This window comes from Pseudomonas sp. Snoq117.2 (genome assembly GCF_900110545.1).
Lineage (GTDB): Bacteria > Pseudomonadota > Gammaproteobacteria > Pseudomonadales > Pseudomonadaceae > Chryseomonas > Chryseomonas benzopyrenica.
Genome location: NZ_FOED01000013.1, coordinates 1 through 54,713, shown reverse-complemented (window position 1 = coordinate 54,713; position 54,713 = coordinate 1). Strand labels below are relative to the sequence as shown.

55 protein-coding genes and 2 pseudogenes (1 of these 57 running past the window's edge) are annotated in these 54,713 nt (G+C 65.7%); 26 read left to right on the top strand and 31 right to left on the bottom strand.

Annotated elements, in window-relative coordinates:
• Positions 1 to 783, top strand: partial view of an alpha/beta hydrolase family protein gene (locus tag BMZ43_RS21795; protein WP_093256461.1) — the 3' end only. Its footprint begins 1,035 nt before the window's first position; only the last 783 of its 1,818 coding nucleotides appear in the window; its start codon lies beyond the left edge, outside the window; it ends in the stop codon at positions 781 to 783.
• 86 nt (positions 784 to 869) lie between these two features.
• Positions 870 to 1,604, top strand: coding sequence for a DUF502 domain-containing protein (locus BMZ43_RS21790; RefSeq protein ID WP_017642650.1), 735 nt, complete (start codon positions 870 to 872; stop codon positions 1,602 to 1,604).
• Here the strand turns inward: BMZ43_RS21790 and BMZ43_RS21785 are convergent.
• The gene (locus tag BMZ43_RS21785) at positions 1,601 to 2,398 is read right to left on the bottom strand and encodes an SDR family NAD(P)-dependent oxidoreductase (protein ID WP_017642651.1); all 798 of its coding nucleotides are present in this window, start codon (positions 2,396 to 2,398) and stop codon (positions 1,601 to 1,603) included. The two genes, BMZ43_RS21790 and BMZ43_RS21785, sit on opposite strands and share 4 nt — an antisense overlap.
• A 153-nt stretch (positions 2,399 to 2,551) precedes the next feature.
• Between BMZ43_RS21785 and BMZ43_RS21780 the strand changes: the two genes are divergently transcribed.
• Complete coding sequence (locus BMZ43_RS21780) at positions 2,552 to 2,995, top strand: thiol-disulfide oxidoreductase DCC family protein (RefSeq protein ID WP_017642652.1); 444 nt, start codon at positions 2,552 to 2,554, stop codon at positions 2,993 to 2,995.
• Positions 2,996 to 3,124: 129 nt separating this feature from the next.
• Positions 3,125 to 4,390 carry an Hsp70 family protein gene (locus BMZ43_RS21775; RefSeq protein ID WP_017642653.1) on the top strand — a complete coding sequence of 422 codons (1,266 nt, stop codon included), beginning with the start codon at positions 3,125 to 3,127 and terminating at the stop codon, positions 4,388 to 4,390.
• Positions 4,391 to 4,424: 34 nt separating this feature from the next.
• Here BMZ43_RS21775 and bdcA read toward each other — a convergent pair whose 3' ends face one another.
• On the bottom strand, positions 4,425 to 5,138 hold the full coding sequence (gene bdcA, locus BMZ43_RS21770; protein ID WP_064307557.1) for an SDR family oxidoreductase: 714 nt from the start codon (positions 5,136 to 5,138) through the stop codon (positions 4,425 to 4,427).
• A 72-nt stretch (positions 5,139 to 5,210) separates the two neighbouring features.
• On the opposite strand from bdcA, the gene BMZ43_RS21765 reads away from it, so the two are divergent.
• Entirely contained in the window at positions 5,211 to 5,810 is a 600-nt protein-coding gene (locus tag BMZ43_RS21765; RefSeq protein WP_064307558.1) for a TetR/AcrR family transcriptional regulator, read from the top strand.
• A 15-nt stretch (positions 5,811 to 5,825) separates the two neighbouring features.
• Here BMZ43_RS21765 and fdhE read toward each other — a convergent pair whose 3' ends face one another.
• The 4 genes from fdhE to fdnG are packed head-to-tail and all read right to left on the bottom strand — an operon-like array spanning position 5,826 to position 11,449.
• A complete protein-coding gene (gene fdhE / locus BMZ43_RS21760) occupies positions 5,826 to 6,749 on the bottom strand; it encodes a formate dehydrogenase accessory protein FdhE (protein WP_093256456.1) in 924 nt (307 codons plus the stop codon).
• A complete protein-coding gene (locus BMZ43_RS21755) occupies positions 6,749 to 7,456 on the bottom strand; it encodes a formate dehydrogenase subunit gamma (protein WP_068384267.1) in 708 nt (235 codons plus the stop codon). Before BMZ43_RS21755 ends, fdhE begins: the two co-directional genes overlap by 1 nt.
• The gene (gene fdxH / locus BMZ43_RS21750) at positions 7,453 to 8,373 is read right to left on the bottom strand and encodes a formate dehydrogenase subunit beta (protein WP_093256453.1); all 921 of its coding nucleotides are present in this window, start codon (positions 8,371 to 8,373) and stop codon (positions 7,453 to 7,455) included. The genes BMZ43_RS21755 and fdxH overlap by 4 nt, the downstream gene beginning before the upstream one ends.
• A gap of 10 nt (positions 8,374 to 8,383) precedes the next feature.
• Positions 8,384 to 11,449: a formate dehydrogenase-N subunit alpha gene (gene fdnG, locus BMZ43_RS21745; protein WP_143075308.1), complete on the bottom strand. Its 3,066-nt coding sequence runs from the start codon at positions 11,447 to 11,449 to the stop codon at positions 8,384 to 8,386.
• Between the two features lie 262 nt (positions 11,450 to 11,711).
• Between fdnG and BMZ43_RS21735 the strand changes: the two genes are divergently transcribed.
• Both BMZ43_RS21735 and BMZ43_RS21730 read left to right on the top strand, forming a co-directional pair.
• On the top strand, positions 11,712 to 12,161 hold the full coding sequence (locus BMZ43_RS21735) for a GyrI-like domain-containing protein (protein WP_064307562.1): 450 nt from the start codon (positions 11,712 to 11,714) through the stop codon (positions 12,159 to 12,161).
• Between the two features lie 104 nt (positions 12,162 to 12,265).
• The gene (locus BMZ43_RS21730; RefSeq protein WP_068384275.1) at positions 12,266 to 13,171 is read left to right on the top strand and encodes an NAD-dependent protein deacetylase; all 906 of its coding nucleotides are present in this window, start codon (positions 12,266 to 12,268) and stop codon (positions 13,169 to 13,171) included.
• On the opposite strand, the gene BMZ43_RS21725 is transcribed toward BMZ43_RS21730, so the two are convergent.
• Positions 13,098 to 14,243 carry an acyltransferase family protein gene (locus tag BMZ43_RS21725; protein WP_093256450.1) on the bottom strand — a complete coding sequence of 382 codons (1,146 nt, stop codon included), beginning with the start codon at positions 14,241 to 14,243 and terminating at the stop codon, positions 13,098 to 13,100. The genes BMZ43_RS21730 and BMZ43_RS21725 overlap by 74 nt on opposite strands.
• Positions 14,244 to 14,639: 396 nt before the next feature.
• On the opposite strand from BMZ43_RS21725, the gene BMZ43_RS21720 reads away from it, so the two are divergent.
• Both BMZ43_RS21720 and BMZ43_RS21715 read left to right on the top strand, forming a co-directional pair.
• Positions 14,640 to 15,242: a nucleotidyltransferase domain-containing protein gene (locus BMZ43_RS21720; protein WP_093256447.1), complete on the top strand. Its 603-nt coding sequence runs from the start codon at positions 14,640 to 14,642 to the stop codon at positions 15,240 to 15,242.
• Positions 15,229 to 15,681, top strand: a complete 453-nt coding sequence (locus BMZ43_RS21715) for a hypothetical protein (protein ID WP_017642670.1) — start codon at positions 15,229 to 15,231, stop codon at positions 15,679 to 15,681. Before BMZ43_RS21720 ends, BMZ43_RS21715 begins: the two co-directional genes overlap by 14 nt.
• A 30-nt stretch (positions 15,682 to 15,711) precedes the next feature.
• Here BMZ43_RS21715 and BMZ43_RS21710 read toward each other — a convergent pair whose 3' ends face one another.
• The gene (locus BMZ43_RS21710; RefSeq protein WP_093256445.1) at positions 15,712 to 18,144 is read right to left on the bottom strand and encodes a glucan 1,4-alpha-glucosidase; all 2,433 of its coding nucleotides are present in this window, start codon (positions 18,142 to 18,144) and stop codon (positions 15,712 to 15,714) included.
• Positions 18,145 to 18,245: 101 nt separating this feature from the next.
• The gene (locus tag BMZ43_RS21705; protein WP_093256443.1) at positions 18,246 to 20,477 is read right to left on the bottom strand and encodes an FUSC family protein; all 2,232 of its coding nucleotides are present in this window, start codon (positions 20,475 to 20,477) and stop codon (positions 18,246 to 18,248) included.
• Between the two features lie 165 nt (positions 20,478 to 20,642).
• On the opposite strand from BMZ43_RS21705, the gene BMZ43_RS21700 reads away from it, so the two are divergent.
• Positions 20,643 to 21,572, top strand: a complete 930-nt coding sequence (locus BMZ43_RS21700; protein WP_017642673.1) for a LysR family transcriptional regulator — start codon at positions 20,643 to 20,645, stop codon at positions 21,570 to 21,572.
• 4 nt (positions 21,573 to 21,576) lie between these two features.
• On the opposite strand, the gene BMZ43_RS21695 is transcribed toward BMZ43_RS21700, so the two are convergent.
• From BMZ43_RS21695 to BMZ43_RS27510, 6 genes and pseudogenes are all read right to left on the bottom strand, one after another.
• Positions 21,577 to 22,110, bottom strand: coding sequence for a cytochrome b (locus BMZ43_RS21695; RefSeq protein WP_093256441.1), 534 nt, complete (start codon positions 22,108 to 22,110; stop codon positions 21,577 to 21,579).
• A gap of 86 nt (positions 22,111 to 22,196) precedes the next feature.
• On the bottom strand, positions 22,197 to 23,465 hold the full coding sequence (locus tag BMZ43_RS21690) for an arsenic transporter (protein WP_093256439.1): 1,269 nt from the start codon (positions 23,463 to 23,465) through the stop codon (positions 22,197 to 22,199).
• A 41-nt stretch (positions 23,466 to 23,506) separates the two neighbouring features.
• Positions 23,507 to 24,823: an MFS transporter gene (locus tag BMZ43_RS21685; RefSeq protein WP_093256437.1), complete on the bottom strand. Its 1,317-nt coding sequence runs from the start codon at positions 24,821 to 24,823 to the stop codon at positions 23,507 to 23,509.
• A 253-nt stretch (positions 24,824 to 25,076) separates the two neighbouring features.
• A complete protein-coding gene (locus tag BMZ43_RS21680; RefSeq protein ID WP_017642677.1) occupies positions 25,077 to 26,030 on the bottom strand; it encodes a bestrophin family protein in 954 nt (317 codons plus the stop codon).
• Between the two features lie 252 nt (positions 26,031 to 26,282).
• Positions 26,283 to 26,996, bottom strand: coding sequence for a methyl-accepting chemotaxis protein (locus tag BMZ43_RS27515; RefSeq protein ID WP_371913901.1), 714 nt, complete (start codon positions 26,994 to 26,996; stop codon positions 26,283 to 26,285).
• Positions 26,997 to 27,152: 156 nt separating this feature from the next.
• Positions 27,153 to 27,326 (bottom strand): annotated as a pseudogene (locus BMZ43_RS27510) (HAMP domain-containing protein); the annotation flags it as partial.
• A 799-nt stretch (positions 27,327 to 28,125) separates the two neighbouring features.
• Between BMZ43_RS27510 and BMZ43_RS21670 the strand changes: the two are divergent.
• From BMZ43_RS21670 to BMZ43_RS21655, 4 genes are all read left to right on the top strand, one after another.
• Positions 28,126 to 30,978 carry a DUF748 domain-containing protein gene (locus BMZ43_RS21670; protein ID WP_256563098.1) on the top strand — a complete coding sequence of 951 codons (2,853 nt, stop codon included), beginning with the start codon at positions 28,126 to 28,128 and terminating at the stop codon, positions 30,976 to 30,978.
• Between the two features lie 17 nt (positions 30,979 to 30,995).
• Positions 30,996 to 31,280: a DUF2845 domain-containing protein gene (locus tag BMZ43_RS21665; RefSeq protein ID WP_017642680.1), complete on the top strand. Its 285-nt coding sequence runs from the start codon at positions 30,996 to 30,998 to the stop codon at positions 31,278 to 31,280.
• A complete protein-coding gene (locus BMZ43_RS21660) occupies positions 31,277 to 31,576 on the top strand; it encodes a DUF2845 domain-containing protein (protein ID WP_093256433.1) in 300 nt (99 codons plus the stop codon). Before BMZ43_RS21665 ends, BMZ43_RS21660 begins: the two co-directional genes overlap by 4 nt.
• A gap of 429 nt (positions 31,577 to 32,005) precedes the next feature.
• Complete coding sequence (locus BMZ43_RS21655; protein WP_093256431.1) at positions 32,006 to 32,707, top strand: glutathione S-transferase family protein; 702 nt, start codon at positions 32,006 to 32,008, stop codon at positions 32,705 to 32,707.
• 67 nt (positions 32,708 to 32,774) lie between these two features.
• Here BMZ43_RS21655 and BMZ43_RS21650 read toward each other — a convergent pair whose 3' ends face one another.
• Both BMZ43_RS21650 and BMZ43_RS21645 read right to left on the bottom strand, forming a co-directional pair.
• Complete coding sequence (locus tag BMZ43_RS21650; protein ID WP_093256429.1) at positions 32,775 to 33,284, bottom strand: nucleoside 2-deoxyribosyltransferase; 510 nt, start codon at positions 33,282 to 33,284, stop codon at positions 32,775 to 32,777.
• 88 nt (positions 33,285 to 33,372) lie between these two features.
• On the bottom strand, positions 33,373 to 34,818 hold the full coding sequence (locus BMZ43_RS21645; RefSeq protein WP_177344845.1) for an aminotransferase-like domain-containing protein: 1,446 nt from the start codon (positions 34,816 to 34,818) through the stop codon (positions 33,373 to 33,375).
• 168 nt (positions 34,819 to 34,986) lie between these two features.
• Between BMZ43_RS21645 and BMZ43_RS26220 the strand changes: the two are divergent.
• Positions 34,987 to 35,094 (top strand): annotated as a pseudogene (locus BMZ43_RS26220) (hypothetical protein); the annotation flags it as partial.
• A gap of 86 nt (positions 35,095 to 35,180) precedes the next feature.
• Here the strand turns inward: BMZ43_RS26220 and BMZ43_RS21635 are convergent.
• Complete coding sequence (locus tag BMZ43_RS21635; protein ID WP_093256423.1) at positions 35,181 to 36,227, bottom strand: metal-dependent hydrolase; 1,047 nt, start codon at positions 36,225 to 36,227, stop codon at positions 35,181 to 35,183.
• Positions 36,228 to 36,230: 3 nt separating this feature from the next.
• Positions 36,231 to 36,980 carry an alpha/beta fold hydrolase gene (locus BMZ43_RS21630; RefSeq protein WP_093256421.1) on the bottom strand — a complete coding sequence of 250 codons (750 nt, stop codon included), beginning with the start codon at positions 36,978 to 36,980 and terminating at the stop codon, positions 36,231 to 36,233.
• Positions 36,981 to 37,127: 147 nt separating this feature from the next.
• Between BMZ43_RS21630 and BMZ43_RS21625 the strand changes: the two genes are divergently transcribed.
• The 3 genes from BMZ43_RS21625 to BMZ43_RS21615 all read left to right on the top strand — a co-directional run bounded on the left by BMZ43_RS21625 (position 37,128) and on the right by BMZ43_RS21615 (position 39,179).
• Positions 37,128 to 37,832: a glutathione S-transferase N-terminal domain-containing protein gene (locus BMZ43_RS21625; RefSeq protein WP_093256419.1), complete on the top strand. Its 705-nt coding sequence runs from the start codon at positions 37,128 to 37,130 to the stop codon at positions 37,830 to 37,832.
• A 211-nt stretch (positions 37,833 to 38,043) separates the two neighbouring features.
• Positions 38,044 to 38,742, top strand: coding sequence for a helix-turn-helix transcriptional regulator (locus BMZ43_RS21620; protein ID WP_068384301.1), 699 nt, complete (start codon positions 38,044 to 38,046; stop codon positions 38,740 to 38,742).
• A 65-nt stretch (positions 38,743 to 38,807) separates the two neighbouring features.
• On the top strand, positions 38,808 to 39,179 hold the full coding sequence (locus BMZ43_RS21615; RefSeq protein ID WP_093256417.1) for a VOC family protein: 372 nt from the start codon (positions 38,808 to 38,810) through the stop codon (positions 39,177 to 39,179).
• Positions 39,180 to 39,326: 147 nt separating this feature from the next.
• On the opposite strand, the gene BMZ43_RS21610 is transcribed toward BMZ43_RS21615, so the two are convergent.
• The gene (locus BMZ43_RS21610; protein ID WP_093256415.1) at positions 39,327 to 39,593 is read right to left on the bottom strand and encodes a DksA/TraR family C4-type zinc finger protein; all 267 of its coding nucleotides are present in this window, start codon (positions 39,591 to 39,593) and stop codon (positions 39,327 to 39,329) included.
• Positions 39,594 to 39,702: 109 nt separating this feature from the next.
• On the opposite strand from BMZ43_RS21610, the gene BMZ43_RS21605 reads away from it, so the two are divergent.
• The 5 genes from BMZ43_RS21605 to BMZ43_RS21585 all read left to right on the top strand — a co-directional run bounded on the left by BMZ43_RS21605 (position 39,703) and on the right by BMZ43_RS21585 (position 43,135).
• Positions 39,703 to 40,440, top strand: a complete 738-nt coding sequence (locus tag BMZ43_RS21605) for a CDP-diacylglycerol diphosphatase (RefSeq protein ID WP_256563096.1) — start codon at positions 39,703 to 39,705, stop codon at positions 40,438 to 40,440.
• Positions 40,441 to 40,463: 23 nt separating this feature from the next.
• A complete protein-coding gene (locus tag BMZ43_RS21600; protein WP_017642692.1) occupies positions 40,464 to 40,676 on the top strand; it encodes a hypothetical protein in 213 nt (70 codons plus the stop codon).
• A 238-nt stretch (positions 40,677 to 40,914) separates the two neighbouring features.
• Positions 40,915 to 41,556 (top strand): TIGR04211 family SH3 domain-containing protein, encoded by a 642-nt coding sequence (locus BMZ43_RS21595; protein ID WP_093256512.1) that lies wholly within the window; start codon positions 40,915 to 40,917, stop codon positions 41,554 to 41,556.
• Positions 41,557 to 41,671: 115 nt separating this feature from the next.
• Positions 41,672 to 42,259, top strand: a complete 588-nt coding sequence (locus tag BMZ43_RS21590) for an NUDIX domain-containing protein (protein ID WP_017642694.1) — start codon at positions 41,672 to 41,674, stop codon at positions 42,257 to 42,259.
• Between the two features lie 3 nt (positions 42,260 to 42,262).
• A complete protein-coding gene (locus BMZ43_RS21585; protein ID WP_093256413.1) occupies positions 42,263 to 43,135 on the top strand; it encodes an oxygenase MpaB family protein in 873 nt (290 codons plus the stop codon).
• A gap of 152 nt (positions 43,136 to 43,287) precedes the next feature.
• Here the strand turns inward: BMZ43_RS21585 and dbpA are convergent, their stop codons facing one another.
• Positions 43,288 to 44,661: an ATP-dependent RNA helicase DbpA gene (gene dbpA / locus BMZ43_RS21580; RefSeq protein WP_017642696.1), complete on the bottom strand. Its 1,374-nt coding sequence runs from the start codon at positions 44,659 to 44,661 to the stop codon at positions 43,288 to 43,290.
• A gap of 127 nt (positions 44,662 to 44,788) precedes the next feature.
• Between dbpA and BMZ43_RS21575 the strand changes: the two genes are divergently transcribed.
• Positions 44,789 to 45,421 carry a glutathione S-transferase family protein gene (locus tag BMZ43_RS21575; RefSeq protein ID WP_093256411.1) on the top strand — a complete coding sequence of 211 codons (633 nt, stop codon included), beginning with the start codon at positions 44,789 to 44,791 and terminating at the stop codon, positions 45,419 to 45,421.
• Between the two features lie 7 nt (positions 45,422 to 45,428).
• Here the strand turns inward: BMZ43_RS21575 and BMZ43_RS21570 are convergent, their stop codons facing one another.
• Positions 45,429 to 46,529 carry a catalase family protein gene (locus BMZ43_RS21570; protein ID WP_093256409.1) on the bottom strand — a complete coding sequence of 367 codons (1,101 nt, stop codon included), beginning with the start codon at positions 46,527 to 46,529 and terminating at the stop codon, positions 45,429 to 45,431.
• A gap of 178 nt (positions 46,530 to 46,707) precedes the next feature.
• On the opposite strand from BMZ43_RS21570, the gene BMZ43_RS26605 reads away from it, so the two are divergent.
• Both BMZ43_RS26605 and BMZ43_RS21565 read left to right on the top strand, forming a co-directional pair.
• Positions 46,708 to 46,851 carry a hypothetical protein gene (locus BMZ43_RS26605; protein WP_017642700.1) on the top strand — a complete coding sequence of 48 codons (144 nt, stop codon included), beginning with the start codon at positions 46,708 to 46,710 and terminating at the stop codon, positions 46,849 to 46,851.
• Between the two features lie 121 nt (positions 46,852 to 46,972).
• Complete coding sequence (locus tag BMZ43_RS21565; protein ID WP_093256407.1) at positions 46,973 to 47,812, top strand: DUF6502 family protein; 840 nt, start codon at positions 46,973 to 46,975, stop codon at positions 47,810 to 47,812.
• Here the strand turns inward: BMZ43_RS21565 and BMZ43_RS21560 are convergent.
• The 9 genes from BMZ43_RS21560 to BMZ43_RS21530 form a co-directional block, all read right to left on the bottom strand.
• Entirely contained in the window at positions 47,809 to 48,267 is a 459-nt protein-coding gene (locus BMZ43_RS21560; protein WP_093256405.1) for a type IV pilin protein, read from the bottom strand. The genes BMZ43_RS21565 and BMZ43_RS21560 overlap by 4 nt on opposite strands.
• Positions 48,264 to 49,625: a pilus assembly protein gene (locus tag BMZ43_RS21555; protein ID WP_371913900.1), complete on the bottom strand. Its 1,362-nt coding sequence runs from the start codon at positions 49,623 to 49,625 to the stop codon at positions 48,264 to 48,266. The genes BMZ43_RS21560 and BMZ43_RS21555 overlap by 4 nt, the downstream gene beginning before the upstream one ends.
• A complete protein-coding gene (locus BMZ43_RS27505; protein WP_093256401.1) occupies positions 49,622 to 52,165 on the bottom strand; it encodes a PilC/PilY family type IV pilus protein in 2,544 nt (847 codons plus the stop codon). The genes BMZ43_RS21555 and BMZ43_RS27505 overlap by 4 nt, the downstream gene beginning before the upstream one ends.
• On the bottom strand, positions 52,162 to 52,755 hold the full coding sequence (locus BMZ43_RS21545; RefSeq protein ID WP_017642704.1) for a pilus assembly PilX family protein: 594 nt from the start codon (positions 52,753 to 52,755) through the stop codon (positions 52,162 to 52,164). Before BMZ43_RS21545 ends, BMZ43_RS27505 begins: the two co-directional genes overlap by 4 nt.
• A complete protein-coding gene (locus tag BMZ43_RS21540) occupies positions 52,752 to 53,477 on the bottom strand; it encodes a PilW family protein (RefSeq protein WP_017642705.1) in 726 nt (241 codons plus the stop codon). Before BMZ43_RS21540 ends, BMZ43_RS21545 begins: the two co-directional genes overlap by 4 nt.
• On the bottom strand, positions 53,474 to 53,848 hold the full coding sequence (locus BMZ43_RS26600; protein WP_177344844.1) for a hypothetical protein: 375 nt from the start codon (positions 53,846 to 53,848) through the stop codon (positions 53,474 to 53,476). The genes BMZ43_RS21540 and BMZ43_RS26600 overlap by 4 nt, the downstream gene beginning before the upstream one ends.
• The gene (pilV, locus tag BMZ43_RS26595; RefSeq protein WP_177344843.1) at positions 53,808 to 54,059 is read right to left on the bottom strand and encodes a type IV pilus modification protein PilV; all 252 of its coding nucleotides are present in this window, start codon (positions 54,057 to 54,059) and stop codon (positions 53,808 to 53,810) included. The genes BMZ43_RS26600 and pilV overlap by 41 nt, the downstream gene beginning before the upstream one ends.
• Entirely contained in the window at positions 54,056 to 54,325 is a 270-nt protein-coding gene (locus tag BMZ43_RS26215) for a hypothetical protein (protein WP_143075307.1), read from the bottom strand. The genes pilV and BMZ43_RS26215 overlap by 4 nt, the downstream gene beginning before the upstream one ends.
• A 67-nt stretch (positions 54,326 to 54,392) precedes the next feature.
• On the bottom strand, positions 54,393 to 54,713 hold a 321-nt coding region (locus tag BMZ43_RS21530), incomplete at its 5' end, for an IS3 family transposase (protein ID WP_143075306.1).

The window sequence follows — 54,713 nt, the reverse complement described above, 5'->3', positions numbered from 1 at the left end:
CCCCTGGCGGACGCGGCCATCGTCACGCCCCAGCCGCTGAGTTATCCCAGCGGTGGCGAGCAGGCCCAGGGCTTTCTCTATCTGCCGGAAGGGCACGGCGAAGGTCCGCCACCGCTGCTGGTCAGCATCCATGGCGGCCCCACCTCCTGCACCTATCCGGTGTTCGATGCGCGTATCCAGTTCTGGGTCCGCCAGGGCTTCGCCGTGGCCGATCTCAACTATCGCGGCAGCAGCGGCCATGGCCGGGCCTATCGCCAGGCACTGCAGCTGCGCTGGGGCGAGGTGGACGTCGAGGATGCCTGCGCGGTGGTCGCGCACCTCGGCGCCCAGGGGCTGGTGGATCCAGCACGCGCCTTTATCCGCGGCGGCAGCGCGGGCGGCTATACCGTGCTCTGCGCCCTGGCCTTCCGCGACGTCTTTCGCGCCGGCGCCAGCCTCTATGGCGTCAGCGATCCCCTGGCGCTGGCCAAGGCCACCCACAAGTTCGAGGCGGACTACCTGGACTGGCTGATCGGCGATCCCGAGGCCGACCGCGCGCGCTACGAGGCCCGTACCCCGCTGCTGCACGCGGATGGCATCCAGGCGCCGGTGATCTTCCTGCAGGGCCTCAAGGATGCTGTGGTGGTCCCGGCCCAGACCGACGCCATGGCCGCGGCCCTGGAGGCGCGCGGCATACCGGTGGTGGTCAGGCGCTATCCCGATGAAGGCCATGGCTTTCGCCGAGCGGCCAACCAGGCCGATGCCCTGGAGCAGGAGGCCGCCTTCTATCGCCGCTGGCTGTGATCGAGGCGCGCTCAGAAAGTCGGTCCGGGCCGACGCTGAGCGCACCCGGGCCGTATAGAATGGCGCTTTAGCCGTCGAGTTCTTGCATGCCCTTCGTTCGCCGCAGTATCGAAAGCGTCGTCTCCACCTGGCTGGCCGGCCTGCTCTTGCTCCTGCCGCTGGTCCTGACCCTGGCGCTGATCGGCTGGATCGTCAGCTTCCTCAATGGGCTGATCGGCCCCAACACCACCCTGGGCCGGCTGTTCGTGGCGGTCGGTCACCCCTTCGTCGGCAACTCCCTGGCGGCCTATGGCCTCGGCACCCTGCTCTTGCTGGTACTGCTCTATCCGCTGGGACTGGCGGTCAAGCTGGGCCTGCGCCGGCCGCTGGGCTGGTTCGCCGACGTGACCTTCCGCCGCATTCCGGTGGTGGGCAAGCTCTATGGCCTGGCGGAGCGCTTCGTCGAGTTGCTCGATCGCAAGGAAGGGGGCGCGGATATCCGCGCCATGAGTCCGGTGTGGTGCTTCTTTGGCGGTCAGGGTGTGGCGGTGCTGGCACTGCTGCCCAATCCGGCGGTGATCGACATCGAGGGTCGCCACTATCACGCCGTGCTGGTGCCTTCGGCGCCGGTCCCCGTGGGCGGCGGGTTGCTCTATGTCCCGGTGGACTGGGTGAAACCGGCGGACATGGGCATCGACATGTTCACCAGCATCTATGTCTCCATGGGCATCACCCTGCCACCGGTGGTCAAGGATCGCCAAGTGGAGTTCATTCCCCTGGAAGAGGCCGTGCGCCGCCAGCAAGAAAACGGGACGGCCGAGGAGCCGCCCCGCTCGTCTTAGTTCTGCACGGCCTGGACCGAGCCCCCATCCACGCGCAGGTTGCTGCCGTTAATGAAGGAGCCGCGTTCGGACACCAGCAGGGCGATGGCCGCGGCCACCTCTTCCACCTGGCCGCGACGCTTCTGCACGATGCCGGGTCGTTCTTCGTCGAGGAAGCTTTCGATGGCTTCTTCGAAGGAGACCCCTAGTTCCTTGGCGCGTTTTTCCATCATGCCGTCGGTCATGCCGGTCTCGATGAAGGCTGGCGACACGGTGTTGCACAGCACGCCGTGGGCCGCTTCCTTGTAGGAGAGGTTCTTGATGAAGGCGGCCAGGGCGGCCTTGGCGACGTTGTAGACGGCCTCTTCCCAATAGGGCTGGACGGCGTTTTCCGACGTGATGCAGACGAAGCGACCCCAACCGCGCTTACGCATGCGCGGGATGGCGGCGCGGCCGACGCGCACGGCGGAAAAGAAGTCGGTAGCCCAGGCCTCCTCGTAGTCGGCATCGGCCAGCTCCAGGGGATCGCCCTTGGCGCCGGTGACGCCCGCGGTATGTACCACGATGTCGATCTGGCCGAAGCGGGCCTCGCCCTGCTCTACCAACTGGTCCACCGCGGCCTGGTCAGTCATGTCGGCGGCGATCAGCAGCGGCTCGCCCGGCAGGCCCTTGGCCGCCGCTTCCAACTTGTCCTGCTCCAGGTCGGAAAGCACCAGCTTGACGCCCTCTTCGGCCAACAGCTTAGCCGTGGCCAGCCCCATGCCACCACTGGCCCCCGTGATGAGGGCGACACGCCCCTTGATTCCCAGATCCATAGCGACCTCGTTGGTTGTTTGCGTGCAATGCCGTCATTCGGCGTCTCTGATTCCGACTCGCCACGGGGCGCCGTTGCGCTTACCGTTCGGCGGAAAGCGCAACGGCAGCCCCGCGTGCCGGTCCAGATAGACAAGTCCCCTGGGAAGATCACGATGCACGCCCCTCGCCTGCCCCTGACCCTCTTTCACGACGGCGCCTGCCCGCTGTGCGCCCGCGAGATCGCCTGGCTGCGCCGCCATGCCGACCCCAGCCAGCTGCACCTGGTGGATCTGGCCGCGCCGGACTACGAGGCGCAGGCGCCCGCCGATGCGCCGCCGCGCCAGGCCATGCTCGATCTGCTCCACGCCCGGGATGCCGATGGCTACTGGTTCAAAGGCCTGGACGCCACCTACTGGAGCTGGCGCACCGCAGGCCTCGGCCACTGGGCCCGACCGCTGGCCTGGCGGCCGTTGCGGCCGCTGCTGGAAATGGGCTATCGCCTGTTTCTCAAGCTGCGCCCAGGCCTGACCTGGCTGCCGCATCCTGAGGGCAGTCGGCGTTGCCAGGATGATGTCTGCACCCTGGAAGAGCCGCGCGACCGCTCGCGCAAGGGCTGACACCACCGTTCGCCTGCCATCGCTTCAGTCCTGCAGCAGCGCGGGTCAATCCTGCTGGCATCCGGCCAGGGTTCGCCTGGTCGCCGGTCTCAGCTAAACTGCGCGGCTGCTCGCGTTACGGATCCTGACATGTCTGCTGCTCAACCCGCCCGCGCCCTGGGCCTCGACTTCGGTACCTCCAACTCCACCGCCGGCTGGCTCAGGCCCGCCGGCGACGTCCTGCTGCCCCTCGAAGAAGGCAAGGCCACCCTGCCCTCGGTGATCTTCTTCAACGCCGAGGAACGCCGCCCGGCCTATGGTCGCCAGGCGCTGCACGAATACCTGGAAGGCTACGAGGGCCGCTTGCTGCGTTCGCTCAAGAGCCTGCTCGGTTCCAACCTGCTCAAAGGCGAGACCAGCATCCTCGGCAGCGCCCTGCCCTTCACCGAGGTGCTCGGCCTGTTTCTCGGCACCCTCAAGCAGCGCGCCGAACAGCAGGCCGATCGCCCCTTCGACGCCGTGGTACTGGGCCGTCCGGTGCACTTCGTCGATGACGATCCGGTCGCCGACCAGGAGGCCGAGGACACCCTGGCCGCTGTGGCGCGCCAGGTAGGTTTCAGCGATATCTCCTTCCAGTTCGAACCCCTCGCTGCCGCCTTCGACTACGAACGCAGCATCGAGCACGAAGAACTGGTGCTGATCGTCGACATCGGCGGCGGCACCTCGGACTTCTCCCTGGTGCGCCTGGCGCCGGAGCGCCGCAACCTGGCCGACCGCGCCGGCGACATCCTCGCCACCGGCGGCGTGCACGTCGGCGGCACCGACTTCGACCGCCAGCTGAGTCTGGAAGGCGTGATGCCGCTGCTGGGCTACGGCAGCGCCATGAAGAGCGGCGCCACCATGCCCACCAGCCACTACATCAACCTGGCGACCTGGCACACCATCAACGCCGTCTACGCCAAGAAGAGCGTGCTGGGCCTGCGCGACATGAGATACGACGCCCAGGACACCCGCTGCATGGATCGCCTGTTCAAGCTCATCGAACAGCGCGCCGGCCACTGGCTGGCGATCCAGGTGGAAGACGCCAAGATCGCCCTTACCGACGACTGGCGCCGCACCCTGCGCCTGGATCGCATCGAGACCGGCCTGGCCGCGGATCTGGAGAGGCCACTGTTCGATGCCGCCATCGCCCTGCAACTGGAACGCCTGAGCCGTGGCGTGGACGACCTGCTGGCCCGCGCCGATCTCGATCCGGCGCGGGTCGACAGCCTGTTCTTCACCGGCGGCTCCAGCGGCATCCCGGCACTGCGCCAGGCCCTCGCCAAGCGCTTCCCCGGCGCCCGCCTGGTGGACGGCGACCGCTTCGGCAACATCGGCAACGGCCTGGCCATCGAGGCGTTCAAGCGCTACGGCTAGAGCTGCCGCCGCGAGTGGCGCCTGTGGCGGACGATCAGGCGCCGAAGGCCCCGTCGATGGTGTGCATGGCGCCGGTGACGAAGCCGGCCTCGGGGCCGGCCAGCCAGGCCACCATGCCGGCCACCTCGTCGGCGCTGCCATGGCGCTTGATCGCCATGAAACTGTGCATCAGCTCCTTCATGGGGCCATCGGCCGGGTTCATCTCGGTATCGATGGGGCCCGGCTGCACCACGTTGACGGTGATGCCGCGCGGGCCGAAATCCCGCGCTAGGCCGCGGGCCAGTCCCTGCAGGGCGGACTTGCTCACGGCATAGGCGGCCAGGCCGGGGACCGGCATGCGATCGCCGTTCACCGAGCCGATGACGATGATCCGCCCGCCCGCCGGCATCTGCCGCGCGGCTTCCACCGCCGCGTGATAGGGCGCCTGCACGTTGATGCTGAACAGGCGGTCGACGGCGTCCGGGTCCTGTTCCAGGGCATCGCCGAACAGCGCCACCCCGGAATTCACCACCAGCACGTCCAGCGGACCGCTGGCGCGCACCCGGGCGATCACGGCATCACGACTGGCACTGTCGGTCGCCTCGGCGGTACTGCCGGTTTCCGCGGCTAGCGCCTGGGCGGCGGCCTTCGAGCTGGAATAGGTGAAAGTTACTCGGGCACCCTCGGCGGCGAAGCGCCGCACGATGGCCGCACCTATGCCGCGACTGCCCCCCAGGACCAGCACCGACTTGCCTGCAAAATTCGTCATGACCGTACCTCCCGATTAATGTAGTGAATGCTACAATAAATCTCACTCGACCCCTGTCAAAGTATTTTTGTAATGAGCGCTACAAATAAATCCGGCACCCGTGGTCGCCCGCGCTGCTTCGATCCGGATGCGGCTGTGGCCCAGGCGCAACGCCTGTTCCATGAAAGAGGCTATGACGGCGTGAGCGTCGCCGATCTGACCCAGGCATTCGGGATCAAGCCACCCAGCTTCTATGCAGCCTTCGGCAGCAAGGTGGAGTTGTATGGCAAGGTGCTGGAGCGCTATGTCGCGAACGGTGCGCTGCTGCTGCGGCAGATCCTGGAGACCGACCAGCCGCTGGCCGTGGCCCTGACGCAGGTGCTGGAAGCGGCGGCGCGCAACTACGCGGCCGATCCGCAAGCCGCCGGCTGCCTGGTGCTGGAAGGTACCCATAGCGACGATCTACAGGCCCGTGCGGCAGCGGACGGCTACCACCAGGCAGCCCAGGCACTCATCCATGCCCACATCGCCACACGCCGGCCACAGCAGGCGCGAGAGCTGACCGATTTCGTCGTCACCACCATGGCCGGCCTGTCTGCCAGCGCGCGGCATGGCCAGAGCCTGGAACGCCTGCTGGCCAGCGCGCGTCTGGCCGGTCTGGCCCTGAACCAGGCGCTTCTCGCAAACCCGTAAAGCGGATCTAGCGCCCTACTCCCCCGCGATGAACAGGGGATTGAAGCCGCTGCGGGCGTAGCGCCCCGCTTCGGCCAGGGCGAAGTCCAGCGGCAGGCTGGCAAGGTCGTCCGCGAGGGGATCGGCGCCCAGGTTGAAGCTCTTGCTGACCAGCTTGAGGTAGCTGTCGCAGCTGTCGCAGGTCTCGGCCTGGGCGGCCAGGGGCGTCTTGCCGGCTTCGTCCTCCAGTGCCAGATAGCGCACCTGGGCACTGGTATTGCAGCAGCTGCACTTGCTGCGTTCCAGGTGCCACTCGGTGGCGCAGAGGCTGCAGTGCAGATAGCGTACGTTGTCGCGATCACGGTCGGCGTGGACGATACTGGCCAGCGGCGGTGCGGCACAGCAGGGGCAAAGCACCCGGCTGACGTCGCCATGGCGTTGGGGCGGCTGTGGCAGGGTCAGGGCTAGGCGTACCCAGGCCACTTGCAGGGCGGCGCCCACCAGAGGCAGTAACGCCCGGCGCTCGGTGGCGCCAGGCTCCTGCGCCAGAACTTGCTCGGCCAGTTGCTGGCGCTCGGCAGCAGACAAGGCGACCAGCTGTTCGAGCACCGGGCGCTGGCGCTCGGCCACGCGCAGCTCCAGGGTGACCAACAGAGCGTCCAGATCGCCCTGCCAGTCCAGATCCCGTAGCAGAGCCTGGCCCTGCAGGGGCGGCATGCCATGCTCCAGGGCCAGGCTGAAGGCGTCCGGTGCCGGTTGCCAACTGGGCTGGCGTTCCTGCAGGACACCATCCTGGGCCTGGATCAGCAGGGCCATGAAGCCGAGAAAATCACTTAGCTCGGTGCTGCGTTCGGCCAGCTCGCGCAGGCGCCGCGCACGCCGGGCGAACAGCTGCCGATCGGGCAGGACCACCGGCGGCGGATTGAGGATGCCGGTGGGCGAAGTACCGTACTGATGCATCAGGGAGTCCCCTTGTCGGGCATGCGGTGTTCATCCAGGGGGCGGTCGCCCCGCTCGCCCCTTTCGCGGCGCTCCTGCTCGACGATCTCGTCGTACCACAGCCGGTGATGGTGCTTGGCCCAGGCACGGCTGACACGGCCCTGGGTCATCGCCCGGAAGGAGCCCTTCACCCAGATCGCCGAGTAGATGTGGATGATCAGGGTGACGATGGCGATGAAGGCGACATAGGCGTGTACCAGACTGGAAAAGCGCAGCCAGCCGCGTGGCAGGATGTCGGCGAAGTACGGCCGCCAGATGAAGAAGCCGCTGAGCAGCAACGCCGGTACGGACAGCAGCATCACCCAGTACACTAGCTTCTGCCCAGGGTTGTTGGCGCCGATGGGCGGCGCCAGTTCGTCACGGTTGGCGAGGACATCGCTAATGCGCCGGACCCAGGCCACGTCGTGGCGCTTGAACAGGTTGACCCTGAAGAAGCGCACCGCCATGACCACGAAACCCAGGCTCATGGCCACCCCGATGAAGGGGTGCAGGATGCGCGTCATGGTCGGTCCGCCAAACAGCGCCGTGAGGTCGAAAAAGAACGGATGAAAGAAGGCCAGGCCGCTCAGGGTCAGGCAGACGAAGGTGAAGGCGATGAACCAGTGGTTCAGCCGGCTGAAGGTGGTATAGCGCAGGATGCCGCGCTTGTTGTCCGACGGCGTAGTCATGGCCGATCCTCCTCGCGCGCGGCGTGGCGCTCTTCCTCGTCCGGCGATTCCTCGGGTTCTTCCTTGGGACCCTTGGTCAGGTAGTGGGCGATGCCCGCGATGGCGGTAACCCCCAGCAGCGCCGACATGATCGGCTTGGTCACGCCCTTCCACAGACTGACCATGGGGCTGATCTCCGGATTGGCCGGCAGGTGGGTATACAGCTCGGGCTTGTCGGCGTGCTGCAGCACGTACATCACATGGGTGCCGCCCACGCCGGCCGGATCGTAGATGCCGGCGCCGGGAAAGCCGCGATCATTGAGTTGGCCGACCCGCATCTCGGCCTGTTCCGTCATGTCCTCCTTGGTGCCGAACATGATCGCCCCGGTCGGGCAGGATTTGACGCAGGCGGGCTCCATGCCGTGATAGACGCGATCGGAACAGAGGGTGCACTTGTAGGCTTTCTGGTCCTTCTTGGAAATGCGCGGTACGTCGAACGGGCACCCCGAGACGCAATAGCCGCAGCCGATGCAGTGCTCGGAGTTGAAGTCGACGATACCGTTGGCGTACTGCACGATGGCCCCGGGCGCCGGGCAGGCCTTGAGGCAGCCCGGGTCGGCGCAGTGCATGCAGTTGTCCTTGCGGATCAGCCACTCCAGGTTGCCCTTCTCGTTGACGTATTCGTCGAACCTCATCACTTGGAAGGTCTCCGGGGTGAGGTCCGGCGGATTGTTGTAGGTGCCGTTGCAGTGGCCGACCTCATCGCGCAGATCGTTCCATTCCGAGCACGCCACCTGGCAGGCCTTGCAACCGATGCAGCGCGACACGTCGATCAGCTTGGCTACCTTTTCCACCCCGCCGATGCGGGTATGGGGCGACTCCTCGGAGGTAGCCGAGCGTGCGACGATGTTCTGGAAGTTGACTTGATCGCCTCTCATAAGACCTTCCTCAGACCTTTTCCACGTTCACCAGGAACGACTTGAATTCCGGTGTCTGGGTGTTGGCATCGCCCACGAAGGGGGTCAGGGTGTTGGTGAGGAACCCGGGTCGGGTCACGCCCTTGAAGCCCCAGTGGATGGGGATGCCGACGTGGTGCACGGTACGGCCTTCCACCTGCAGCCCGCGCATGCGCTTGGTCACCACTGCCACCGCCTTGATATAGCCCCGCTTGGAGCTGACCTTGACCCAATCGCCGGCCTTGATGCCGAGTTCGTTCGCCAGGTCCTCGCCGATCTCGACGAATTTCTCCGGCTGGGCGATGGCATTGAGCCGCGCATGGGTGGTCCAGAAGTGGAAGTGCTCGGTCAGCCGGTAGGTGGTGGCCGCATAGGGAAACTCCTCGCGGGTACCTAGGCGTGCCCGGTCGCCGGGGAAGATCCGTGCCGCCGGGTTGTTCTTGGCCCGAGGGTTGTCCGGGTGCAGGGGGTTGTTGTCCAGCGGCGATTCGAAGGGCTCGTAGTGCTCAGGGAAGGGGCCTTCGGCCAGGAGGCTGCCACCAAAGAAGTGCGCGACGCCCTCCTGGTTGAGGATGAAGGGCCCGGCCTTGGCCGAAGGTGGCGAGGTCCAGGGGAAATCGGGGACGTCGGCCCCTGCCCAGCGCTCGCCGTTCCACCAGATCAGCCGCTTCTCCGGGGCCCAGGAGGTACCGTCCGGCCGGGCGCCGGCGCGGTTGTAGAGGATGCGGCGATTGAGTGGCCAGGACCACGCCCAGCCCAGGGTCATGCCGATGTTGTAGGGATCGGCGTTGTCGCGCCGGTCCATGTTGTTGCCGTGACGGGTGTAGGAGCCAGAGTAGATCCAGCAGCCACAGGTGGTGCTGCCGTCGTCGGCCAGGAAACCGAAGTCGTCGAGCAACTCGCCGCGCTTGTGGGAGATGGTGCCATTCGGCCCGGGCAGGTCGGCCAGGGCCCTGCCGTTGTACTCCTGGGCGATGTCCTCGGGATTGGGTTCCTCCGGATTGCTGTAGGGCCAGGTCAGGTTGAGGATCGGATCGGGAAAGGCACCACCCTCGTCGCGATACATGCCCTGCAGGCGATGGAACAGCCCGGCCATGATGGCCACGTCCGGGCGCGCCTCGCCGGGTGGGGGCGCCGCGCGCCAGTGCCACTGCAGCCAGCGCGAGCTGTTGACGATGGCACCGTTCTCCTCGGCGAAGCAGGTGGTGGGCAGGCGGAACACCTCGGTCTGGATCTGGCTGGGATCCACGTCATTGAGTTCGCCGTGGTTCTGCCAGAATTCGGCGGTCTCGATGGCCAGCGGATCCATCACCACCAGGTACTTGAGCTTGGCAAGCGCCTGGCTGACCTTGTTCTTGTCTGGGAAGGAGGCCAGCGGGTTGAAACCCTGGCAGAAATAGCCGGTGATCTCGCCGTGGTGCATGCGCTCGAAGGTGTGGAGGACGTCGTAAAGCGGCTCGCTGAGCTTGGGCAGCCAGTCGTAGCACCAGTCGTTGTCCTTGGTCGCCGCCTCGGAGAACCAGGCTTTCATCAGGCTGACATGGAAGCGCTCATAGTACTTCCAGTAGGAGACCTCGCCCTCACGCAGGGGCTGCTTGGCCCGCCGCTTGATGTACTCGCGGTACTCCTGCTCCTCGTGGGAAGCCAGATAGAGATAGCCCGGCAGCTGGTTGGAGAGCAGGCCCAGGTCAGTCAGGCCCTGGATGTTGGAGTGGCCGCGCAAGGCGTTGACCCCACCGCCGAGCATGCCGATGTTGCCCAGCAGCAACTGCACCATGGAGGCGGTACGGATGATTTGGGCGCCGATGGAGTGCTGGGTCCAGCCTAGCGCATAGAGGATGCTCATGGTGCGCTCGGGGCGCGCCGTCTCGGCGATCATGTCCCAGGTGGTCTGGATCTGCTCGCGGGGCATGCCGCAGACGCGCTCCACCAACTCGATGGTGTAGCGGCTGTAGTGCGCCTTCATCAGCTGGTAGACGCAGCGCGGGTGTTGCAGGGTGGGGTCTTCCTTGACCATGCCGCGCTCGTCGAACTCGTAGCTCCAGCTGGACTTCTCGTAGGCACGGCGCTTGTCTTCGCCAAAGCCGGAGAAGAGACCGTCGTGGAAGCCGTAGTCTTCCTTCACGATGATGGCGACGTCGGTGTAGGCCCTTACGTACTCATGCTGGATCTGGTCCGTGGTGAGCAGGAAGTTGATCAGCCCGCCCAGGTAGACGATATCGGTCCCGGTGCGAATATAGGCGTGGTAATCCGCCACCGCCGAGGTACGGGTGAAGCGCGGATCGATGGTGATCAGCTTGGCGTTGTTTTTTTCCTTGGCTTCCACCATCCAGCGAAAGCCCACCGGGTGCGCCTCGGCCGAGTTGCCGCCCATGGACAGGATGAGATTGGCGTTGCGGATGTCGACCCAATGATTGGTCATGGCACCGCGGCCGAACGAAGGGGCAAGACCTGCCACCGTCGGTCCGTGTCAAACGCGCGCCTGGTTGTCGATTGCCAGCATGCCGAGGCTGCGGATCACCTTCTGGGTGAGGTACGCGGTCTCGTTAGAAGAGGCCGACGCCGCCAGGAAGCCAGTGGTGGTCCAGTGGTTGACCAGATGACCATCGGCGTCATGGGTGACGAAGTTCTTGTCCCGGTCCTCCTTCATGTAGCGGGCGATGCGGTCCAGCGCCTCGTTCCAGCTGATGCGCTTCCACTCGTTGCTGCCAGGCTCGCGGACCTCGGGATGGGAAAGGCGCGATTCGCTCTTGATGAAGTCCAGCACTCCCGCGCCCTTGGGACAGAGGGAGCCGCGACTGACCGGATGATCTGGATCGCCTTCGACGTGATAGATGTCGCTGACGGTATTGATGCCGCCATCGCCACGGCTGTAGAGCAGCATGCCGCAACCCACCGAGCAGTAGGTGCAGGTATTGCGCGTCACCTTGGCGGCGGCGAGCTTGTAGTAGCGAATGGACGCCAGCGCGGGTTCAGGGGCGAAGCCGAGCATGGCCATGCTCGAGGTGGCGACCCCTGCCGTACTGAGTTTGAGAAAGTTGCGGCGCGATACCTTGATCGACATTTTTTAGGTAACTCCAGGCACATCACGGTAGGACTTCGTCCTAACCGAGGCCTGGCAGTTCGAGCGAAGCGTTGACTTTCTTCGTCAAAAACCATTCAAACTAGCATTTTAGCGAAGCGGCGAAGGGCCTTCGCAAGGTCTGGATTAAGCCCTTGCGGCGGCTGCGACCTTTCGTCCGACGGCCTTCACGGCTGACCGCAGGGCGCCGCTGGAGTAAGGTGGCGGCCTTCATCGCATCTTCGAGAGAGTCTGTCCCATGTCGCTGGAAATCGTCGACCATCCCGCCCTGGAAGTGACCGGTCTGCTGTTCGAGCCTGGCCAGGGCGAAGACATCGCCGCCCTCTGGCGGCGCTTCGCCGACCGCGCCGGGGAAATCGCCGGCCGCGAAGGCGACGCCGAATGGTACGGCCTGAGCTGGCGCCAGGCCGGCGCCATGCACTACCTGGCTGCCGTGGCGACCGCGCCGGGCGCGCCCCTGCCCGCCGGCATGGTGCGCCAGGAACTGCCGGAGGGTCGCTATGCCCGCTACGTGCACCTGGGCACCGCACCCAGCGTGGCCAAGAGCCTCGGTCGACTGTTCGCCGAGCTGCTCCCCGCCCGTGGCCTGCAACCGCGTCCAGGCGCCTGCTTCGAGCACTACACAGAGGCCTTCACCGGCGTGGACGCCCAGGATTCGCAGATCTACATCTACGTCCCGGTCTACTAGACCTGCGAGCGCCGCACGACGGACAGGACGTTCGTCAGCTGCGGCTTGCCTCCCGGCATAACCCTTTCCAAGCTGGGGGTATCGTCCGCAACTCCAGGTGCCCGATGTCCCTGCCCGAGCTTCAGTCCTTTATCGCCCGGCACGAGCGGATCTTCCTGCTCACCGGTGCCGGTTGCAGCACCGATTCCGGCATTCCCGATTACCGCGACCGCGACGGCGCCTGGAAGCGCCCGCAACCGGTCACCCTGCAGGCCTTCGTCGGCGACGAACTCTTGCGCCGCCGCTACTGGGCGCGCAGCCTGATCGGCTGGCCGCGCTTCTGCCAGGCGCGGCCCAACGCCACCCACCAGGCCCTGGCGGCCCTGGAGCGACGCGGCCAGGTGGAGATGCTGCTGACCCAGAACGTCGATCGCCTGCACCAGGCCGCCGGCAGCGAGGCGGTGATCGACCTGCACGGCCGCCTCGACCAGATCCGCTGCCTGGGTTGCGAGATGCGCCTGCCGCGCCAGGAATTCCAGCAATGGCTGGGCGAACTCAATGGCGACTGGCTGCAGCTGGACGCGGCTACCGCGCCGGATGGCGATGCCGATCTGGAAGGCGTGGACTTCATGAGTTTTCGCGTGCCGGATTGCCCGCGCTGCGGCGCCCTGCTCAAACCGGACGTGGTGTTCTTTGGCGAACACGTGCCCGGCGCGCGGGTGGAGCGCGCCTTCGCCCACCTGGGCCGCGCCGATGCGCTGCTGGTGGTGGGCTCGTCACTGATGGTCTATTCGGGCTTTCGCTTCGCCCAGGCAGCAGCCCGTGCCGGGCTGCCCATCGCCGCCCTGGGCTATGGCCGGACACGGGCGGACGAGTTGCTGAACCTCAAGGTGGAGGCCTCCTGCGCCCAGGCCCTGGCCTTTCTGCTGGAGTATCCTGCAGCTGCGGCGCCTCCCCCTACGCGGGGACTTGCTGACGCCGCGGCGCCCTTCCCAGATGCATCAGCGGACGCTCGATCCAGCGGTAGCTGAGCATCGACAGCAGACAGGCGAGCACCAGCACCGGTGGCAGCAGCGACATGAAGCCGAGCGTGCCCAGGGTCTCGACCGAGCCGAGGTTGAGCAGGGTGAAGAGGCCATAGAGCAGCAGGCCGTGGGTGAGATAGAGGCTGTAGCTGATCTCGCCCAGCACCTTGAGACCGCGACTGCGCAGGAGGCCGAAGAGATCGTTGCCGGCGGCCATGGCGGCGAAGGGCAAGCCCAGCGCGAGCATCTGCCTGAGGCTGTAGTCCGGCTGGGTCATGGCGTAGCCCACCAGCGCCAGCGACAGCGCCGCCACCAGGGGCGTACGCAGCCGCGCCAGCAGGCCCGGCAGATGAACCTTGACGAACACCGGCAGGAATCCCAGCAGGAACAGCAGCCCGAAGCGCGCGCCCAGTACCTGATAGTGATAGCCGGCGGCGACCAGCCCGCCCACCAGCAGCACCGAGACCAGCAGCGGCAGCCCGAAACCGCGGCGGTTGAACAGCGCGGCGATGATCGGCAGCGCCAGATAGAACAGCGCCTCGTAGCGCAGCGTCCAGTGGGCGCCGGCGGTCATCCAGCCGCTTTCCTCCAGGCCGTTGAGACTGAAGCCGGAAAACAGCTCCCAGCTGAGCAGTTCGAGCATGAAGTGCTGGCCGTCGGCGATGACGAAGTGGGTGCGGATCAGGGTGAAGAGCACCACCACGGCCACCACGCAGAGGTACAGCGGCATCACCCGCAGTACCCGTGAACGGAGCAGCTCGCCCCAGTCCGGCGTGCGCCGGTAGACCTTTCCGAAGAACAGGTAGCCGGTGATCATGAAGAACAGCGACACCGGCACCACGCCCATGTTGTAGAGCAGATCGCTGTCGGGTTCGCGCCACTGACCCTCGGCCTTGAGATGATAGGTCAGCACGAAATGCAGGCAGACCACGGCGGTGGCGAGAATGCCGCGCAGGGCATCCAGCGGCGAGGAGCGCGCCAGGGTCTCCTGGGTGAGCAGCGGGCTGCGGCGCAGGGCGAAGGCCAGCAACACCAAGGTGCCCAGGTAAAGGGCGATGGGGAGAGCGACGTCAGTCATATCCGTGACCTTCTTGACAGGAACCGGCAAAGACTCGCCCCCAGACCGCCGGAGCGGTCGCCGGAGCGAGCGAGAGAAAACCGTGACAGCCGGGCACGCTACCGCGCGGTACGCGACCGAGGGCAGAGGGACCGGAAAGAGAGGAGAACCGCGGCGAGCGGAAGGATCCGCTGCCTCAGCTAAGCGCGAGAACGCCCATCAGACAAGTCTTGTTACAGGCGTTCCCTTGGGTTCAACGTTTCGCTGCCCTGGGTCAGCAGCCCTGGCACGGGCATTAGTAACGCGCTACCGTTGGTCGGCTGTTCAGGCGCTGGAATACACCAAGGGCAATCACACTGGTTGTTTGCTGCCTTTTAGGCTTCAATTGCAGCCCAAAAGGCAGCAAAAAAAATTCTTATGTCCCTTGCTTCCGTTCTATTTCCCGACTATCGCCGCAAGGTCCTGGCACTTCTTCTGCTCCATCCGGAGAGCAGCTACCATCAGCGCGAAATCGCGCGCTTGACCGAGACCCAGTCTGGCACCCTGAGCCGTGAGCTCGTCAAGCTGGTCGCGGCAGGTCTGGCCGTGAAGACGCGCGTGGGTAATCAACAGCACTATCGCGCCAATCGGGAGTGCCCCATCTTCGAAGAGCTGGCGAGCATCTTGCGCAAGACCAGTGGCCTGACCGATATTCTGGCCGAGGCGCTGAGCCCCATTGCAGACCGAATATCGGCAGCTTTCGTCTTCGGCTCGATGGCTAGCGGCAAAGCAAGCGCTGGAAGCGATATTGACCTCATGATCCTGGGTACCGTGACCTTCCGCGAGGTAGTGGCAGTGCTCTATCCCTGTCAGGAGACGCTTGGGCGCGAGATCAATCCCAAGGTATACCCGCGAGAGGAATGGCAGAGGCTGTTGGCGGAAGGAGGAGCCTTCATCACGGACTTGCTGGAAAAGCCCAAGGTGTTCGTCATCGGCGACGCTTCGTACCTGTCACAAGGAAGGACAGATGACCCTGGATAATCTGCTCGGCAAGAGTCTTGAGGCGATCACACCGGACCCTGCGAGCATCCAGCGCTTGCTGGAGGCAGCGCAACGTAGCTTGACCGATGCGTGTCTGCCAATACTGAGCAGCGAAAGCCGCTTCGATCTGGCCTACAAGGCAATCATGCAGGGCGCGAACGCAGCGCTTCAGGCCAATGGCTATCGGACCCTGACTAGCCGCCCCGGTCACCATCAGACCATGATCCAGTCACTGCCCCGGACCGTCGAGCTTGATACATCGACGATGTTGGTACTGGATACCTTGCGCAAGCAACGCAACGTCATCGACTACTCGGGCGATCTAGTCAGCGATTCGATGGCTCAGGAGGCCTTGCAGCAGGCCGAGGTCCTGCTCCAGCACGTCACGCATTGGCTGAAGCAAAATCGACCAGAGCTGCTATCGGATCGCAAGCGCTAACAGCGCTCGCGATCCGACAACTGGCTTGCTTCAGGGCGCCAGTGCCCGCGCCACCACCGGGTAGTGATCCCACACCTGGCCGTCCGCCAGGGAGCGCAGCAGCTTCACGTATTCGGCGTGGGACCAGGCCAGCGGCGTCGCCGAATCGGTGCCCTGACCCATCTGGTAGCCGTGGCGCCGGTTGTCGCCCACGCCATCCCAGACCTGCTCGGGCAGCATCAGGCCGGCGTTGGCGAACAGCTCCAGGCCGCGGACGTAGGTGTCACGCAGCTTGCCCAGCGCCGCCGGGTCCGGCTTGCCCTGCAGGACCAGGCGCGCCAACTCGTAATGGCCGCGCTCGCCGGTGAAGATCGGCCAGACCCGGCCACGCAGCCCCGAGTTGGGCACCGGCTGCTCGGTGGCCGGGAAATTGATGCCGGAGCTTTCGCTCTCGCCATAGCCGTCGTTGCCGTAGCGCCGCCAGCCGGGGAAGGTGCCGGTGACGCCGGGGTACTGGAAGCTGTACTTGACCCGCAGATTCTCCGGCAGGCCTTCGTCGTCCAGCACCGCCAGGCTCTTCTGTACCAGGGGATCGCTGGCCGGCCGCACGCCGTAGCGCACCAGTTCGAGGAAGCCGGCGTCCAGCACCTGGTCCTCCGGCAGGCCCGGACGACTGTTGTTGTCCACCAGCGTGCCCTTGTCGTTGGGATCGTCGTTCTGGGTGATGCGCAGGTAGTAGTTGCCGGCGCCCAGGCTGCCCTGGGTGGTGGCCATGGTCTTTTCGACCTGGCCGGAATAGCGCCGGGCGGTCTCGCGGTAACGGCTGGCATTGGCCTCGTCGCCGGCATGGCGCGCCAGCTCGCTGGCGGTGGCGAGACCGGCGATAACTGCCGCGGTGGTGGATGGCGAATAGCCCCACTGCTCTTCCCAGCGCTCCTGCTGGGTCTGCGGCGGCTTGACCTGCCAGGTGTTCCAGCCCAGGTTGACCTGGCTGTCACGGGCGAGGAAATCCGCCGCGGGCCTGAGCATGTCGCGGTACCAGCGGTCGATTTCGGCGTCGCCGAGCAGGCCACCCTGCCAGAGGCGATAGCCGAGCATGATGGGCATGGCGGTCTGGTCGAGTTGCACGCCGACCCACTCGATGGTGCCGTCGACGTGGGTCTTCTGCAGGAACCAGCCGGTGGCGCCCGGTGCCCGTACCTCGTCGCCCTGTTTCTGCTGATGGATGAAGGCGGAGCTGTCGGCCGGCTTGTGCGCGGTATTGGCATCCACCTGCACCTGCTTGAGGTAACTGAAGGCGACCTTGGGCGTCTGCCGGTCACCCAGCGCCAGCAGGGCCATGGCGCACTGGTAGAAATCCCGTGGCCAGACCGCCTTGTAGCCGGTGGTGCCCTTGCCCGCCGGCACCGTTTCACCCCAGGGATTGGACAGCGAAGCGATCAGGGCGCCGGCGTGGGTCTTGTCCTCCTGGGCCTTGAGCACCAGGGCGCTGGCATTGAGCAGCTTGCCGCCGTCGCCGGCCTGGGCCTGCAGGCGCGGCAGCTGGTCGAGGCCGGCCAGGTAGTCCTGCCAGCCGATGGCGTCGCCTTCGCCGTTGTAGTGGGCCAGCACCTTTTGATAACCGCGGGCCAGGGTGGCATCCGCCGCCGCCTCGGCCTGGCGCGGATTGGCGCCGAAGCCCACCACCACGTCCAGGGTGGTCTCGGCGCCCTTGAGCGGCAGCTTGGCCAGCATGGCGACGTTGCCGGCCTGGTCGCCGGTGCTGCTGTAGGTCTGGGTCAGCTTGCCGTTGCGGCGCAGGTCGTCGAGGCCATCGGAGCTGCCGACGAAACCTACGGTAGGCGTCTGCAGCGGCTGGCTGGCCTTCACCACCAGCGCGTGCTCGCCTTCGCTGGCGTAGAGCACCCCACCCTTCACCGCGGCGCGGTCATGGCTGCCACTGTTGGCCAACGCCGGATCGACATAGAGATAGGGCTGGATGCGTGGGTCCTGGCTGCGAAAGATGACGCGCATGACCAGGGTGTCCTGGTCCGGGTCGGTGAAGACGTGCTTCTCGATCTCGTAGCGGCCCTGGCGGTCGCGGTTGACGATCTTGTAGGCCAGCGAGGTGGGCCGGCCGGCGGCATCGGTGGCCAGGTATTCGATACGGCTGTCGGTGTCGTCGCGCTCCAGGTGGGTGAAGTCGGGACCGCGGATCACCAGCTGCATCTCGCGCAGCTGCGCCTCGTGGATGAGACCCTGCATGGTCTCGGTGACCACCCCCTGGGCCAGGGAGAACCACACCCGCGAGACGCGGCCGGTGCTGGCCTGGTCGCTGTAGGCGCCATCGCGATAGGCCTCGTAGCTGGTGCCGATGCCGGTCTTGCCGGAATAGGACCAGAAGGGCGTGGCACCGGGGGCGCCAGGAGCCTCCAAGGCAAACGCCAGGGGAGTCAGCAGAAAACTGGCGGAACAGAGCAGCGGACGGACGAAGCGGACGGGCATGGGCAGGCGGGCCTTGTTCTGGTTGTGCCGAAAGTCGCATGGCAGAGGGCCTGACGGCCCTCCCCGTTCGTAAGCCTAGCCAATATTTCCAGAAGCGCTGCTCAGCCTTCGTCCCGCGCCGGTGGCCGGGCCGGCGGCAGGTACCCGGCCAGGGGCGAATCCGGCGCCAGCAGCGAGGTGCGGATGAAATGCAGGTAGCTGGCGATACGGCGCAGCGGTGAGCGATCGAAGTCGCCCGGATTGGGCTCCAGGTAGCGCTGGGCCTGGTGCGCCAGCAGGATGGCCTGGTCCACGGCGCCCAGGGCGCGGGCCAGGTTGGCGGCGTTGGGCTGGCGGAACAATCGCACCAGGGCCCGCCCCAGGGCGCGAATGGCCAGGCGCCAGGCACGCTCTTCGCGATACCAGGGCAGGGGTGGCAGCGCGGCCTGCTCCAGGCGCAGCTCGATGATGGCGTGGCCCAGCTCCAGACTCAGGAAGGTCCAGCGCAGCAGCCGCCGCTGCACCTCCGGCTGGCCGACGGTAAGCACCTGCACCTGGTTGAGCAGATCGCGCAGGCCGGAATCGAAGCGGCCACTCAGACCGGCCAGGGGTGCCCCGATGGCATGGACCAGTCGCTCGCGCAGGGCATCTTCCAGCCGGCGCCAGACCCAAGGCTGGCTGGGCGGCAGAAGTACACTGACCGCCACTACCGCCACCGCGCAGGCCACCCCGTAGGCCAGGTAGGTGTTGCAGAAGACATCGGCGTCGTAGCGCGGCAGATTGCCCGGCAGGGCCGCCGAACAGAACCAGACCATCAGCCCGGTGCCATAGCCCGCCAGCCGCGGTCGAGTGATCAGCCAGGCGCCAGCGGCGAACACTGGTGTCAGGGTCAGCAGCAACAGGGCGAAGCCGTCGATCCAGGGCAGCACCTGGAATTGCAGCAGGCCACCGGCCAGGGCCCCGACCAGGGTACCGCCGGCCAGTTGCAGGCAATAGCGGCGCGGATCGGCCGAGGTGGAAGCCAGCGCCGAGATCAGCGCCGCGGCCAGGGTGCAGGCCGCGCCACTCGGCCAGGCGGTCTCGATCCAGAACAGCCCCACGCCCAGTACCACCAGGGCGCTGCGCAGCCCGGCCATCCAGGCTACCGCACGGCTGGCCAGGGGCGTGAAGGTCTCCCGGGGAGCGGGTGTCGTACTCGCCGGCGCCTCAAGTGCCAGCTGGGCACCAAGCAGCAGGTGCAGATCCTCGGCGAAGCGATAGAGCAGCTCGGCGGCGGTGTCGTAGTCGAGCCGGTCGACCTGGGTGGCGGGCACGATCCGGACCAGCTGCTGGCGGCCACTGCGGATCGCGGCCATCAGCGTCTCGCGCTCCGCAGCCAGGCGCTCACTGAGGCGGCGTAGGTCACGCTCTTCCGGCAGGCGACCCAGGGCCGGCGCCAGGACGGCGGCGATCAGCCCAAGGGCGGGCGCCAGCGCTTGGCGCACGGCCCGGGGCCGATCGCTCAGGCGGTCGAGCAGTTGGTAGAGCGCATGGAAGCGGGTGTTGAGCAGCATGAGGCGATTGCCCAGGGCGGCCAGGCGTCCGCTGCGTCGGCGCAGATAGGGCTCCTCGAAGACACTGGCGCTGCGCAGGCTTTCGAAGCCCACGGAATCGGCAGCGAAACGCGCACTGAGTCCGGCGAAGCGTTCGGCATCGAGGCTACCCAGCAGACCGTCATGGGCCATGGCCAGGAAATCGCGCAGGCGCTGGGCCAGGGTCCGGCGCAGGACGCCACGGGTGGTCTGCGGCAGGATCGCGACACTTACCACCCCGGCGCAGCAGATGCCAAGGGCAATTTCCAACAGACGCCACACTGCCTGCAGAAAGGCGCCCTGGGGCTGGGCCACCGCCGGCAGCCCCACCAGGCAGGCGGTGTAGCCGGCCAGCAGGAAGCCATAGCTGCGAAAGTCGCGATAACGCGCCGCCCCCCGGGTGCAGTAGCCGATCCACAGCACCAGGGCGCCGAGCAAGAGCACCCGCTCCTGGGCGAACAGGGCGATGGCGGCGACGGTGAAGGTGAGCCCGGCGAGACTGCCCAGGATCCGGTAGAAACTCTTGGCCAGCACCTGGCCACTCTGCGGCTGCAAGACGATGAACACGGTAACCAGCACGGTGCTCGGTTGCGGCAGTTCCAGGCGATAGGCCAGCCACAGGGCCAGGGTGGCAGCCAACAGCGCCTTGGCGATGAAGGCCCAGGTCTGGCCATCGGTACGCGCCCATTCGCGAGCGGCACGGCGCCAGGCGTTGCGGCTCGGCCAGCGGGTACGGGAGTAGGCAGCGGCGGACCGCGCGAGCGGCGGTGAGGCAAGAGGCATGCTGGGCAACGACGAGAGCGATAGGAAGGGGCGAGACGCAGCGTCTCGGTGGCCATTCTAGAAAGTCTCGCCCGCGCGGATTAAGTCGGGTGTGACGGCAAAGAGCCTTAACCAACGGGCGGGTAATGGCCCACAATGCCCCCTTTCCACCGCCCTGCCCCGCCCATGGATCATCTCTTCAATCTGCGTGCCTTCGCCTGCGTGGCCCAGACCGGCAGCTTCACCGCCGCCGCCCGCCAGCTGGAATTGACCACCGCCTATGTCTCCCGGGCGGTCAGTCAGCTGGAGCAGCACCTGCAGACCCGGCTGCTGCATCGCACCACCCGCCAGTTGCGCCTGACCGACGCTGGCGAACGCTACCTCACGCGCTGCCAGCGCATCCTCGCCGACCTCGACGAAGCCGATGCCGAGGCCCGTCACGCCCTGGCGGTGCCGCGCGGGCGGCTGCGCATCCACACCATGACCGGCCTCGGCCAGCACTACCTGATCCAGAGCCTGGCCGGCTATGCCGAGCGCTATCCCGAGGTGGACCTGGACCTGCAGCTGACCAACACCTTCACCGACATCCTCAAGGAAGGCTACGACCTGTCGCTGATCCTGGCCGCTGGCCTGCCGGATTCGGCCTTCCACTCGGCGCATCTGGGCAGTACCTATAGCGTGCTCTGCGCGGCGCCCACCTATCTGGACCGCCAGGGGCGCCCGGCCACGCCCGCCGACCTTACCGGACATCGCTGCCTGCGCCTGGTCAATCGGGCCATGGCGCCGGATCGCTGGCTGCTGGAGGGGCCTGAAGGGATAGCCGAGGTGGCGGTGGATCGGCCGCCCTTCCAGGTCAACACCGCCGATGCCCTGGCCGAAGCCGTGGCCAGCGGCCTGGGCATCGGCGCCCTGCCGCTGTACGCCGCGGTCGCTGGCCTAGCCAGTGGCCGCCTGCAACGCGTACTACCCGGGCACCGGCTCTATGGCCTGGACATCCATGCACTCTATCCGTCGCGGCGCTTTCTCGACGCCAAGATCCGCACCCTGGTCGACCACCTGCGCGAGACCCTGCCCGCCCTGCTAGAGCGCGATCGGCTGCTGGTGGAAGGGACCTGACGCTTTAAGGCCGCTGCTCGGGCAGCATCCGCTCCAGGGTGCCGTCACGGCGGATCGCCACATGCCAGACCACCGCCGCCACGTGCAGGATCACCAACCCGTAGACGGCGAATTGACCAGCCACATGGATGCGATTGGCGAGGATGCCGAGGGCTTCGTGGCGAGGAAAGCCGGGCAGGGAAAACAGTCCGAACACCGGCACCGGCTGCCCCTGCCCAGCCATCAGGTAGCCGGTCACCGGCATCATCAGCAGCACGGCGTAGAGCATGCCGTGATTGAGCCCGGCGAGCAGCTGCAGCAGGCGACCGTCACGGGGGTTGGCCGGCGGCGCCGGATGCCGCCAGCGCCAGGTCAGGCGGATCAGGATCAGCAGGAACACCGAGATCCCGGTGGATTCGTGCAGCAGATACCAGAGGGTGCGCACCGGCCCGGGCGGAAAGTTTTCCGCCACCCAGACAAAGGGCAAGAGCAGGCACAGCAGCGCGACGGTCAGCCAGTGCAGCGCCTGGGCGAATCCGGTATAGCGAGCGACGGCCATGGGCAGCTCTCTCCAGCAGAGGTATCCCGATAGTGCCCTAAGCGCAGCGACAATGCCGCCACGCCTGGATACCGCCGGTCAGCGCCTTAGAGGTGGATCAGCGCGGCCAGCGCCAACACCAGCGCCGGGATCATCACCACGGCGCCCAGCCTGAGGAATTGCCAGAAGCTCACCGACAGCCCCTCGCGGCGCAGCGCGGCCAGCCACAGCAGGGTCGCCAGCGAGCCGGTGATGGACAGGTTGGGGCCGAGGTCGATACCGATCAGCACGGCGCCGGCGATCTTCTCCGAGACCTGGGCGGTCTGCACCGCCGCCCCGGCCAGCAGGCCGGCCGGCAGGTTGTTGACCAGGTTGCTGCCAAAGGCCACCAGCAGGCCGGCACCCCAGGCTGCCCGTTCCGGCGTCGCCTGGGCGGCGGCCTGCAACTGATTGGCCAGCGCCTGCAATACCCCGGTGGTCTCCAGGGCCTCCACCAGCACGAACAGCCCGGCCACCAACGGCAGCACGCTCCAGGAGATGTGCTTGAGCAGCTCCAGACCGCCGCCGCGCTTGCAGGCCACCACCACCAGGAAGGTGGCGAAGCCGGCGAGAAAGGTCGGCAGACCCAGCTCCAGATCCAGTGCCGAGGCGCCGAGCAAGACCAGGATGGTCAGGATCAGGCCGCAGCCGGCGATGCGTCCGGTGGTGGGTAGAGCCTCCACCGCGCCGCCCTGGGACAGGCGCTCGGCGCGCAGGGCCTTGGCCTGGGTCGCCCAAAGGGTCAGGAAGGTCGCCACGATGGCCAGGATCGACGGCAGGGTGAAGAGCGCCAGCCAGCGGCCCAGCTCCGGCATATGTTCGGCGAACACCACCAGGTTGGCCGGGTTGGAGATCGGCAGCACGAAGCTCGCCGCGTTGGCGATGAAGGCGCAGGAGAACAGATAGGGCAGCGGATTCTTCACCTGGGCAGCGCGGGTGGCGTAGTAGACCGCCGGCGTCAGCACCACGGCGCAGGCATCGTTGGACAGAAACACCGTGACCAGGATGCCGACGCCATAGACCAGGGCGAACAGCCGTAGCGCCGAACCCTTGGCCGCGCGCACCGCATGGCCGGCGACCCAGTCGAACAGCCCTTCCTTCCGGGCGATCTCGGCCAGCAGCATCATGCCGATCAAGAACAGATAGACGTCGGTGCCCTTGGCGATACCGTGCCAGACGCCATCCAGTGGCAACAGACCGAAGACGGCCAGTAACGCCGCGCCGGCGACGGCGAACAGCGCCTCCGGCAAGCCGAAGGGCCGGGAGACCACCCCAAGGGTGGCTAACCCGGCAATGATCCAGGTCAGCAGGTGAGGAGAGAGCGCGAGTGACCCCATGAACGCCTAGTGCCTTCTATCGAGCGGGAAAGCGGCAGACATTAGCCTAATCCGGTCGATTGCGGAGGCTCCATGGCGCCTGATCGAGCATCGGCAACCACCTGGCGGTCGCGGGTCTCCGGCATCAGCAGCAGATAGAGCACGAAGCCCACCGCGGCAATGGCGGCCAGGGTGGTGAAGGCCGCCGCGTAGCCGAAGCGGACGATGATGATCCCGGCGATGGTGGCGCTGATCGCCGCGCCCAGGCCCTGGGCGGTGGCGATGGCGCCCTGGCTGACGTTGAAGCGCCCGCTGCCGCGGGTGAGGTCGGCGACGATCACCGGCACCAGGGCACCGTAGATCCCGGCACCGATGCCGTCGAGCAGCTGCACCGCCACCAGGTAGTAGGGGCTGTCGGAAAAGGTGTAGAGCACCCCACGGACGGCCAGCACGGCAAAGGCGAAGAGAAAGATCGGCTTGCGCCCGAAGACGTCGGCCTTGCGCCCCACCAGGATGGCCACCGGCACCATCACGCACTGGGCGGCGACGATGCAAACGGCCACCAGCGAGGTGGCGCTGTCCTTGCCGACGATATGGGTCAGCTGCTGGCCGACCGAGGTCAGCATGGCGGCATTGGCCAGGTGGAAGATGGCCGCCAGCAACGCCAGCAGTTGCAGCTTGCGATTGGCCAGCAGCGCCTGCCAGGCCGACACCGGCTTGCTGTCGCGAGCGCCGTTTTCCTCGCCCAGCCCTTGGGCCAGGTCATCGTCGATCTCGTCCTGGGGGACACGGACGATGGCGACGATGGAGGCCGCCGCCAGCAGCGCCATCAGCCAGAACACCACGGTGGGGCCGAAGAAATAGGCCAGCCCACCTGCCAGAGCCGCCGAGACGGCATTGCCAGCGTGGTTGAAACCCTCGTTGCGACCGATGTGCCGGGTGAAGGCCTTGGGTCCGACGATCCCCAGGGTGATGGCCGCCAGCGCCGGGGCGAAGAGGGCCGCGGCGGCATGGGCCAAGGACTGGGTGGCCGCCACCACATAGAAGTTGGAAACGAAGGGCAGCATCACGCTGCAGACGGTCACCACCAGAGCGGCGACGCCGACCATGAGGCGCTTGTGGCGGGTCCGGTCGATCAGGGCGCCGGCCGGGGTCTGGGCGATCAGCCCGGCGATGCCGGCCAGGGTCATGATGAAACCGGCGGTGGCCTCGTTCCAGCCCTCCCCCGGGCCGCGCACGGCGATCAGATAGATGGCGAGATAGGGGCCCAGGCCGTCGCGGACGTCAGCCAGGGTGAAGTTCAGGGCATCCAGGGCATGGCGCGCGCGGCGCGAGGGTTCGGCGCTGGCGGCGGTGGCCGGGGCACGGGTTTCGGACATGAGCGGGCATCCGTAGCGAGATGAAGAGTCGCAGGACAAAACGCCCCACGGCACCTCTCGCCCTAGCCCGCCAGAGGCCGTCGGTATGACTCGACGGATCCCAGCCAACCACCGCTGCCAGGGGAGATTGCAAAATGTGACCGGAGCGAAGCGGCGCTAGTGCCGTACCGATAGCAAAGAAATCCCTCTGGCCCGCCACTTTCCGTACGTCTTCACACTTCGCAGAGGGTCGCCATCTCAGGATGCCGGCGTATCAGGCCACCTGCCGGGTCAGAGCGGCGTCGGTCTCGGGTTGGGCCAGGAGCACCGCACTGCCCTCTTCGCTGCGCGGCCGCAGCATCGACAGCAGGTTGGCCTCGATGGTGGCGCACAGCTTGTCCATGGTGATCTGGTGCTGGCTGTCGGCGAAGGGGGCCTGCAGATCGCTGCCGATGCGCTCCAGCGCCAGCAGCATGAAGCCGACCACGGTGGACACCAGCGGGGTGAACCAGCCCAGGGTCGAGACCAGGCCCAGCGGCATGGCGATGCAGAACAGAAAGCTGAACAGCTGCGGAAAGCAGACGTAGGGATAGGGCAAGGGGGTATTGGCGATGCGCTCCATGCCGCCCTGCCAGTTGGACATGTCCACCAGGGTTTCTTCCAGCCGCGCCAGGCGGATGCTGTCCAGGCGGCCCTGGCGGTATTCGCTGGCGATCAGCTCGGCGGTGCCGGCGAGGATGTCGTTGGCGAAGTTGAGGCTGCCTTCGGCCAGTGCCAGTTCATGACGGGCGAGATAAGGCGCGGCGGCCTGGGCCGGGTCCTGGCGCTTGAGCTGGGCGCGCAGGGCGTGCAGATAGCCCATGTGCCGACGCAGCAGCACCGCCTTGACCCGGTTCTGCGCCTTGCCGTTATCGTCGATCAGGGTCAGCACCTGGCGGCCGAAGCTACGCGAGCTGTTGACCATGGCGCCCCACAGGGTACGGGCCTCCCACCAGCGGGCGTAGGCGCTGCTGTTGCGAAAGCTGATCAGCACCACCAGCGCCGAGCACAGCAGGGTCAGGGGCGTGAGCGGCAGGTCGAAGCGGTCGTCGACGAACAGCATGGCGTCCACCGTGACCGCCACGTCCCACAGCAGCAGACCGAACAGCGACCAGCCGACATAGCTGAAGGTGGTACGCAGGAACTGGATCTTCTTCTGGATGGAACGGAGTTGGATCGGACTGGACATCTGGCACTCCCGGCGGCGGCGCGGTTTCTCGATTCGCGGTTGCCCATGCCTTCCTGTCGTCTCGCCACGAGCCGCTCGACCCGTCGCCGCGCCTCCTCCTGAGAATGCAACCTGTTCGCGAGACTAGTCGGCGGTGCTTAAGTCAAACTTAATCCGGAGCGACGGACGGATCATGGCAAAGTGCCTTGCCAGAGCACTCCGTTGCCTTCTGAACACCTCTAGCCAGCGTCTCGACGGCGGCGTGACCGTCGATCAGTCCCGCAGCCGACCGGCCAGCTGGGACAGATCCTGGGAAACGCCCTGCAGACGTTCGCTGGCGCTCTGGGTACGCCCCAGGTCATCTTCATTGTGGCGAGCCACGGTGACGATCTCCGCCAGGTTGCGGGCGATGTCCTCGGCCACCGAGGTCTGCTCCTCGGCCGCCGTGGCGATCTGCCGGTTCATGTCGCGGATGGCCTCCACCGCCAGGGTGATGCTGCGCAGCCGCTCGCCCGAAGCGACCACCTGATCGCGTCCGGTACTGCTTTCGGCGGCGCCCGCACGCACCGCTTCGGCGGCTTCGTGGGCCGCGCCCTGCAGCGTCGCGATCAACTGATGGATCTCGCTGATGGAACTGGCCGTGCGCACCGCCAGGCTGCGCACCTCATCGGCTACCACGGCGAAGCCGCGTCCGGCGTCCCCTGCCCTAGCGGCTTCGATGGCGGCATTGAGCGCCAGCAGATTGGTCTGGTCGGCGATGCCGCGGATCACTTCCAGCACACTCCCGATACGCTCGCTGTCGTGCTCCAGGCGGGCGATGACGGCGGCGGTGCGGGTGATTTCAGCGTGCATCCGTTCGATGGTGGCGATGGTCTGGGTCATGCTCGTCTCGCCTTCCCGAGCCGCGCGATCCGCGTCGTTGGCCGCCGTGGCGGCACTGCCGGAATGGCGGGCCACCTCCTCCGCGGTGGCGCTCATCTCGTGCATGGCGGTGGCCACCTGATCGGTACGCGAGAACTGATCGCGGATGCCCTCGCCGCTGCGCTGGGCGATGGCGCCCAGTTCCTGGGTGGTGGCATCGAGCGCCCCGGTACCCTGGCGCAACTGGCCGGCTAGATCGACGAAAAAGTCGCGCAGACGATTGGCGGCGCGTGCCAGCCGACCCACCTCGTCGCGCCGCGACTCGGCCAGGGGCTGCCCCAGGCGCCCCTCGCTGAGCTGGACCAGCTGCTCGGTGACCCGCGCCAGCGGTCCGACGATGCGGCGGTTGACCAGCCAGGCACTGAGCAGGGCGATCAGGGCGGCGAAGGCGAGCATGGCGCCCACTGCCAGCAGCACGGTGCGCCGTGCCTCGGCGCTCAGGGCCCCGGCTTGGTCGTTGGCCCGCTTATGTAGGTCGGTGACCAGACTGGACAGCTGCTCGCTGGTCGCCCGGTCGATGCCCTTGACCGCGACATCGCCTTGGGCGGCGACATAGTCCGCCGCTACATAGGCCGCCAGCCCGTGGCGATAGGCTTCGCCCATATCTCTGTGACTCCGGGCCAGTTGCTGCAGGCGCTGACGCAGCTCGGGTTCGTCGGCCCGGCGTTGCAACTGTTCCAGCGCCGCCTGGACCCGAGCTTCTTCTTCCTGGAACTGCTTCCAGTAGCGCTCACGCTGGTCGGCAGCACCGCCGCGCAGCAATACGTTCTTCCACTCCTGCACCTGCGACTTGAACGCCAGATTGGTGGCGTCCACCAGGCGCGCCTCCTCCAGCGGACCCGTGAGGAGGCGTTGATAGCCATCCAATTGCCGGGACAGCAAGCCGAAACCGGCCAGGGCCAGCCCCAGCAACAGGACGAGACCACCGCCAATGAGCAGCAGCAATTGAGCACGCAGAGAACGAGAGGGATTCATGGAAAGGGACCGAGAGGATGGCGCGGGCGGTCACTTCACTACAGATTTATTGCAATAACGTTTCAAACACTTTAAAGGATGACTATTTTTACCAAGGCCCGCCGTACGGTCGCCAGGCGGCTACAGAAGGTCAGACCCATAGCTTTTGGGACAGCCACCGCCCTTGTCGCCGGAAGCGCCGTGCCATAATCCGGCCACCTTCGCCGTCCTAGATGCCTGCATGTCCAGAATTGTGAAAGCGAGCCTCGTGCTGCTCGCGCTCTTGGCCCTCTACAGTCTGCTCGGTTTCCTGGTCGGGCCGCGCCTCGCCCTGCACTACCTCAACCAGACGCTGGCCGAGCGCCTCACCCAGCCGGCCAGCCTGCAGGCCTTGAGCTTCAACCCCTTCACCCTGGAGTTGCACGCCGACAAGCTGCTAATCGGCTCGGCGGAGCATCCCGTGATTGCCGCCGATGGCTTCTCGGCCGATCTGCAATGGGACAGCCTCTGGCGCCGCACCCTGCACCTGACCGAGGTACGCCTCGACCAGCCCCAGGTCGACCTGCGCATCGCCAAGGGCGGCCAGGTCAATCTGGCCCAGCTCTGGCGCAGCGAACCCGCCACTCCCGCCACGCCGCCGCCAGCGGATGCGGAGCCAGGCCAGCCCTTCCCGGTGCATATCGAGCGCATCGCCCTGGTCGGCGGCCGCCTGCACTTCCTCGACGCCCAGGGCGCCCAGCCGGTGGAGGCCACCTTCACCCCCCTGGATGCCACCCTGCAGGATTTCCGCACCCGTAGCGGCGACACCCCGGGCCAACTGGCACTGACCGCCACCACTGCCCAGGGCGGCCAGCTCACCTGGAAGGGCAGCCTGGATCTCCTGCCGCTACGCAGCGAGGGCGACCTGACCCTCAAGGGCGTCAGCCTGGCGCCCTGGTGGCCCTATGTGCGCAACCAGTTGCCCCTGGCGCTGGGCAAGGGGCGCCTGGAAGCCAGCACCCACTACCGCCTGGACCTGAGCAAGAGCCTGCAACTGCAACTTAGCCAGGGCCGCCTGGCGCTGGACGACGTCGCCGTGCAGGCGGTCGGTGCCGAACCCAAGGCCAGCTTCAAGCGCCTGGCCGTCGAAGGCATCGGTCTGGACCTGCAGAAGCGCGAAGTCAGCATCGCCCGCCTGCGCGGCAACGGCCTGGATGCCTGGGGCAATCGCGAGCAGGACGGCACGTTCGACTGGCAGAAACTCTTCCCCACCAGCGATGCCCCCAGCAGTGGCCCGGCCTGGCGCGTGCGGCTCGACGACGCCGAGCTCAGCGACAACCAGCTGCACTTGGTGGACCGCGTGCCACAGGACCCGGCCAGTCTCTACTTCAGCGGCCTGGATCTGGCCGTGAAAGGCTTCGATACCGCCGGCGACAAACCCTTTGGCCTGGCGCTCAAGACCACCCTGGGCGATCGCGGCCGCATCACCGCCAGCGGCCAGCTGGCGCTCAGTCCCCTGCAGGGCAGCTTCGACGTCGGCATCGACGAACTCAACCTGCGCCAGGCTCAGCCCTATCTCAGCCCCTATGTGCGCCTGGAGATCCGCAGCGGCCAGCTGGCCAGTCGGCTCAAGGTGGCCCTGAAACCCGGCGAGCCGCTGGGGCTCACCGTCAGCGGCGCGGCCCAGGTCACCCAGGTGCATGTGCTCGACACCCTGCACCAGCAGGACTTCATGCGCTGGCAGCGGCTGGACGTGCAAGGCATCGCCTTCGAACTGGGCAAGCGGCTGGTCATCGACAAGATCGACCTGGAACAGCCCTATGGCACCCTGGTGATCAACGAAGACCTGAGCAACAACTTCAGCGCCCTGCTGGTGCCCCAGCCGAAAACCGCGTCGAAGGACAGCTCGCCACCGCTGCAGATCCGCATTGGCGGGGTGACCATCAAGGACGGCAGCGCCGATTTCGCCGACAACAGCTTGAAGCCCGGTTTCGCCACCAATATCCAGTCGCTGGAAGGCGGCATCGGCACCCTCGATACCGCCGCCTCGAAACCGGCCGACATCCACCTCGCCGGCAAGGTCGACCGCTTCGCCCCGGTGGAGATCAAGGGCCGTCTCGATCCCCTCGACCCCCTGCAGCAACTGGACGTGACCGCCTATTTTCGCCAGGTCGAACTCACCACCCTGTCGCCCTATACCGGCAAGTTCGCCGGCTATGCGGTGCGCAAGGGGCGCCTCGACCTGGATCTGCAGTACCGCATCGACGACGGCCGGCTGCAAGCGCAGAACCATGTGGTGCTCGACCAGCTGGAACTGGGCGAGCGGGTGGACAGCAAGGACGCCGTGGACCTGCCGGTGCGCCTGGCCGTGGCCCTGCTCAAGGACAGCCACGGTCGCATCGACCTGCGCCTGCCGGTGGCGGGCAATCTCGCCGACCCCAACTTCAGCGTCATGCCGGTGGTCTGGCAGACCCTGCGCAACGTGCTCAGCCGCGCCGTCCAGGCGCCCTTCCGCATGCTGGCGGGACTGGTCGGCGGGCATGAAGCGGATCTCAGCGCCATCGACTTCGCCGCCGGCAGCACCACCATCTCGGCCCAGGCCCGCGGCGAGCTGGACAAACTGGCCGCGGCCCTGCGCCAGCGCCCGCAGCTGACGGTGGAGGTCAAGGGCCATGCCGGCGCCGCCAGCGATGGCCGCGCTCTGGCCGCCAGCCAGCTGGAAAAGGATTTCCAGACCCAGTACTTCAACCTGCTGCAACGTCGCGGCGACAAGGTGCCGGCCGATCCCAGCCAGCTGCAGGTGCCCGCCGACATGCGCGCGCCCCTGCTGGAAGGCCTGTATCGGCTGCGACTGCAGGCGCAACCGCCGCAGGAATGGGATAGTCTTGACGATGCCACCCGCACGGCGCGCCTGCGCCAGGCGGTGCTCGAAGCCTGGAGCGGCAACGACGGCCTCCTGCGCAGCCTGGCCCAGCAACGCGCGGGGGCCATCAAGACCTATCTGGTGGACACGGCGAAACTGGATGCCCAGCGGGTCTATCTGCTGGATGTCAGTACTCAAGCCCAATCCGGCGAATCGCCCACGGCCGCGCAATTGCAGCTCGGGGTGCTCTGACCGGTCAGGAGACTCCCATGCGTTGCCTGCTCGCCGCCCTCACCCTGCTGGTCGCCACCGGCGCCGCCGCCGATTCCATGAGGTGCGGCAACGCCCTGGTCAGCCGGGGCGACCGCGCCTTCGAAGTGCTGCAAAAATGCGGCGAACCCGCCCATCGCGACCTGGTGGGCTACGAACTGGGTCGCAACGAACGCCGTGAGGCGGTGATCGAAGAGTGGGTGTACGGCCCGAAGAACGGCGCCAACTACATCCTCACCTTCGAAGCCAACCGCCTCAGTCGCATCGAGTTCCAGCGCCAATGACCCCTCGCGCCCTGCTGTTGCTGCTCCTGCTCGCCACGGGTACCAGCCAGGCCGCGTCGCTGCGGTGCGGCAGCGCCCTGGTCTCCACCGGCTCCACCACCCACGAGGTTCGCAGCAAGTGCGGCGACCCCCTGAGCGTCACGCCCCTGGGCGAGCGCCAGGTCACCGACGGCTACGGCTATCGCCAGGTCGAATTCGTCGAGGAATGGGCCTACGGTCCCTGGAACGGCATGCTGTATTTCCTCACCTTCCGCGGCGGCCGCCTGGACCAGGTGGACAGCAAGAGAGCCAACTAAGGCACTCACAGATTGGCACTGCACCCGCAGGTTGGGTTGAGCGCCAGCGAAGCCCAACATCACCCAAGACCCAGCCACGCTGTTGGCACGGTTCCCGTAGGTTGGGTTGAGCGTAGCGAAGCCCAACATCACCCAAGGCCCAGCCACGCTGTTGGCACGGTTCCTGTAGGTTGGGTTGAGCGCCAGCGAAGCCCAACATCACCCAAGGCCCAGCCACGCTGTTGGGCTTCGCGACGCTCAGCGCCAACCTACGGCGCTTGGCCTCGTGAGCTAAACGCCGACCTGACCAATCGACTCTGTGCATGGACGGCATACAGAGGTTTGGTTATTCATCTCCTGCCCTGGCCCAGCATCCTTGGTCGCCCTTTACGAACGCTGCAGGACTGCCCGCAGTCGCATGCTTCGTCTGTTCCCTTTCCGGAGTCCGCCATGGCCAAGCTACGCCTCTTCACCTCGCCGTCCGCCTTTCCCAATCCCCAGCGCCTACGGCTGTTCATCCATGAAAAGGACATCGCCGACCAGTTCGAGGAGGTCATCCTCAAGATGGCGCCCGAGGGCGAGCAGCGCCAGTGGCAGCACCTCAAGCGCAATCCCTGGGGCGAGACGCCTACCCTGGAGCTCGCCGAGGGCGGCTACCTGGCCGAAAGCGCGGCCATCGCCCGCTATCTGGATAACAGCTATCCCGGCCGCAAGGTAATGGGCGAAACGCCGCTGGAGCAGGGCCAGGACGCCATGTGGAACGACCGCATCTTCGTGCACGTGCTCTATCGCATCGTGACCATGTTCCATGTGCAGCACGAAGGCCTCGGCCACAAGCTGGAGCTGACCCACAATCCGCAGTGGGGCGAGCATTGCCGCAAGGAGGCCCTGATGCACGCGGCCCTAGTGGATCGGCACCTGGCCGATGGTCGCGAGTGGCTGCTGGGCGGCGCGGCGCCGACCTTTGCCGACATCACCCTGTGCACCGCCATCGCCTTCTCCAAGTTCCCCACCAACCAGACGCCGCTGGACGAGCGCTTCGAGCACCTGGCGGCCTTCTGGGCGCGCTGGCAGCAGCGCGACAGCTTCCGCGCGGCCTATGCCGACGGCCACAGCGGCCTGGACGAACTGGCACCCCTGGCGCGCGGCTAACCGCGCTTCACCCGCCCCCTCTCCCCACGGGAGAGGGGCGGGGTGAGGGTCCTACCCACCTGCCCCGCTAGCCCAACCGCTCGCGCAACACCGCCAGGGCAACCTCAGGTCCGCCGACGACGAGCGTAGCGGGCACCGCCAACATCAGGTTGAGCGGCAAGCCGAATTCCTCCAGCGTCCAACCCTCTTTATCCAGCAGCCCGGTCCCCACCCACTCGGGATGCCGCGCGCGAATCCGCTCGGCCAGGCTACCCGTCTCTGGCACATAACCCACAACCGGCTTGCCCAGCGCCACCGCATAGCCCACCTCGAAGCAGGTACCGCTGTCGGGCTCGGCGCCGCGAAAGAAATCCAGGCTGGCCAGGACGCCATCGGCCTGCTCAATCAGCGCCAGATTCGTCCGATAGATCCAGGCTGCCTGCTCGCGCGGTTCGCTCAGCTCCGGGGGAATGGCGTTGTCCAGCGGAAACAGGCCCGTGCAGCCCTGGCTGGCGCAGAGCGCCTTGAGCGCTTCGCCATGGGCGACGGCGTCGGGGCGAAAGACCTCGGGACCGGCCAGATAGAGACGGGGTGGCATAGGGAGTCCTCGCTCAAAACTGCCAGTGTAGAGGGCGGGCGAAACCTCGTCTCGGTGGCGAAGACTTCGCGCTGTACGCCAGGGTCGGCTAGACCGGCACCGCCGCCGACCGCGCCAGCGCCTCGTCGAGTAGCCGACAAGCCGCTTCACCGACGCGCCGTACCCCCTCCTCGATCCCCGGGCGCTGGGCCTGGGCATAGTTCAGCCGCACGCAGTTGCGGTACTTGCCCGAGGCGGAAAAGATGCTGCCACAGGCGATCTGGACGCTCTGGGCGAGCAATTCGCGATTGAGTCTGTGGCTGTCGCAGGCTTCAGGCAGCTCCACCCAGAGCAGGAAGCTGCCCTGGGGCTGACTGACCCGGGTGCCGGCCGGAAAGTAGCGCTGCACCCAGGCGCTCATCAGGTCGCGATTGCGCTGGTACTGGGCGCGCATCCGCCGGACATGGGCCGTGTAGTGGCCAGCGGCGATGAATTCGACGATGGCCAGCTGCGGCTGGGGCGCGGTGCAGCCGGTGCCGATGTACTTGAGGTGCAGGATGCGCTCGGCATAGCGCCCAGGCGCCACCCAGCCGACCCTGAGCCCAGGCGCCAGAGTCTTGGAGAAGGAACTGCAGAGCACCACCCGGTCGTCCTCGTCGAAGGCCTTGAGCGCCCGCGCCCGCGGATAGCCATAGAGCAGGTCGCCATAGACGTCGTCTTCGATCACCGCCAGGTCGTGCTTGCGCGCCAGGGCCACCAGCTGACGCTTGTTGGCCTCGGGCATGCAGTAGCCCAGGGGGTTGTTGCAGCTGGGGGTGAGTTGGATGGCCCGTACCGGCCATTGCTCCAGGGCCAGTTCCAGCGCCGGCAGGCTGATGCCGGTGCGCGGATCGGTGGGGATCTCCAGTGCCTTGAGGCCCTGGCCCTTGAGGGTCTGCATCACCCCGTGAAAGGTCGGCGAATCCACCGCGACGATGTCACCCTCCTGGCAGGTGGCGCGCAAGGCCGTAGCCAGGGCTTCGTGGGCACCGCTGGTGATGACGATGTCATCGGCGGTGAGCACGCAGCCGGCATCCAGTTGCAGGCGTGCGACCTGCTCGCGCAAGGCCGCCACGCCCTGGATGCTGTCGTAGGATAGCCCGGCGTTGCCCGGTCGCCGGGCCAGCCGCGCCATGCCGGCGAGCAAGGGCGCCAGGGTCGGCGCCTCGGTATCCGGCAGGCCGCGACCGAGTTGCACCCGCACCGAGTCGGGGGTGGAGGTCATCAGTTCGCGCACCGGTTCCCAGCCGGAGACCTCTACTGGCCAACGCGCCGGTCGGGTCACCCGCGGCAACTCGATGACGCGTCTTTCCAGGCGGACGAAATAGCCGGACTTGGGCCGGGGCTCCACCAGGCCACGGTCCTCCAGCAGCCGATAGGCCTGCTGCACCGTGGCCAGGCTCACCCCGTGCTCCTGGGCCAGGGCCCGTACCGACGGCAGGCGTTCGCCCGGTCGATAGAGGCCCTGTTCGATACGGCGGCCGAGGGCATCGGCCAGCAGCTGATAGCGATTCATGCCCGGACTATAGCGGCGCGGACAGGCATCGCGCGCCATACAGATGGCCATGCCAATCACCATACAGCTGCCCGCTGTAAGGCGGCTGTATGGCGGACAACCGACCGCCCTGGATCTGCCCCTGAAGCGGCTGGCGGCGGAGCATGGAGACAGCCCAGGAGAGACGCCATGCCCAGAGACCCCAGCCTTCACGACCAGACGCGCGCTAGCGGTTGCTGGCTGCTGTTCCAGCGCCAGCTGACCACCCGCCGGATGCTGCCGGAGCTTACCGATCGGGAACTGGCCGATATCGGCCTGGATCGGCAGACGGCATTGTACGAAGCCCATCGCCCCTGGTGGCGGGTGCTGCTGGACGCCTGGCGTCAATCCGGCAGGCGCGACAGTCGCGCCGCCCAGTCCGCCACCGGTGCCGGCAGCTCCGGATGCCAGAGTCTGCGCCAGACCACCGCCAGCTGTTCGCGACCGCCTCGCTCCCGCGGCCACAACGAAGGCTCGGACACCAGTCGCCAGCCACTCGCCTCGCGCTGAGCCAGCACGAAGCGAAAGCTGTGGTAGCCGGTGGCGCCCAGGCGCAGATCGGTCACCACCAGGTCATCGCCCAGGCGGTCGTACCTCAGCCAGTCGTCGGTGAACCACCGCAGCCGCTGCTCGGCCGGGGAATCGGCAAGGATAGGCGCCAGTTCGCCGCCCCGCGGCAGTGGCACCAGCTGCGGCGGATGATCGTCGAACAATCCGACCCAGGTTTCCCGGTAGCGCTCGGGGCCATCGTCCACCATGACCCGCCAGAGCAGACTGGTGAACGGCAGCGGCGCGCTGAACAGGCGGGCATCCGCCTGCCCCTGGGTCGCCAGCACCTGGCGCACCTGGCGCTCCGCGGAATACTTGGCCGCCAGGGTCCAGCCCAGGTAGGTCGTGGAGAGCAGCAAGGCCGCCACGGCCAGCCGTGGCGTGCTGTCCCGGGGGCCGAGCACCAGGCCAGCCAGCACTGCCAGCAACAATGGCAGGGTATAAAGCGGATCGATGATGAAGACGCTGGACCAGGCCACCGGGGTGCTCGGCAAAGGCCAGAACAACTGGGTACCGTAGGTGGTGAAGGCATCCAGCAGCGGATGGGTGATGAGCACCAGCCAAAGGGTCAGGAACAGCCGTCGCTGGCTGTAACCCGGATTGCGCCAGCGCCCGCACAGCCAGGTCAGCAACAGGGCCACCCCGGTCAGTACGAACAGCGAATGGCTGAAGCCGCGGTGGTAGGTCATCTCGTTGACGGCGTTGCCGTAGTCGATGACCACATCGAGATCCGGCAGGGTGCCCAGAGCAGCGCCATAGAGAAGGGCGCGGCGGCCCTGCCAGCGCCCCAACAGCGCGGTCTGGACGGTGGCGCCGAGTACGGCCTGAGTCAACGAATCCATGGATCAGAGCTTCCGGGCGAAATCGAGCATCAACCGCGCCAGGGCCTGGGGCGTTTGCAGCGGCATCAGGTGGCCGGCACCGGGAATCACCTCCAGTCGGCTGTTGGGAAAGGCCGCCAGGGTGGTCCGGCGCTGTTCGTCCGGACCGGGCACCTGCTGGTCATCGGCGCCGCAGACCAGCAGCACCGGATAATCCAGGGTCTCGATCCGATCGCTCCAGTCTTCACGACTGCCGTGATCGACCCAGGCACGCCAGGCCTCGAGATTCAGCCGCTGGGCGTCGGCGATCACCACCTCGCGAATGGGATCGGGCAGGCGATGGGCACTGGATTCGTCGACGAAGGCCTCGGCCTCCGCCCGGCTCTTGCCATAGGCGCGCTGGGCATCGCGGTCCGCCTCGCTCATGGGTTGCGGCCCGGGCGGCGAAGGCGCCACCAGGATCAGCCCGACCAGATACTCCGGCCGCCGCGCCGCCAGTACCACGGCAACCTTGCCGGTCATCGAATGGCCGACCAGGATGCAACGGTCCAGACCCAGGGCGTGGATGCTGGCATCCACCTGATCGGCCATCTCCGCCACGCTGTAGCCCTCGACCTCGGCAGCATCGCCAAAGCCTGGCGTATTGAGCGCCACGCAGCGATGTTCGCCATCCAGATAGGGAATGGTGGGAAACCAGGTGCGGTGGGAGCCGCCGAGAAAGTGCATGAGCACGAAGGTGGGCGAACCGCTGCCCTGCTGACTGTGGGGAAGCATCGGGAGTCCTCGGGTGCGGGGCTGAAGGCGGGCACTCCCCAGATGGAGAGGCGGGCAGCGCGCTAAGTTCCGCTTCGCTGAAGACCGGCAACCTGGGCCGCGCCGGCCGGTCTCACCCAAAACCGTCCTCTTTCCAAGGAGTCCACCATGGCCGATCTGTCCCGCTTTCCCATCACCCACCGCTGGCCCGCCCGGCATCCCGAGCGCCTGCAGCTCTACTCGCTGCCCACGCCCAACGGCGTCAAGGTCGCCATCCTGCTGGAGGAGCTCGGCCTGCCCTACGAGGTGCATCGCATCGACTTCGGCCAGGACGACCAGCACACCGCGGAATTTCTTTCGCTGAGCCCCAACAACAAGATCCCCGCCATCCTCGACCCCGAGGGTCCCGGTGGCGAACCCCTCGGACTGTTCGAATCCGGCGCCATCCTGCTCTATCTCGCGGAAAAGACCGGGCGCCTGCTGCCCGAGGATCCGGCCCGGCGCTACCAGGCCATCCAGTGGCTGATGTTCCAGATGGGGGGCATTGGTCCCATGTTCGGCCAGCTCGGCTTCTTCACCAAATTCGCTGGCAAGGCCATCGAAGACCCGCGGCCCCGCGAGCGTTATGTCGCCGAAGCGCGGCGCCTGCTCGGCGTACTGGATGGCCAGCTCAAGGGCCACACCTGGATCCTGGGCGAGGACTACAGCCTCGTCGACATCGCCACCTTCCCCTGGATCCGCGCCCTGCTGGAGGTCTACCAGGTGGCCGACCTGGTCGGGTTTCAGGATTTTCCCGACGTCCGTCGCGCCCTGGACGCCTTCCTCGCCCGTCCGGCGGTGCAACGCGGCCTGCGGATACCGGCCGCGCCCTGATGCTCGTCAACGACCGGCTGCGGCTACGCCTTGGTTATCGGCAGGATGCCTGATATCCCAGTTGCTTGATCCTGAATAGTCAAAGATGCGCTGGCGACCTTAACGAACTCGATGCAATTGGCCTGGCTGAACTGGGCCAGCACCTGAACGTCGCCGAGCGACGTCTACAGCCCTGCTAGAGCATCGCCATCCGCAGGATTAAACTGCGCGGGTGTCCCGCTCAGAACGCCTGTTCGATCTGCTCCAGGCCTTGCGCCGGCACCGCCGCGCCGTGAGTGGCCGCGCCTTGGCGGCGGAAACAGGGGTCAGTCTGCGCACCCTGTACCGCGATATCGCCAGCCTGCAGGCGCTGGGCGCGGCCATTGAGGGCGAACCGGGTGTCGGCTATATCCTCAAACCGGGTTTTCTGCTGCCACCGCTGATGTTCACGCCCGAAGAACTGGAGGCCCTGGTGCTCGGCTCGCGCTGGGTGGCCGAACGCACCGATGGCAGCCTGGCGGCGGCGGCCAGCAATGCCCTGGCCCGAATCTCCGCGGTCCTGCCGAGCGAGCTGCAAAACGAGCTGGCCATGACCACCCTGCTTATCGGGCCGAGTCGGGAAACACCCCGCAATCAGGTCGATCCGGCGATCTTGCGTCAAGCCATACGCCAGGAAACCAAGCTCACCTTGGTCTATCGCGATGCCACTGACAGCGAATCCCGGCGCACCATCTGGCCCTTCGCGCTGGCCTACTTCGACGCCGCCCGGGTGCTGCTGGGCTGGTGTGAGTTGCGTGAGGACTTCCGTAGCTTTCGTGCCGATCGCATCCTCGCGGTCGAGCCCAGTGAGCAACGCTATCCACAGCGTCGCCAAGCCCTGCTCAGGGACTGGCGCAAGCAGATGGAGCGCCAGCGCGACACGGCTGGCTGACTACTGACAGAAACTGGCAGTGGGGATCCCTAGACTGGGCGGCATCACCACAGAGGAGATGCACTATGCCCTATAGCACCAGTCTGATGTTCTACGTTGCCGATGTCCGTACCAGCCGGGATTTCTACGCCAAATTGCTCGACCTCACCCCGGTCGAGGACGGCCCTGGCTTCGCTCTCTTCGTGCTCCCGTCCGGTCTCGCCCTGGGCCTTTGGGCAAGGGAGGCCGTGGTTCCTGCGGTTGGCGCGGGCAGCGCGACAGGTGAACTGGGCTTTAAGGTAGCCAGCATGCCGGCAGTGGATGAGCTGTACGACCGCTGGTGCATGCAAGGCGCAGAAGAGCTCTCACCGCCAGCCAACCTGCCGTTCGGCCGCAGCTTCGTCGTACTGGATCCTGACGGTAACCGACTGCGAGGCTATGCGGTGCATCCCGACTGACTCCTGCTGGCAGCCTCACTCAGCAGCCGGCACGCCTCATGCCAGCTGCTTAAGAAGGGCCCGTATGGTACAAACCGTCAGCCCTCGATCCTGCAAGATGTCCAGCCCTGTCCGGGTCGCCGCACCATGACACCCTCCAATCCGCCCCTAGCGCAACTGACTGTCCTTGCTCGCTCGCCGGTTATAGCCGCTGGCGCGCTGGTCTTCGGCGTCCTGCTCGGATTGGCAGCGGATGCACAAATGTACACCCGGGACCGCCTGGCGGCGCGCCTCGGGGATGGCGTCGCCGCACTCCTCGCAGTGGGTGAGGCTCGCGCCTCGATGCAGACGACTGCGGGCGCGCTGCACCGCATCGTCCACCGTGCTGTCGATCTGTTCCTGAACCGCGCCGTCTCCGGCCCACCCATTGGCCATGGCTGACTCCCAGCTGCGTTGCCTTGATACCCATTGGAAGCGAAGCTCGCGCAGATGTTCGCTGCCGTCCAGCGTCCGTCCGTCGTGCTGGCATCTGCTGTCGCTGCTGATGCTGATGCTGATGCTGGGATTGGCGCTGACGGGCTGCTCCAACCGCGAGCTGCTGCGCCAGGTCACGACGGCACTCTGTGTGCCCAATGCCCGGCTCACTGGCCTGGCGGCGCCCTGTCGCCAGGTGGTGGAGGATCCCGGCTTCGCCATGCTGCGTGCGCCCGGCGAGCGGCAGCATTTCATCCTGGTGCCCCTACGCCCCCTGCGCGGGCTGGAGAGTCCGGCGCTCTGGCGGCCCGGCCAACCCAATTGGTTCGGCCTGGCCTGGCGCCAGCGCTGGTATCTGAGCGCCTGGGGCCAGGCACCCGTGGCGGATGAGCGGATCGCCCTCGCCCTAAATGCCCCCAGCGGGCGCAGCCAGGATCAATTGCATGTACACCTGGCCTGCCTGCGGCCCGAGTTGCGCCAACAGCTGTGGCAGCTGGCGCCAGACATCGATGAACACTGGCGCGCCCTGCCGGTGGCGCTGGCGGGCAGTCGCTATCAGGCGCGGCGCCTGAGCGAAACCCAGTTACGGGCCACGGACTTCTTCCAGGCCCTGGCCAGCCAGCCGCCCTATCCGCTGCCGGATCCGCGCCTGTCGCTGGCGGTAGTGGCGCTGCCGAGCCAGGGCGCCGGTCGCCAGTTCCTGCTGCTGGCCGGACGCGCGGGTAGCCAGCCGGGCGATTTCGGCTCAGCGGAACGGCTGCTGGCCGCGGATTGCCAGGGAACGACCACGGCCCCGGCGACTCAATAGCGCCAACGCGCCAGGAGGCCCCCATGCCGCAGGAATTTCAAGACCTCTTCGACTTCATCGATCAGCTGCTCGCCTGGTCCGACTTCTATCTCAAGTCCGGCCTCCTGCTCTGCGGAGTGGGCATGATCGCCGGCGCCATCGCCTGGAAACGCTGGTGGGGCAAGGCGCTGGCCTTTGGTTGCGCCGGTCTGGGTGCACTCGCGGCCTTGAGCCTGGATCTGCTCCACCGCCTCTGAAGCGCCGCAAGATTCTGAACGGCTTTGCGCCTTCCGCTGCCCAGTACATGGCGGCAAGATGACACTGGCCGTCGCTTTCCGCCGCCAAAGCTTGAACTGCTTCACCGTCTCGAACAGAGGGCGCTACGGGTTGGCGGATAGATCGCGGCAGCTTGCTAGGGTACTGCCCCACAATAATCCGGCCTGTTCACCACGGCCTTCATCTTTTCAGCTCATGCATACAGACCCGATCATGCCCATGTTCCCTTCTCGCCTATTGTCCCGCCTACCGCGTCTCGGCCTCTGCCTGGCCGCCTCCCTCGCCTCCCTGGCCGGCACCGCCGTGGCCCAGGAAGGCAATGCTCGCTGGGTCAGCGACAGCCTGACCACCTATGTCCGCAGTGGGCCTACCGATGGCTATCGCATCGTCGGCACCCTCAAGTCCGGGCAGAAGGTCGAGCTGATCAGCACCCAGGGCGACTACAGCCAGGTGCGCGGCGAAGGCGGAAGCACCGTCTGGATTCCCAACAGCGACCTGCAGGACAAGCCCGGCCAGGCCGAGCGCCTGCCGCAGCTGGAACAGCAGGTGGCCGAACTGAGCGGCCAGCTCAAGACCATCGACGACAGCTGGAAGAATCGTGTCCAGGGCATGCAGGAGACCCTGGATTCGCGCAAGCAGCAGATCGACGAGCTGGAGAGCCGCCGCAAGGACCTCGACGCCCAGCTCACCCAGGCCCAGTCGGAACTGCGCAGCACCCAGGCCAAGCTCGGCAACGAGAACAAGCAGGCACTGATGCAGTACATGGTCTATGGCGGCAGCATCGCCGGCGCGGGCCTGCTGGCCGGACTGATCCTGCCGTCCATGACGCGGGGCAGGAAGAAGAACGACCGCTGGTTCTAAACGTCGGGGGGCAGCCGTTCTCGCGGCTGGGTGGAACCCGGAGTCACGGTGCGTGCCTCAAAAAGGCACCGCTTCTGCTACCGTGGCCCGAAGCCTCCTGTCCAGACGAGCTCCCATGCCCGACACCCCTCGCTTTCGCATCCAGCAGGTCGAGACCCTTTCCGCTGACTGGGGCCTGCTGAAGAAGACCACCTTCGACTACCTGCGCCGTGACGGCAGCTGGCAACGCCAGACCCGGGAGACCTACGACCGCGGCAACGGCGCCACCATCCTGCTCTACGACCGCGATAGACGCACCGTGCTGCTGATCCGTCAGTTCCGCCTGCCCACCCTGGGTAACGGCCTGGACGACGGCCTGCTGGTGGAGACCCCCGCCGGCCTGCTCGACGCGGCCGCGCCCGAAGCGCGTATCAAGGCCGAGGTCGAGGAAGAGACCGGTTACCGCCTGGACAACGTTCAGCACCTGTTCGACGCTTTCATGAGTCCCGGCTCGGTGACCGAGTTGCTGCACTTCTTCGCCGGTGAATACCGCGCCGATCAGCGCATCGCCGACGGTGGCGGACTGCACGAGGAAGGCGAGGACATCGAGCTGCTGGAATTGCCTTTCGACGAGGCCCTCGCCATGGCCCGCGACGGTCGACTGCTAGACGGCAAGACCATCATGCTGCTGCAGTACGCCGCCCTCTACCTGCTGCCGCGCTAGCCCATGGAGCTGATCCGCGAGCGTATCGAGCGGCAGGTGATGAGCCTGACCGGACTGTCCCTGGGCGAGGTCGATTACGAGCAGCCACCGGGCGATCCCGGGCTGTTCGGACCGGGCAGCGTTCCCTGGCGGGTGCACAGCGACTTCACCTGCATGCTGATTGGCGGCATCGCCGCCCTGCTGATGCAGACGCTGCACCCGCTGGCCCTGGCCGGGGTCTGGGACCATTCGAAGTTTCGCGAAGACATGCTCGGCCGCTTGCGGCGCACTGGTCAGTTCATCGCCGCCACCACCTTTGGCAGTCGCGGCGACGCCGAGCGGCTGATCGCCCGGGTCCAGGCCATCCACCGTCATATCCGCGGCCAGGCCGCCGATGGCCGCCCCTACAGCGCCGAAGACCCGGCGCTGCTGACCTGGGTCCATGTGGCCGAGGTCAGTCATTTCCTCGCGGCCTACCTGCGCTATTTCGATCCCCAGTTGCCGGGCGCCGAACAGGACCGCTACTACGCCGAGATCGCCCTGGTCGCCGAACGCCTGGGGGCGACCGACGTCCCCCGTTCGCGGGCGGAGATCGCCGCCTACTACCAGGGGATCCGTCCCCAGCTGGTCTGCGACGAACGCAGCCGCGAGGTCTGCCGGGTGTTGCTGCAGGCGCCTGCACCCAGCGCCCTGGCCAAACCCTTCGGGGCCCTGATGATGCAGGCCGGCATCGACCTCTTGCCCGACTGGGCCAGCGAGGAGCTCGGTTTCCACCAGAGCCTGTTGCAAAAACGGCTGATTCGTACCGGTATCGGCGCCACCGCGCCGGTGCTGCGCTGGGCGGTGCGCAATGGCTCCTCGCATCGCGCCAGGCGGCGGATGGGGATCGGAGGTTAGCCTGCACTTCGGTGCGATGGGGGCACCGTTGGGCTTCGCTGCGCTCAACCCAACCTACGCCACTATCGCGGCCATGCCGGTGCGCCGTAGCGACCGCTCCTACGGATAGGTTGGATACCTGTAGGAGCGGCCCATGGCCGCGATAGATCAACCTACAACATCCGCACCTTGATCGATCGCCCCTTGATCTTGCCTTCGCTCAGCCGCTGCAGCGCCTGGCGGGCGATATCGCGTTCCACGGCGACGAAAGCCTGGTTGTCGAACAGGGTGATCTTGCCGATCTTGGCACCGGGCAGGCCGGCGTCGCCGGTCAGGGCGCCGAGGATGTCGCCGGGGCGCAGCTTGTCCTTCTTGCCGGCCGCCAGGGCCAGGGTGTGCATGGTCGGCACCAGCGGCTCCGGGGTGTCGCGCAGGGCACCCAGCGGCTGCCAATCCAGCGGCGAACCCTGCTGTACCTCGATGGCCTGGGCGCGGCTGGCCTCGGCCGGCGCCACCAGCGACAGCGCCAGGCCCTGTTCACCGGCGCGACCGCTGCGGCCGATGCGATGCACGTGCACCGCCGGATCGCGAGACAGCTCCACGTTGATCACGGCCTCCAGGCCGGCCACGTCGATGCCGCGGGCCGCCACGTCGGTGGCCACCAGCACACAAAGGCTGCGGTTGGCGAACATCGCCAGCACCTGGTCCCGTTCGCGCTGCTCCAGGTCGCCATGCAGGGCAGCGGCGGAGATGCGCTGGGCGTGCAGCGCCTCGACCACCTCCTGGCACTGCTGGCGGGTCTGGCAGAAGGCCACGGCGCTGGCCGGGCGATGGTGCCTGAGCAGACGCACCACGGCGGCCAGGCGATCCTGGGCGGCGATCTCGTAGAAGCGCTGGCGGATCTGGGTCTCGCTGTGCTGACTTTCGACACTGATGCGCAGCGGCGCGCGCAGATAATCCTCGGCCAGGCGCTCGATGCCTTCCGGGTAGGTCGCGGAAAACAGCAGCGTCTGCCGCCGCGCCGGGGTCTGCCGAAGGATGTCGGCGATGGCATCGATGAAGCCCATATCAAGCATGCGATCGGCTTCGTCGAGCACCGCGACGTTGAGACCGTCCAGCACCAGGGTGCCCTTGCGCAGGTGTTCCTGCACCCGCCCCGGGGTGCCGACGATCACCTGGGCGCCGTGCTCCAGGGAGGCGATCTGCGGCCCCAGCGGCATGCCGCCGCACAGGGTCAGGATCTTGAGATTGGGCGTGGTGCGCGCCAGGCGACGCAGTTCGCGGGCCACCTGATCCGCCAGCTCGCGGGTCGGACAGAGGACCAGAGCCTGACAGCCGAAATAGCGCGGGTTGAGCCCCGTCAACAGGCCGATACCGAAGGCCGCCGTCTTGCCCGAGCCGGTCTTGGCCTGGGCGATGAGATCCTGGCCCTTGAGGATAATGGGCAGGCTGGCCGCCTGGATGGGCGTCATGCTCAGGTAGCCGAGTTCGGCCAGATTGGCCTGCATGGCCTCGGCCAGCGGCAGGGAAGCGAAGGATGAGGGCACGGGAGTCCTGTGAAACGGCTGGTAAAGGTTTACCAGTCTAGCAGAAGGGTACCGGCTCTCCCGTGAATGGACGCTGGAGCAGGGCCTACCTATGCTAAGGGGTACGACAACTCAAGGAAGTTACACCATGTTCGACCGGCCTGTGCTCTATACCCATCCCATGTCGCGCGGACGCATCGTGCGCTGGCTGCTGGAGGAGCTCGGACAGCCCTATGAAGTGCAGCGGGTCGACTACGGGCCGGCGATGAAATCCCCGGCCTATCGCGCCATCAATCCCATGGGCAAGGTGCCGGCGTTGCGCCATGGCGCCGCCGTGGTGACCGAGACGGCGGCCATCTGCGCCTATCTCGCCGACGCCTTTCCCGCCGCCGGTCTCGCACCACCCCTCAACGATCCGGCGCGCGGTGCCTACTACCGCTGGCTGTTCTTTGCCGCCGGCCCGCTGGAGGCCGCCGCCACCAACCAGGCCCTGAGCGTGGTCCTGCCCGAGGATCCGCAGAAACGCGGCGCGGTGGGCTACGGCAGTCTCGCCGAGGTGCTCGATACCCTGGAGGCCGCCCTGGCCCCGGGTGAATACCTGGTGGACGACCGCTTCACCGCTGCCGACGTCTATGTCGGCGCCCATCTCGCTTGGGGCATGGCCTTCGGCACCGTCGAGAAGCGCCCGCACTTCGAGCGCTATGTGGCCGGGCTGGTAAGCCGTCCGGCCGCGGTACGCGCCCGCGAACTCGACGACGCCGAACTCGCCACGCTCAACTGAGCCTCGCCTACAACTCCACCGGTCCGCGCGGATGGTGCAACGGGCAGCCGTTGCGCTCGCTGCGAAACTGCGAAGACATCTCGTAGGCCGGTTGCCGCGATCTCATGATGCCGCCAAGGGGTCGATGCGCGGCCAGACCGTGCCAGGGGCTGAACACCATGGCGTCGTCCACCTCGCGCGAGCGTGCCTCGTTCCAGGCCGGTTGCGGCTGGACCTCCAGGCGCGCCACGGTCACATAGGGGGTCAGGTCTTCCGGCCAGACCACCGAGGCGTCCTCGATCGGCGTCTGATCGATGTCTACCCCCAGTTGCACGCGGATCTCCCAGACCCCGCCGTGCTGGGCGAAATGGGCGTTGACCGCCTCGCGCAGGCCGTCTGGCTTGCCGTTGACCTCCACCGGGGCATCGGTCAGGGCGGTCAGCTCCGGCGCCACCGGCACCACGCTGAGCTTGGCGAAATAGGGGCCGTAGAGAAAGGGCGCCATGGTGTAGAAGGTCTCGCCGAGCGGATGGGTCTCCGGGTGGCCACCCAGACTCTTGAGCGTCGGACTCTCGCCGCCAAAGGCCTCCACTACCTTCTCGGTGCCGCGCAGCACCGCCGACGCCACCTTCTTCAGGCCCTCGCCGCGGTCGGTGGTCTTGGCCAGCAGCTTGAGCGTCTTGAGAAAGGTCTTGGGATCCGGCGCGGTAAAGGCCGGCGCGTTCTGCATGACGAAATCCTGGGTCACCTGTCCTTCGCTGCCAGGCAGGCGCTCGCCTGGCACGTCGATCAGCTTGAGCGCCAGGCCACGGGGGGTGGAAACGCTGTCGGCCAGGATGTCGCCGGGGTTGGTAGAGAATCTCAGCACCGCGGCATAGCTGCCCGGCGTGGCGAAGGCGCCATGGGCATAGGCCGGCGGCAGACCATCCAGCACCGTCACCTGGCCCGTGAGCAGACCATGACTCTTGGCGTGCACGCTGCGGATGGCATGACCACCATTGGCATAGGTGGTCTCGGTGATGTCTCTCATGGCCGCGACCATCTCGCGAATGGTATCGGCTTCATCATCCGGCACCTGTTCGAAGGCGGGCTGGAACGGCAGCGGATGGACAGCGGTAGGCGTGGTCATCACGGGACTCCTCGGGCGCCGTCATTCGGACGAGACGGTCAGCCAATGGACCGCTATCGCGATAACGGCGTTCGGCCATTGGCCACTCAGCCGACACAAGGTCGCGCTCGACGGGGTGCTCGGGAACGGCCCCGCCCAGGGGGGTTCGATATCTCCACCACCCACCCAGGAGCCCACCATGAGCGACGCCGACCAGAAGACCTACGACAACCCCAGCAATACCCCGCCACCCGAAGAGCTGCCTTATGCCGACATGGAGCCGGAGGAGTTTCCGGACGACCCGGACGTGGCCGGCGAGACCGAATCGGGCACACCCGGCTAGGCAGTGCCCTGCCCCGCGGACGACAGCCTGAGCGGCGTCCGCGACACTTTATGACTGGCTGGTTTGACGGGGACCCAAGGCCCCGCGAAGATGGGAGGGCGTCTGCCGCATCGAGTCCCCCATGCTTTCCACCAAGGTTCCCTTGCTTCTGCGCAGCCTGATCGGTCGGCTGGTACGAATCGCCATCGCCTCCGGCGTGACCTACCAGACCTTCGATCGGCTGCTGCGCCAGACCTACTTCGAAGTCGCCCAGGATTTCGAGCCGCTGGGCGACAAGCCCAACTCCGACAGCCGCATCTCGGTCCTGACCGGCCTGCCGCGCCGCGAGGTCCGCGCCCTGCGCGAGGCTGGCCCGGAACGTACGCCCTGCACGCCCAGCCTGGAATGGCAGGTGCTCAGCGCCTGGACCTCACGGCTGGACCTGCTCGATGCCGAGGGCAATCTGCGCCCCCTGCCCCGCACCCAGCGCCGCGGCGGCGAACAGAGTTTCGACGCCCTGGTCGCCAGCGTCGGCAGCGACGTCCGCGCCCGTACCGTGTTGGATGAATGGCTGCGCAAGGGCTATGCCCGCCTCGACGAGGAAGACCGGGTGGTGCTCACGCCACGCTCGTTGCTGCGCGGCACCGAGAGCCAGGAAGGCGCGGGCCGGCTGCTGGCCCACTTCACCGGCGACCTGCTGGCCGGTTTCGAGCGCCTCTACCTGCAGGATCGCGCCGCGCCGGACTTCACCTTCCATGTGGTCTACGGCCACAACCTGACCCAGGACTCGACCCTGAGTCTCTATCGCACCGCCTACGACGAATCCATGCAGCTGCTCAACCGCCTCAATCGCCTGGTGGTCGAGCACGAAGCCGAAGACGCCGGCAAGGCCGACGCCACCCAGCGGGTGACTCTGGGCTTTGGCGGCTATCGGGTGGAGCAGGAGCGGGATGCAGGCCTGGTGCAGGGGCGGGAGGATTAGCGCCAGCAGTCGGTGGCGTTGCCTTTAGATACCTTCTTGACGCCCTGGGCATTAAGCATCAGGTTGCCGCAGACATCATTGGCCTGAGTATCCTTCGGCTCCGCCGTCAGCAGGTAAGGACCATTCTGGCTGTAGGCATCGCTACCAGCGGTATTGGCCACGATGCCCAACTGGTAATAACCACTGCTGGAAAACACCTTGTCGCTGCCGGCTGCGGTCTTGGTATTCACGATGTTCAGGTCCTTCACCGTGGTCGGATAGGCGTTGTTCTGCGCATAGAAGCGCTCCATCCGCGCCGCCGCTTCATTGAGCAGTGCCTGCCCCTCGCTACGATGAGAGCGCAAAACGTAGCTCTGATAGCTCGGATAGGCGATGGCCGCCAGGATGCCGACGATCGCCACGACGACCATCAGCTCGATCAGGGTAAAGCCTCGTGCTCGCATCGAAAATTTCATTCGTCAGGATTCTGATTGGGTATGGTGCGCCAGGTCTGGCGGGAGAACTTTGGCTTGGTGACCGTGGATTTCGACAGACTCGGATCCAGGGTCGTCGTGGTAACGGAACCATCAGCATTGGTCAGTGTAGTCGTGGTGGACGGGCTCGTCCCTGAAATGACGACGCTGTTGCCATAGGTGAAGATGGAGGCGCCGCCATAGAGGCCTGCCAGTTTGAGCCGTGAATAAGAGGTATCCAGCCCAAGTTCGAGGAGATCGCTGCCACCGCCGGTATACGGATTGAGGGCATACAGGTAGGTCACCGCGCCGGAATCGCACGGATCGTCGTTGGGCACCAGCGATGTGAACAGCAAGGTATCGCTGATGTACTGGGCCTTGTTGATGACCATCTCGCCCGTCAGCGGCAGATTGACGTACCAGCCATACTTGCCCGCCGTATTGGTACTCGTGTACCAGTCCACCGCTGTCGTGGACAGCGTATTGGCAGTGGATGCGACCGAGTCTCCCGTAGAGCTGGTATAGGAGATGCCAGTGTCCGCACCCAGCGTTTGCTGCTGCAGGTTGGCAACGGTCAACGTCGGTGTCGTGCTGGCGGCGGTACCCGTAGCCTGACGATCCCAGATGCCATAGAGCGTCATGGCCTTGGTGGTATTGGCCGTGGCATCGGCGCCCTCCAAGTACTTGCCCGTCCCGAAGACGATCAGATAGCCGGTACCGGATGGATGACGTACCAGATAAGGCGCTGCAGTGATGGCCTGGGTAAAGCTGCTCAAGCCGCTCGAGTAGCTGCTGGCCAGGACACTATACAAGGGCGTCTTGCCACCAAAGGCAACGCTGTAGCTGGTCGCGCTGCTACCCACCAAATCGAAGCGCCACAAGCGACCCTGTAAATCACCTGCATAGGCATAGTCGGCAATCAGGTCGTTATTGACATCGGCCACGAGCGGCGAAGACAGACCATTCACCGCCGTACCGCTGGCAGAGGCGGTCAACTGCGAAATCAAGCTGCCATCGCTGACATTGAGTAGATACAGCGAAGCGGCATTCTCCAAGGTAGCGCCGTTGTTCGTCCAATTGCTGCCATAGCCGTTGCCCAGCACCACTGCCCAGGAACCGTTCTGCAACCGAGTGACTACCGGTTTTGCATAGGTGTAGCCCAGCTGGGGATAATCACTACTGCTTTTTTCCCACAACAACTTGATATCGTCTGGATCGGTGATGTCCAGGGCAAAGAGGCCGCGACCACCGCCACGCAGGGTCCCTATCAACACCGTGTGCCAGCTCCCGCCGAAATAGACGTCCTGTACCACCGGCGAGCCATCGACATAGAACTGGTGCGCACCGCCGGTGTAGTTCACGTCGGTGAGCTTGTAGAGAGTGGGCAGGACCGCACTGGGAATGAAGGCGAATTTTCGTTACCGCCATCATCGAAGCCGTGCAGCATGCCGTCGTTGCCTCCGACATAGATACGTGTGGCACGGCTGGCCCATTTTTGGCGAAACGCGGTATAGGATCCGCTGGCTGAGGAAACCAGCGCATTCATCTTGGCTTCGGGGCTGCTGGGGATAGTTACCTGTACCGGTGTCGAATTGACGATATCGCCCAGGATGTGACTGCGTATCCGGAAACTTGGCGTGGTAGCGCTGTTTTCATAGGTACGCGCGCCGCGCAGATAATCCACCCGCTGAGAGCCGTAACTGTCGACCGTACCAAGCAGATTCTTGTTCAGATACGCCTGTTGGGTAGCACTGAGATTGCTCCACCTGAAGTCCTGCAGCGTATTGGCGGACTTGGCCATTACCACCGTTCGCCCGGTGTAATTACCATTGCCATAGGCAATATCGAGTTTGCTTTGGGCACTCCATTGGCGAGTGACAGACTTTGCGGTCCGCAAATTCTTGTCTAGATCCCCACTCCAGTCACTGCTGGAAAAGGTAGGAACATAGGTGTAGCTCGACGAGAAACTGTTGTCGAGCATCGGCGAAGACACCTGGCTGGCAGAGGCATTGTTCGACTGGGTGATCCGCGTCACCACGGCGCCGAGCGAACTGACCAGGTCACCGGCGTCATCCGCACTGAAGAAGGCGCCGCGTGAATTGATGGCCGCGTGCCAAAGATCGTAGACATTGTTGTCGCTGCCCGAAGCCGCCTTGGGCCAATTCAGGGTGCCGGCGGCGATCGCATCATAACCACCAGAGTAGGTATCCCCACCCCAGACCGGGCTGGTCAGGGCACTACTCAAACCGATGCCTACATAGAAACCGGTCAGGTGCTGCCAAGTGGCTGGATCGTTCTTTGGATTCCAGTAGGAGGTCAGCTTATTGTCACCATGGGTCTCGGTGCCGCTCACTGCCGTGTAGGGTGGAATCTTGTTGTCGAGCGACCTGTTGGCGTCCCTGTACCAATACTGGAAGGCCAAGTCCGCCAGCGTATCCGTGGTGAGGTCCTGATAGGGCGCCATAGGGCTGTATGTCCTGCCATCGCCCAACTCTTGGCTGCTGCTGTCCTCGCCGGCCACGTCGTAGTTGGCGTTCCACACGCCATCCGTCACCATCAGGCTATAGCTGGCCCGGCAGGCGTAGATTGGAGCCTCGGTGCTGCCTGGGCTGTTGGCATAGGGGCCATTGATGCCAGTCGTGGATAGAAAGTTGCCCACCCGCGCCAATGCCGAATGCAAGGGCGTGCTGGAGTCGTAGTAGATGTCGCCAAGCCAATCGAACAGAGCCTGTCGGTGACTGCCGCTGAAGGGGCGGAGGCGATTGTCGTAGGCCGACGAACTGGAGTTATTGATACCACGGCAACTTGGCGATGTAGCGGAAAAGGTACAGCTGCCCAGCGCCTGCCAGCCAACACGGATGTTTTCATCCACATCAATCATCGCCAGGTTGGTTGCACTTTGCGCCGCCAGGGACCTACTGCGATAGAAAGAATACCAGTTGGCAAAATTCTGGCGTTCGTCGCTACCATTCAAACCGGAGTCGTTGGAGACCGTGACCTTCCTGTAACAGTCATCGTTGCGAGTGCCAATCGTGGTGCACGTGGAGAGCTTGGTATCGTAAAGATAATAATAAGCGGCCACACCCGCTTTCACTCTGTCAGAGGTAGTGGTGGTGTAGGTCGTCGGCGTAGAGGTGGTGGTGACCCTGATCGTGTATCTGAAGAAATTGAAAGAGCAGGAAATATTGCTGTACGACGTTTGAGTTGTCGTATAACTACTGGTAGTTACACCATTCGACGTGGTGCTGGTGGTGCCGGAAGTTGACGAAGAATCACTGATTGAAGAAGGACAGAAAGAGGCGGACGTTGTGTAGGTAACGTTGTTCGTCCTGGTACTGCTTCCCGTGCTGGAGGTGGTAGACGTAACAGTGGGGAAATCAGCCGAAGGGTTTTCTGCCAGGGTACTGACGCTACCGGTCGCCAGCCCGGGGTTGGCATAGGTGGTGCCACGGGCGGTCTCTGGGTCGGTCGTGCTTATATTGGGGTTGTAGCCCCAACTCACCTTGTAGTTACTGCTCAGGTCTACCGTTCCTAAACCGGTACGAAAACCGTTTACATAGGCTGCGTTAAAACTCGTCGTCAATCGGGTCTTGGTCAAGATGCCTGTCGAAGCGTCGTAAACGACCTTGTAAGGCGCGGCATAGGTGACCGCAGGGTTGTAATACAACCCGTTGAAGGTAGCGGATTTGGCCCGGCGAGTTGGGCGAATGGTGGCGTTGTTCGACGCGTCCGGCACCACCGCCATCTGCATACTGGTGGAGTTATCGATGGTGATGAAGAAATTTGGCCCGACACCGGTAGTCAAGAAAAGCGGCTGCTGGCTCGGGTTGAAGGTAGCCGCTTCCACCAAGGGAAGCGCCAAACACAGGGCCAGAAACGCAGAGCATTGGCGCAAGCTCATTGGACTTCTACCTTGATGATACTTTGCAGAATGACAGGAAAACGCGCGCCCCCTGCCGTGGCAGCGGCGGTTACTCGATAGTAGTAGATGCCCTTGCCTTGGCTGGCGAGAGACATATCGCTTTCCCCGCTGCTGGAGACGACCGTAGCGACCCAACGAGGCAAGCGGCTGAACGTCGACTTGCCGTCATAGCCGCTGTAGGCCACTGATGCCGATGCCGTACCGCTTGCCGATAGAGCGGTCTTGGCCCAAGCCTGAGTTTTCTCGGTGGTATCGAGATCATTGCCTTCGAGCAGGATGCATAGATTGCTGCCAATGGCCGCTACACTCGAAGAGCAGCTTGAATAGCCTGCGCTGGCCGCGGAAAAGACGGCCGTGAACTTCAGGGCATTTAGCCGGCGCTCCCCTTCGCGTAGCGCCGATTCCGCCGCGTTGTAGGCCCGCTTCTGCTCGGACACGCTGCCACCCAGGCGATTCTGCAGCGTACTGGAACGCATGCTGGACAATGCCAGCAGGGTGAGCAGCAGCAGCATGATCAGCGCGACGATCAATACCGCACCCCGTTGTGATGCCACCGGTGCGCCCGTCATTGCATCAGATTCCGCAGGGTCACGCTGCCTTGAACGATCTGCAACACGTGGGTGCTGTCTTGCAAGCTCTGCCCACTCAAGGTGTTCCAGTTATTGATCACCGTACTGGAGATACCATCGGTGAGATCCTTGGTCGTGGAAAACAAGGCCGCATAGCGGATCGCCTGATTGGAGTCGGCACTGGACGGCACCTTGAACCAGACAAAGCTGGTCAAGCCACTGACCAGTACCTGGGCGGCTTGGCCTTGAGCGCTGCAGCGGAGGGTTCCCGTTCCGCTGCCATCGGCCACATAGCTGATTCGCGTGAGAACCTCGGTACCATGGGTAGCAGCCGCGATCTTGTTGCCCAGGCAATCGACGTCCGTTCCCTTTGCCGCGCCTTGATAGCGAAAGCAGATACCGCTTTGGTTGGCGTCCGTAGTGGGCTGGATGGTCTGCCCTGCAGCGAAGGCCGGACAGCCATTGGTCTCCTCAAGACGAGGAAAGGCCTCTGTCAGAGTTGTCTTGACGACGGGATTGGCACGGAAGCCAGCCTTCGCCAATTGCTGATCCAGCAGCAACAGGGCAAGCCGACCATTGTCGCCATTCTCGACCTGACCTTCCTGATAGAGGTAGTGGCGCTTGTTGCCGAGATAAAGCTGGGTGACGGCAAGAATCAAGAAGGTACTGAGCGTCAGAGAGATCATCATCTCGATCAGGGACAGACCACGCTGTCGCTTCATAGCTCGGCCCTCAAGACGTAGTAGCAGATACCACCGGCGCATCCCTGGGTATTGCTGGAAGCGTCCTGCCAGGCCAAGACCACCATGGCTATCGAGCTGTTTTCGGTGCCACAGGCATCGTAGGGTGTCGTACTGCCGACCGCAGGTGGCGCCAGCGAGGGGCAAACGGCGAAGTTGGCCTTGATGAGGTCATCGGTCACCGGCAGCAGCGCCTTGACCTGGCGCAGCCAGCAGGTCAGATCCTTGCCAGCAACGGCGTCCCCCCCAACACCTCGGGCGAGCTTGGCGCACGAGTCGTCGGCAGAATCCAGCGCAACGCTGGCAAAGTCACTACCGGTAGCCTTGTGGTACTTGCTGGTGACGCTGAACAAATCTCCGGCAAGGGCCCCCCCCGGGATTGCTGCGCATCATTTCTATGAGATCGCCCGCGAGCATGATGGCGTTGTTGCGCAGTACGGAGTCCTGAGTCTGCACCAGACTACGAGATTGCAATGCCACCATGCCCAGAACGCCAATGCAGATGACGATCAGACTGACCAGCACCTCGATGAGGCTGAAACCCCGTTGACGTAAGACGCTCATGAACAGCCACTCGCTTTGGCCGACGTCGGCGGAAAGTCCTTCATACTGATCTGCCCACCTTGAGTGATCGTCAGCGTCCTACCGGTAGTGGTTTTGTCATTACTGGCGCAGACGTTGATCGTGGCTGCAGCGGATGACACCAGAGTGCCATTGGGCCGGAAGGTCAGTGCGGCAGCGGTGCCCGTGCTGTTGACCCCCGAAGCGGCTAAGCCGGTGTTGGTGAAACTGCGCAGCGTTTCCGCCTCGCCCAACACGGTGCTGCTCACGGTGGCGACAATCAGGGCACCGGTCCAGGCATCGACATTAGGGGCTGTGTGAATCGCCCCTGCTTTCCTAGACACTCTCCAAGCTCAGGAAATAGCGTTTCTCATACTCTACTGGAGACAGCTGCATAGCACTGCTGTGTCGACGCTTAGGGTTATAGAACATCTCGATGTAATCGAAAATATCACTTCGGGCTTCGTCACGCGTTGCGTAGATCTTTCGTCGGATTCGCTCCCGCTTCAAAAGCTGGAAAAAGCTCTCCGCTACGGCATTGTCGTGGCAGTTTCCCCGTCGGCTCATGCTGCTGATCACATTATTGGCCTTCAGGAAGCTTTGCCAATCTGAGCTACTGAACTGACTGCCTTGGTCTGAGTGAATCATCACTTGCTG

Coding starts and splice junctions, on each gene's coding strand:
- BMZ43_RS21790 (WP_017642650.1), top strand. CDS start 870: ATGCCCTTCGTTCGCCGCAGTATCGAAAGCGTCGTCTCCACCTGGCTG.
- BMZ43_RS21785 (WP_017642651.1), bottom strand. CDS start 2,398: ATGGATCTGGGAATCAAGGGGCGTGTCGCCCTCATCACGGGGGCCAGT.
- BMZ43_RS21780 (WP_017642652.1), top strand. CDS start 2,552: ATGCACGCCCCTCGCCTGCCCCTGACCCTCTTTCACGACGGCGCCTGC.
- BMZ43_RS21775 (WP_017642653.1), top strand. CDS start 3,125: ATGTCTGCTGCTCAACCCGCCCGCGCCCTGGGCCTCGACTTCGGTACC.
- bdcA (WP_064307557.1), bottom strand. CDS start 5,138: ATGACGAATTTTGCAGGCAAGTCGGTGCTGGTCCTGGGGGGCAGTCGC.
- BMZ43_RS21765 (WP_064307558.1), top strand. CDS start 5,211: ATGAGCGCTACAAATAAATCCGGCACCCGTGGTCGCCCGCGCTGCTTC.
- fdhE (WP_093256456.1), bottom strand. CDS start 6,749: ATGCATCAGTACGGTACTTCGCCCACCGGCATCCTCAATCCGCCGCCG.
- BMZ43_RS21755 (WP_068384267.1), bottom strand. CDS start 7,456: ATGACTACGCCGTCGGACAACAAGCGCGGCATCCTGCGCTATACCACC.
- fdxH (WP_093256453.1), bottom strand. CDS start 8,373: ATGAGAGGCGATCAAGTCAACTTCCAGAACATCGTCGCACGCTCGGCT.
- BMZ43_RS21735 (WP_064307562.1), top strand. CDS start 11,712: ATGTCGCTGGAAATCGTCGACCATCCCGCCCTGGAAGTGACCGGTCTG.
- BMZ43_RS21730 (WP_068384275.1), top strand. CDS start 12,266: ATGTCCCTGCCCGAGCTTCAGTCCTTTATCGCCCGGCACGAGCGGATC.
- BMZ43_RS21725 (WP_093256450.1), bottom strand. CDS start 14,243: ATGACTGACGTCGCTCTCCCCATCGCCCTTTACCTGGGCACCTTGGTG.
- BMZ43_RS21720 (WP_093256447.1), top strand. CDS start 14,640: ATGTCCCTTGCTTCCGTTCTATTTCCCGACTATCGCCGCAAGGTCCTG.
- BMZ43_RS21715 (WP_017642670.1), top strand. CDS start 15,229: ATGACCCTGGATAATCTGCTCGGCAAGAGTCTTGAGGCGATCACACCG.
- BMZ43_RS21710 (WP_093256445.1), bottom strand. CDS start 18,144: ATGCCCGTCCGCTTCGTCCGTCCGCTGCTCTGTTCCGCCAGTTTTCTG.
- BMZ43_RS21705 (WP_093256443.1), bottom strand. CDS start 20,477: ATGCCTCTTGCCTCACCGCCGCTCGCGCGGTCCGCCGCTGCCTACTCC.
- BMZ43_RS21700 (WP_017642673.1), top strand. CDS start 20,643: ATGGATCATCTCTTCAATCTGCGTGCCTTCGCCTGCGTGGCCCAGACC.
- BMZ43_RS21695 (WP_093256441.1), bottom strand. CDS start 22,110: ATGGCCGTCGCTCGCTATACCGGATTCGCCCAGGCGCTGCACTGGCTG.
- BMZ43_RS21690 (WP_093256439.1), bottom strand. CDS start 23,465: ATGGGGTCACTCGCGCTCTCTCCTCACCTGCTGACCTGGATCATTGCC.
- BMZ43_RS21685 (WP_093256437.1), bottom strand. CDS start 24,823: ATGTCCGAAACCCGTGCCCCGGCCACCGCCGCCAGCGCCGAACCCTCG.
- BMZ43_RS21680 (WP_017642677.1), bottom strand. CDS start 26,030: ATGTCCAGTCCGATCCAACTCCGTTCCATCCAGAAGAAGATCCAGTTC.
- BMZ43_RS27515 (WP_371913901.1), bottom strand. CDS start 26,996: ATGCACGAGATGAGCGCCACCGCGGAGGAGGTGGCCCGCCATTCCGGC.
- BMZ43_RS21670 (WP_256563098.1), top strand. CDS start 28,126: ATGTCCAGAATTGTGAAAGCGAGCCTCGTGCTGCTCGCGCTCTTGGCC.
- BMZ43_RS21665 (WP_017642680.1), top strand. CDS start 30,996: ATGCGTTGCCTGCTCGCCGCCCTCACCCTGCTGGTCGCCACCGGCGCC.
- BMZ43_RS21660 (WP_093256433.1), top strand. CDS start 31,277: ATGACCCCTCGCGCCCTGCTGTTGCTGCTCCTGCTCGCCACGGGTACC.
- BMZ43_RS21655 (WP_093256431.1), top strand. CDS start 32,006: ATGGCCAAGCTACGCCTCTTCACCTCGCCGTCCGCCTTTCCCAATCCC.
- BMZ43_RS21650 (WP_093256429.1), bottom strand. CDS start 33,284: ATGCCACCCCGTCTCTATCTGGCCGGTCCCGAGGTCTTTCGCCCCGAC.
- BMZ43_RS21645 (WP_177344845.1), bottom strand. CDS start 34,818: ATGAATCGCTATCAGCTGCTGGCCGATGCCCTCGGCCGCCGTATCGAA.
- BMZ43_RS21635 (WP_093256423.1), bottom strand. CDS start 36,227: ATGGATTCGTTGACTCAGGCCGTACTCGGCGCCACCGTCCAGACCGCG.
- BMZ43_RS21630 (WP_093256421.1), bottom strand. CDS start 36,980: ATGCTTCCCCACAGTCAGCAGGGCAGCGGTTCGCCCACCTTCGTGCTC.
- BMZ43_RS21625 (WP_093256419.1), top strand. CDS start 37,128: ATGGCCGATCTGTCCCGCTTTCCCATCACCCACCGCTGGCCCGCCCGG.
- BMZ43_RS21615 (WP_093256417.1), top strand. CDS start 38,808: ATGCCCTATAGCACCAGTCTGATGTTCTACGTTGCCGATGTCCGTACC.
- BMZ43_RS21610 (WP_093256415.1), bottom strand. CDS start 39,593: ATGGCCAATGGGTGGGCCGGAGACGGCGCGGTTCAGGAACAGATCGAC.
- BMZ43_RS21605 (WP_256563096.1), top strand. CDS start 39,703: ATGCTGATGCTGATGCTGGGATTGGCGCTGACGGGCTGCTCCAACCGC.
- BMZ43_RS21600 (WP_017642692.1), top strand. CDS start 40,464: ATGCCGCAGGAATTTCAAGACCTCTTCGACTTCATCGATCAGCTGCTC.
- BMZ43_RS21595 (WP_093256512.1), top strand. CDS start 40,915: ATGTTCCCTTCTCGCCTATTGTCCCGCCTACCGCGTCTCGGCCTCTGC.
- BMZ43_RS21590 (WP_017642694.1), top strand. CDS start 41,672: ATGCCCGACACCCCTCGCTTTCGCATCCAGCAGGTCGAGACCCTTTCC.
- BMZ43_RS21585 (WP_093256413.1), top strand. CDS start 42,263: ATGGAGCTGATCCGCGAGCGTATCGAGCGGCAGGTGATGAGCCTGACC.
- BMZ43_RS21575 (WP_093256411.1), top strand. CDS start 44,789: ATGTTCGACCGGCCTGTGCTCTATACCCATCCCATGTCGCGCGGACGC.
- BMZ43_RS21570 (WP_093256409.1), bottom strand. CDS start 46,529: ATGACCACGCCTACCGCTGTCCATCCGCTGCCGTTCCAGCCCGCCTTC.
- BMZ43_RS26605 (WP_017642700.1), top strand. CDS start 46,708: ATGAGCGACGCCGACCAGAAGACCTACGACAACCCCAGCAATACCCCG.
- BMZ43_RS21565 (WP_093256407.1), top strand. CDS start 46,973: ATGCTTTCCACCAAGGTTCCCTTGCTTCTGCGCAGCCTGATCGGTCGG.
- BMZ43_RS21560 (WP_093256405.1), bottom strand. CDS start 48,267: ATGAAATTTTCGATGCGAGCACGAGGCTTTACCCTGATCGAGCTGATG.
- BMZ43_RS27505 (WP_093256401.1), bottom strand. CDS start 52,165: ATGAGCTTGCGCCAATGCTCTGCGTTTCTGGCCCTGTGTTTGGCGCTT.
- BMZ43_RS21545 (WP_017642704.1), bottom strand. CDS start 52,755: ATGACGGGCGCACCGGTGGCATCACAACGGGGTGCGGTATTGATCGTC.
- BMZ43_RS21540 (WP_017642705.1), bottom strand. CDS start 53,477: ATGAAGCGACAGCGTGGTCTGTCCCTGATCGAGATGATGATCTCTCTG.
- pilV (WP_177344843.1), bottom strand. CDS start 54,059: ATGAGCGTCTTACGTCAACGGGGTTTCAGCCTCATCGAGGTGCTGGTC.